General features: G+C 56.8%; 55 protein-coding genes, 2 pseudogenes and 1 other annotated feature (2 of these 58 running past the window's edge). Of the genes and pseudogenes, 3 read left to right on the top strand and 54 right to left on the bottom strand.

Annotated features, from left to right (window positions below; all coding sequences use genetic code 11):
• The 20 genes from trmD to ETC02_RS00785 form a co-directional block, all read right to left on the bottom strand.
• Nucleotides 1-469: the 5' portion of a tRNA (guanosine(37)-N1)-methyltransferase TrmD gene (trmD, locus tag ETC02_RS00880; protein ID WP_162839645.1), read on the bottom strand. 293 nt of this gene lie to the left of the window's left edge; the window shows 469 of its 762 coding nt (coding positions 1-469); its start codon is at nucleotides 467-469; its stop codon lies off the left edge, out of view.
• Complete coding sequence (gene rimM / locus ETC02_RS00875) at nucleotides 469-987, bottom strand: ribosome maturation factor RimM (RefSeq protein WP_033011151.1); 519 nt, start codon at nucleotides 985-987, stop codon at nucleotides 469-471. Before rimM ends, trmD begins: the two co-directional genes overlap by 1 nt.
• Before the next feature lie 14 nt (nucleotides 988-1,001).
• A complete protein-coding gene (locus ETC02_RS00870) occupies nucleotides 1,002-1,388 on the bottom strand; it encodes a YlqD family protein (protein ID WP_033011152.1) in 387 nt (128 codons plus the stop codon).
• Between the two features lie 46 nt (nucleotides 1,389-1,434).
• A complete protein-coding gene (locus ETC02_RS00865; protein WP_063211191.1) occupies nucleotides 1,435-1,671 on the bottom strand; it encodes a KH domain-containing protein in 237 nt (78 codons plus the stop codon).
• A gap of 11 nt (nucleotides 1,672-1,682) precedes the next feature.
• Nucleotides 1,683-1,955, bottom strand: coding sequence for a 30S ribosomal protein S16 (gene rpsP / locus ETC02_RS00860; protein ID WP_033011154.1), 273 nt, complete (start codon nucleotides 1,953-1,955; stop codon nucleotides 1,683-1,685).
• Between the two features lie 94 nt (nucleotides 1,956-2,049).
• The gene (gene ffh / locus ETC02_RS00855) at nucleotides 2,050-3,390 is read right to left on the bottom strand and encodes a signal recognition particle protein (RefSeq protein WP_033011155.1); all 1,341 of its coding nucleotides are present in this window, start codon (nucleotides 3,388-3,390) and stop codon (nucleotides 2,050-2,052) included.
• 18 nt (nucleotides 3,391-3,408) lie between these two features.
• Complete coding sequence (locus ETC02_RS00850; RefSeq protein WP_033011156.1) at nucleotides 3,409-3,741, bottom strand: putative DNA-binding protein; 333 nt, start codon at nucleotides 3,739-3,741, stop codon at nucleotides 3,409-3,411.
• Nucleotides 3,742-3,948: 207 nt separating this feature from the next.
• A complete protein-coding gene (gene ftsY, locus ETC02_RS00845) occupies nucleotides 3,949-4,938 on the bottom strand; it encodes a signal recognition particle-docking protein FtsY (RefSeq protein WP_033011157.1) in 990 nt (329 codons plus the stop codon).
• A 15-nt stretch (nucleotides 4,939-4,953) separates the two neighbouring features.
• Complete coding sequence (gene smc, locus ETC02_RS00840; protein ID WP_171697969.1) at nucleotides 4,954-8,517, bottom strand: chromosome segregation protein SMC; 3,564 nt, start codon at nucleotides 8,515-8,517, stop codon at nucleotides 4,954-4,956.
• 140 nt (nucleotides 8,518-8,657) lie between these two features.
• On the bottom strand, nucleotides 8,658-9,398 hold the full coding sequence (gene rnc / locus ETC02_RS00835) for a ribonuclease III (RefSeq protein WP_033011161.1): 741 nt from the start codon (nucleotides 9,396-9,398) through the stop codon (nucleotides 8,658-8,660).
• Nucleotides 9,399-9,580: 182 nt separating this feature from the next.
• Nucleotides 9,581-9,814 carry an acyl carrier protein gene (locus tag ETC02_RS00830; RefSeq protein WP_020959317.1) on the bottom strand — a complete coding sequence of 78 codons (234 nt, stop codon included), beginning with the start codon at nucleotides 9,812-9,814 and terminating at the stop codon, nucleotides 9,581-9,583.
• Nucleotides 9,815-9,874: 60 nt separating this feature from the next.
• Entirely contained in the window at nucleotides 9,875-10,618 is a 744-nt protein-coding gene (gene fabG, locus ETC02_RS00825; RefSeq protein WP_033011164.1) for a 3-oxoacyl-[acyl-carrier-protein] reductase, read from the bottom strand.
• Nucleotides 10,619-10,625: 7 nt separating this feature from the next.
• Complete coding sequence (gene fabD, locus ETC02_RS00820; RefSeq protein ID WP_063211189.1) at nucleotides 10,626-11,567, bottom strand: ACP S-malonyltransferase; 942 nt, start codon at nucleotides 11,565-11,567, stop codon at nucleotides 10,626-10,628.
• Between the two features lie 20 nt (nucleotides 11,568-11,587).
• On the bottom strand, nucleotides 11,588-12,571 hold the full coding sequence (gene plsX, locus ETC02_RS00815; RefSeq protein ID WP_063211186.1) for a phosphate acyltransferase PlsX: 984 nt from the start codon (nucleotides 12,569-12,571) through the stop codon (nucleotides 11,588-11,590).
• Nucleotides 12,555-13,151 carry a transcription factor FapR gene (gene fapR, locus ETC02_RS00810; RefSeq protein ID WP_033011168.1) on the bottom strand — a complete coding sequence of 199 codons (597 nt, stop codon included), beginning with the start codon at nucleotides 13,149-13,151 and terminating at the stop codon, nucleotides 12,555-12,557. Before fapR ends, plsX begins: the two co-directional genes overlap by 17 nt.
• Nucleotides 13,152-13,264: 113 nt before the next feature.
• Complete coding sequence (gene recG, locus ETC02_RS00805) at nucleotides 13,265-15,313, bottom strand: ATP-dependent DNA helicase RecG (protein WP_050368492.1); 2,049 nt, start codon at nucleotides 15,311-15,313, stop codon at nucleotides 13,265-13,267.
• Nucleotides 15,310-16,194 (bottom strand): L-serine ammonia-lyase, iron-sulfur-dependent, subunit alpha, encoded by an 885-nt coding sequence (gene sdaAA, locus ETC02_RS00800; RefSeq protein ID WP_063211184.1) that lies wholly within the window; start codon nucleotides 16,192-16,194, stop codon nucleotides 15,310-15,312. Before sdaAA ends, recG begins: the two co-directional genes overlap by 4 nt.
• A gap of 67 nt (nucleotides 16,195-16,261) precedes the next feature.
• Entirely contained in the window at nucleotides 16,262-16,924 is a 663-nt protein-coding gene (sdaAB, locus tag ETC02_RS00795; protein ID WP_050368491.1) for an L-serine ammonia-lyase, iron-sulfur-dependent subunit beta, read from the bottom strand.
• 65 nt (nucleotides 16,925-16,989) lie between these two features.
• Nucleotides 16,990-18,660: a DAK2 domain-containing protein gene (locus ETC02_RS00790; RefSeq protein ID WP_050368490.1), complete on the bottom strand. Its 1,671-nt coding sequence runs from the start codon at nucleotides 18,658-18,660 to the stop codon at nucleotides 16,990-16,992.
• 17 nt (nucleotides 18,661-18,677) lie between these two features.
• Nucleotides 18,678-19,040 carry an Asp23/Gls24 family envelope stress response protein gene (locus ETC02_RS00785; RefSeq protein WP_033011178.1) on the bottom strand — a complete coding sequence of 121 codons (363 nt, stop codon included), beginning with the start codon at nucleotides 19,038-19,040 and terminating at the stop codon, nucleotides 18,678-18,680.
• Nucleotides 19,041-19,266: 226 nt separating this feature from the next.
• Here ETC02_RS00785 and rpmB point away from each other — a divergent pair, with 226 nt between their 5' ends.
• Nucleotides 19,267-19,452 carry a 50S ribosomal protein L28 gene (gene rpmB, locus ETC02_RS00780; protein ID WP_033011180.1) on the top strand — a complete coding sequence of 62 codons (186 nt, stop codon included), beginning with the start codon at nucleotides 19,267-19,269 and terminating at the stop codon, nucleotides 19,450-19,452.
• Between the two features lie 39 nt (nucleotides 19,453-19,491).
• Here rpmB and spoVM read toward each other — a convergent pair whose 3' ends face one another.
• The 17 genes from spoVM to ETC02_RS00695 all read right to left on the bottom strand — a co-directional run bounded on the left by spoVM (nucleotide 19,492) and on the right by ETC02_RS00695 (nucleotide 37,036).
• Entirely contained in the window at nucleotides 19,492-19,572 is an 81-nt protein-coding gene (gene spoVM / locus ETC02_RS00775) for a stage V sporulation protein SpoVM (protein ID WP_033011182.1), read from the bottom strand.
• 83 nt (nucleotides 19,573-19,655) lie between these two features.
• A complete protein-coding gene (locus ETC02_RS00770; RefSeq protein WP_033011184.1) occupies nucleotides 19,656-20,306 on the bottom strand; it encodes a thiamine diphosphokinase in 651 nt (216 codons plus the stop codon).
• Between the two features lie 115 nt (nucleotides 20,307-20,421).
• Nucleotides 20,422-21,078: a ribulose-phosphate 3-epimerase gene (gene rpe / locus ETC02_RS00765; RefSeq protein WP_033011186.1), complete on the bottom strand. Its 657-nt coding sequence runs from the start codon at nucleotides 21,076-21,078 to the stop codon at nucleotides 20,422-20,424.
• A gap of 3 nt (nucleotides 21,079-21,081) precedes the next feature.
• Nucleotides 21,082-21,963 carry a ribosome small subunit-dependent GTPase A gene (rsgA, locus tag ETC02_RS00760; RefSeq protein ID WP_033011188.1) on the bottom strand — a complete coding sequence of 294 codons (882 nt, stop codon included), beginning with the start codon at nucleotides 21,961-21,963 and terminating at the stop codon, nucleotides 21,082-21,084.
• Nucleotides 21,964-21,967: 4 nt separating this feature from the next.
• Nucleotides 21,968-23,944, bottom strand: a complete 1,977-nt coding sequence (pknB, locus tag ETC02_RS00755) for a Stk1 family PASTA domain-containing Ser/Thr kinase (protein ID WP_063211244.1) — start codon at nucleotides 23,942-23,944, stop codon at nucleotides 21,968-21,970.
• A gap of 5 nt (nucleotides 23,945-23,949) precedes the next feature.
• Complete coding sequence (locus ETC02_RS00750; protein WP_033011190.1) at nucleotides 23,950-24,699, bottom strand: Stp1/IreP family PP2C-type Ser/Thr phosphatase; 750 nt, start codon at nucleotides 24,697-24,699, stop codon at nucleotides 23,950-23,952.
• Between the two features lie 5 nt (nucleotides 24,700-24,704).
• A complete protein-coding gene (rlmN, locus tag ETC02_RS00745) occupies nucleotides 24,705-25,805 on the bottom strand; it encodes a dual-specificity RNA methyltransferase RlmN (protein WP_033011194.1) in 1,101 nt (366 codons plus the stop codon).
• Between the two features lie 5 nt (nucleotides 25,806-25,810).
• Nucleotides 25,811-27,145 (bottom strand): 16S rRNA (cytosine(967)-C(5))-methyltransferase RsmB, encoded by a 1,335-nt coding sequence (gene rsmB, locus ETC02_RS00740; RefSeq protein ID WP_050368489.1) that lies wholly within the window; start codon nucleotides 27,143-27,145, stop codon nucleotides 25,811-25,813.
• Nucleotides 27,132-28,091: a methionyl-tRNA formyltransferase gene (gene fmt / locus ETC02_RS00735; protein ID WP_044741250.1), complete on the bottom strand. Its 960-nt coding sequence runs from the start codon at nucleotides 28,089-28,091 to the stop codon at nucleotides 27,132-27,134. Before fmt ends, rsmB begins: the two co-directional genes overlap by 14 nt.
• 6 nt (nucleotides 28,092-28,097) lie before the next feature.
• Nucleotides 28,098-28,571: a peptide deformylase gene (gene def, locus ETC02_RS00730; RefSeq protein WP_033016092.1), complete on the bottom strand. Its 474-nt coding sequence runs from the start codon at nucleotides 28,569-28,571 to the stop codon at nucleotides 28,098-28,100.
• Between the two features lie 17 nt (nucleotides 28,572-28,588).
• Nucleotides 28,589-30,994, bottom strand: a complete 2,406-nt coding sequence (gene priA, locus ETC02_RS00725) for a primosomal protein N' (RefSeq protein ID WP_033011200.1) — start codon at nucleotides 30,992-30,994, stop codon at nucleotides 28,589-28,591.
• Nucleotides 30,991-32,196 (bottom strand): bifunctional phosphopantothenoylcysteine decarboxylase/phosphopantothenate--cysteine ligase CoaBC, encoded by a 1,206-nt coding sequence (gene coaBC / locus ETC02_RS00720; RefSeq protein ID WP_033016073.1) that lies wholly within the window; start codon nucleotides 32,194-32,196, stop codon nucleotides 30,991-30,993. The genes priA and coaBC overlap by 4 nt, the downstream gene beginning before the upstream one ends.
• A 49-nt stretch (nucleotides 32,197-32,245) precedes the next feature.
• A complete protein-coding gene (gene rpoZ, locus ETC02_RS00715; RefSeq protein WP_011230668.1) occupies nucleotides 32,246-32,446 on the bottom strand; it encodes a DNA-directed RNA polymerase subunit omega in 201 nt (66 codons plus the stop codon).
• A 2-nt stretch (nucleotides 32,447-32,448) separates the two neighbouring features.
• Nucleotides 32,449-33,066 (bottom strand): guanylate kinase, encoded by a 618-nt coding sequence (gmk, locus tag ETC02_RS00710; protein ID WP_080706534.1) that lies wholly within the window; start codon nucleotides 33,064-33,066, stop codon nucleotides 32,449-32,451.
• Nucleotides 33,067-33,077: 11 nt separating this feature from the next.
• A complete protein-coding gene (gene remA, locus ETC02_RS00705) occupies nucleotides 33,078-33,356 on the bottom strand; it encodes an extracellular matrix/biofilm regulator RemA (protein WP_033011206.1) in 279 nt (92 codons plus the stop codon).
• Between the two features lie 39 nt (nucleotides 33,357-33,395).
• The gene (locus ETC02_RS00700) at nucleotides 33,396-34,271 is read right to left on the bottom strand and encodes a YicC/YloC family endoribonuclease (protein ID WP_171697965.1); all 876 of its coding nucleotides are present in this window, start codon (nucleotides 34,269-34,271) and stop codon (nucleotides 33,396-33,398) included.
• Nucleotides 34,272-34,363: 92 nt separating this feature from the next.
• A complete protein-coding gene (locus tag ETC02_RS00695; protein WP_171697964.1) occupies nucleotides 34,364-37,036 on the bottom strand; it encodes a cation-translocating P-type ATPase in 2,673 nt (890 codons plus the stop codon).
• Between the two features lie 315 nt (nucleotides 37,037-37,351).
• Here ETC02_RS00695 and ETC02_RS00690 point away from each other — a divergent pair, with 315 nt between their 5' ends.
• Entirely contained in the window at nucleotides 37,352-39,091 is a 1,740-nt protein-coding gene (locus ETC02_RS00690) for an Rqc2 family fibronectin-binding protein (protein ID WP_063211171.1), read from the top strand.
• Between the two features lie 248 nt (nucleotides 39,092-39,339).
• Nucleotides 39,340-39,900, top strand: a complete 561-nt coding sequence (locus ETC02_RS00685; RefSeq protein ID WP_063211169.1) for a Uma2 family endonuclease — start codon at nucleotides 39,340-39,342, stop codon at nucleotides 39,898-39,900.
• Between the two features lie 15 nt (nucleotides 39,901-39,915).
• On the opposite strand, the pseudogene ETC02_RS00680 reads toward ETC02_RS00685, so the two are convergent.
• From ETC02_RS00680 to ETC02_RS00605, 17 genes and pseudogenes are all read right to left on the bottom strand, one after another.
• Nucleotides 39,916-40,091 (bottom strand): annotated as a pseudogene (locus ETC02_RS00680) (IS1634 family transposase); the annotation flags it as partial.
• Nucleotides 40,082-40,174 (bottom strand): annotated as a pseudogene (locus ETC02_RS18320) (RHS repeat-associated core domain-containing protein); the annotation flags it as partial. The pseudogenes ETC02_RS00680 and ETC02_RS18320, both read right to left, overlap by 10 nt.
• Before the next feature lie 130 nt (nucleotides 40,175-40,304).
• Entirely contained in the window at nucleotides 40,305-40,928 is a 624-nt protein-coding gene (pyrE, locus tag ETC02_RS00675) for an orotate phosphoribosyltransferase (RefSeq protein WP_063211166.1), read from the bottom strand.
• On the bottom strand, nucleotides 40,925-41,644 hold the full coding sequence (gene pyrF, locus ETC02_RS00670) for an orotidine-5'-phosphate decarboxylase (protein ID WP_050368484.1): 720 nt from the start codon (nucleotides 41,642-41,644) through the stop codon (nucleotides 40,925-40,927). The genes pyrE and pyrF overlap by 4 nt, the downstream gene beginning before the upstream one ends.
• The gene (locus tag ETC02_RS00665; RefSeq protein ID WP_050368483.1) at nucleotides 41,616-42,557 is read right to left on the bottom strand and encodes a dihydroorotate dehydrogenase; all 942 of its coding nucleotides are present in this window, start codon (nucleotides 42,555-42,557) and stop codon (nucleotides 41,616-41,618) included. The genes pyrF and ETC02_RS00665 overlap by 29 nt, the downstream gene beginning before the upstream one ends.
• Nucleotides 42,554-43,327, bottom strand: coding sequence for a dihydroorotate dehydrogenase electron transfer subunit (locus ETC02_RS00660; protein WP_033011284.1), 774 nt, complete (start codon nucleotides 43,325-43,327; stop codon nucleotides 42,554-42,556). Before ETC02_RS00660 ends, ETC02_RS00665 begins: the two co-directional genes overlap by 4 nt.
• Nucleotides 43,324-46,521: a carbamoyl-phosphate synthase large subunit gene (gene carB, locus ETC02_RS00655; protein WP_033011285.1), complete on the bottom strand. Its 3,198-nt coding sequence runs from the start codon at nucleotides 46,519-46,521 to the stop codon at nucleotides 43,324-43,326. The genes ETC02_RS00660 and carB overlap by 4 nt, the downstream gene beginning before the upstream one ends.
• On the bottom strand, nucleotides 46,514-47,608 hold the full coding sequence (locus tag ETC02_RS00650; RefSeq protein WP_033011286.1) for a carbamoyl phosphate synthase small subunit: 1,095 nt from the start codon (nucleotides 47,606-47,608) through the stop codon (nucleotides 46,514-46,516). The genes carB and ETC02_RS00650 overlap by 8 nt, the downstream gene beginning before the upstream one ends.
• A 1-nt stretch (nucleotide 47,609) precedes the next feature.
• Nucleotides 47,610-48,896, bottom strand: a complete 1,287-nt coding sequence (locus tag ETC02_RS00645) for a dihydroorotase (protein WP_033011287.1) — start codon at nucleotides 48,894-48,896, stop codon at nucleotides 47,610-47,612.
• Nucleotides 48,859-49,785, bottom strand: a complete 927-nt coding sequence (locus ETC02_RS00640) for an aspartate carbamoyltransferase catalytic subunit (RefSeq protein WP_033006049.1) — start codon at nucleotides 49,783-49,785, stop codon at nucleotides 48,859-48,861. Before ETC02_RS00640 ends, ETC02_RS00645 begins: the two co-directional genes overlap by 38 nt.
• Nucleotides 49,786-49,954: 169 nt before the next feature.
• Nucleotides 49,955-51,256: a solute carrier family 23 protein gene (locus tag ETC02_RS00635; protein WP_025039345.1), complete on the bottom strand. Its 1,302-nt coding sequence runs from the start codon at nucleotides 51,254-51,256 to the stop codon at nucleotides 49,955-49,957.
• 157 nt (nucleotides 51,257-51,413) lie between these two features.
• A complete protein-coding gene (gene pyrR / locus ETC02_RS00630) occupies nucleotides 51,414-51,953 on the bottom strand; it encodes a bifunctional pyr operon transcriptional regulator/uracil phosphoribosyltransferase PyrR (protein WP_063211164.1) in 540 nt (179 codons plus the stop codon).
• Between the two features lie 253 nt (nucleotides 51,954-52,206).
• Nucleotides 52,207-53,121 (bottom strand): RluA family pseudouridine synthase, encoded by a 915-nt coding sequence (locus ETC02_RS00625; protein ID WP_063211162.1) that lies wholly within the window; start codon nucleotides 53,119-53,121, stop codon nucleotides 52,207-52,209.
• Nucleotides 53,122-53,613, bottom strand: coding sequence for a signal peptidase II (gene lspA / locus ETC02_RS00620; RefSeq protein WP_171697963.1), 492 nt, complete (start codon nucleotides 53,611-53,613; stop codon nucleotides 53,122-53,124).
• Between the two features lie 85 nt (nucleotides 53,614-53,698).
• The gene (ileS, locus tag ETC02_RS00615; protein ID WP_171697962.1) at nucleotides 53,699-56,473 is read right to left on the bottom strand and encodes an isoleucine--tRNA ligase; all 2,775 of its coding nucleotides are present in this window, start codon (nucleotides 56,471-56,473) and stop codon (nucleotides 53,699-53,701) included.
• 52 nt (nucleotides 56,474-56,525) lie between these two features.
• Nucleotides 56,526-56,746: a binding site (T-box leader), on the bottom strand.
• A gap of 97 nt (nucleotides 56,747-56,843) precedes the next feature.
• On the bottom strand, nucleotides 56,844-57,356 hold the full coding sequence (locus tag ETC02_RS00610) for a DivIVA domain-containing protein (RefSeq protein WP_145956599.1): 513 nt from the start codon (nucleotides 57,354-57,356) through the stop codon (nucleotides 56,844-56,846).
• A 76-nt stretch (nucleotides 57,357-57,432) separates the two neighbouring features.
• Nucleotides 57,433-57,520, bottom strand: partial view of a YlmH family RNA-binding protein gene (locus tag ETC02_RS00605; protein ID WP_063211156.1) — the 3' portion only. Its footprint extends 686 nt past the window's final position; 88 of the gene's 774 nt are visible here — the last part of the coding sequence; its start codon lies beyond the right edge, outside the window — the gene reads right to left on this strand; it ends in the stop codon at nucleotides 57,433-57,435.

Raw genomic sequence — 57,520 nt, 5'->3', positions numbered from 1 at the left:
CGGGCAGCAGGCGGACGACGCTGTCGACGATGACCATGGCGCCGAGCTCCCCGCCTGTTAAAATGTAATCGCCGATCGAAATTTCATCGGTCGCCAAATATTGGCGGATGCGCTCATCATATCCTTCGTAATGGCCGCAAATAAGCACCAAATGCTCTTCTTGGGCGAGCTCTTCTGCCTTTTTTTGCGTGTAGCGCTCGCCTTGCGGGCAAAGCAAAATAATGCGCGCGCCAGGCGAGCCGGCTGTCACATGTTCCACCGCGTCGAAAATCGGCTGCGGCTTCAGCACCATGCCGGCGCCGCCACCGTACGGGTAATCATCAACCGTCTTATGCTTGTTGTCGGCAAATTCGCGGAAGTCAACAAGCCGGATGTCCACCGCCCCTTTTTCTTGCGCCTTCTTTAAAATCGACTCATTCAATACGCCGGAAAACATGTCGGGAAACAGCGTCAAAATATCGATCCGCATCATTCAAGCAGCCCTTCCATCGGTCGGATGATGATCGTTTTTTGCGCCGGATCGACGCGAAGAACGACTTCGTCGATGTACGGAATGAGCGCATCGGTGCCGTCGCCGCGCCGGACGACCCAGACGTCGTTCGCCCCCGGCGTTAAAATTTCCCTGACCGTGCCGATCGTTTCTCCTTCTTCCGTTACGACGGTACAGCCGATGATTTCATGGAAATAATACTCGCCTTCCGCGAGTTCACCGAGCTGGCTTTCCGGCACTTTCAGCATCGCTCCTTTAAACGGTTCGACATCGTTGATGCTGTCATAGCCTTCAAACGACAGCAAGTCGAACGATTTATGGACGCGATGGCTTTTCACCGTCACTTCGATCGGCTCGCTGTCGCGTTCGCGGAAAATGTACAGCTTGTTTCCTTTTTTGTATCGCTCTTCCGGAAAATCGGTGCGGGAAATGACGCGCACTTCGCCGCGAATGCCGTGCGTATTGACGATTTTGCCGACGTTAAACCATCGTTCCATTCTTTGCTCCCTCCTTAGCGAATCTCTTTCACGACGCCGTCTTCAACGATAATGGCGCGCGTTTTCGTCACCTCTTCCCAGCGGTCGCCGACGTTCACCTCAATGAGCGCCTCGACTTCCCGCTCTTTCAATTCACTTCCTAACGGTAGCATATGTAACTGTTCAAGCTGAAACTCAAGCAGCTTGATTTTCTCCATCCGGTCGTCGATTTCTTTGGCAAAATATTGCTTTACAAGACTAGCCGGGTATTTCCCGCTTTTTTCCATCCGCTTTTGCTCGAAGCGAAGCTGGCCGCACTCGCGCTCCAACTGCTGCTTGCGCGCCGCAAATGCCGCCGCAAGCTCTTGTTTACTCCGCTCGGTGACAACTTGCCGCACTTCGACCGTTTGAATGAGCTTCATCCCCATCCCCCTTTACGGCGATATCAAAAAAGGGAGAGGAACATCCTCACCCTTTTTCTTTCACGTGCACAATCACCCGCTTGGGCGATCCAGCGGCGGCGGCATAGACGACCGTGCGGATCGCATGGATCGTCCGTCCTTGTTTGCCGATCACTTTGCCGATATCGTCATCGTGCACCGACAGTTCATAGATGACGGCCGTCTCTTCCTCACGGGTTTCGACCGCCACCGCCTCCGGATGATCGACAAGCGCCTTGACGATCGTTTCAAGGAGCGGTTTCATGTGCATCCCGCTTATTTGCCGTATTTCAAGTTATGGAACTTCTCTAAAATGCCTTGTTTCGACAGCAAGCTGCGCACCGTGTCGGACGGTTTGGCACCGTTTTGCAGCCATTTGAGCGCCAGCTCTTCATCGATTTTGATTTCGGCTGGCTCCGCAACCGGATTGTATGTGCCGATCGTTTCAATGAAGCGGCCGTCGCGCGGCGAGCGGGAATCCGCCACAACAATGCGGTAAAACGGTTTTTTCTTTGCGCCCATGCGTTTTAAACGAATTTTTACTGCCATAGTTTGTACGCACCTCCGTATAGTGTTCACACAAGATAGTATATTAACAATTCTTTTTCCGTTTGTAAAGGTTTTTCGCTTAACAGAACATCATTTACATAAATGGGAAGCGAAATCCTTTTTTCTTTCCTTTCGGCATATTCGTCATCATTTTCATCATTTTTTTCATGTCATCAAATTGCTTGAGCAGCCGGTTGACGTCTTGCACGGTCGTGCCGCTCCCTTTGGCGATCCGCCTTTTGCGGCTAGCGTTGATGATTTCCGGATGCATTTTCTCCTCTTTCGTCATCGAACGGATGATCGCTTCGACGCGGGCGATTTGCTTTTCATCGACTTGAATGTTGGAAAGCCCTTTGATTTTATTGGCTCCCGGCAGCATTTTAATCAGTTCGTCAAGCGGTCCGAGCTTGCGCACTTGACCGAGCTGCTCCAAAAAGTCGTCAAGCGTGAAGGTGGCCGTGCGCATTTTTTGTTCGAGCTCTTTCGCCTTCTCCTCATCAACGGCGGCCTGCGCTTTTTCAATGAGCGTCAAGACATCGCCCATCCCTAAAATGCGGGACGCCATCCGCTCCGGATGAAACGGCTCGAGCGCATCCAGTTTTTCGCCCATCCCGGCGAACTTGATCGGCGCTCCCGTCACGGCGCGAATCGACAGCGCCGCCCCGCCGCGCGTGTCGCCATCGAGCTTCGTCAAAATAACGCCGGTGATGCCGAGCTGTTCATGGAAGCTTTGCGCGACATTGACGGCGTCTTGACCGGTCATGGCGTCGACAACGAGGAAAATTTCGTCCGGCTTGACCGCCTCTTTCATTTGCTTCAGTTCATCCATGAGCGCCTCATCAATGTGAAGGCGGCCGGCCGTGTCGATCAGCACATAGTCGTAATGCTCTTCTTTCGCCCGCTCGAGCGCCTGTTTCGCGATCTCGACTGGATTGGCGTCCTCGCCGAGCGAAAAGACAGGAACGTTCAGCTGTTTGCCGAGCGTCTCCAGCTGCTTGATCGCCGCCGGGCGGTAGACGTCAGCAGCGACCAGCAGCGGCTTCCGGTTATGGCGCTTGCGCAGCAAGTTGGCGAGCTTCCCGGTCGTTGTCGTCTTCCCAGCCCCTTGCAGGCCAACCATCATGACGACCGTCGGCGGCTTTTTGGCGACCGCGATTTTGCTCTGTTCGCCGCCCATTAACGCCGTCAGCTCCTCTTTGACCACTTTAATCACCTGCTGGCCCGGCGTCAAGCTTTTCATCACTTCCTGCCCGACGGCCCGTTCGCTCACCCGTTTGATGAAATCTTTGACGACTTTAAAGTTGACGTCAGCCTCGAGCAAAGCGAGGCGCACTTCGCGCATCATCTCTTTGACATCCGCTTCGGTGACTTTCCCTTTGCCGCGGATGCGGTTCATCACCTGCTGCAAACGTTCGGACAATCCTTCAAACGCCATGGCGGCCACCCCCTTTTTTTAATCAAGTTCATCCAGCTCGCGGACAAGCGCCGCCAATTCGGCGTCAGCGCCGTAATGCCGGCTGATGTAGTCTTTCAGCCGCTCGATGGCCTGCCGCCGCTGTTCATATTTTTGCAGCAGCCCGAGCTTCTCTTCATACTGCTCAAGCATCGCTTCTGTGCGCCGGATGTTATCGTACACCGCCTGGCGGCTCACCTCATATTGTTCAGCAATTTCCCCGAGGGAGTAGTCGTCCAAGTAGTACAGCGCCATGTAATTGCGCTGTTTCGGCGTCAGCAGCGCGTGATAAAAATCATACAAATAGTTCATGCGCATCGTTTTTTCGAGCACCGAACGCTCCCTCCCCCGTTGTTAAGTAAATTCCCTTTACAAGTGAGTGTACTTTGTTTTCCGGCTCTTGTCAAGATGAGGACGATTTTTCCCCCATAAAAGCAAGGCTGAGGTGCGGTTGGCCGCCAGCCCGGCGGGAAAACACGGATGCAGGCCGCGCCGATGCCGTACGAGCCGCTAAACGGCATGCAACTGGCCAACTAGCCGTTATTGTTCATCGAACAAACCGGCAAACAGTCCGTATACATATTTTTCTGCATCAAACGGCTGCAAATCGTCCATCTTTTCGCCGAGGCCGACGAATTTCACCGGGATGGCCAGCTCGTTGCGAATGGCGAGCACGATGCCGCCTTTTGCCGTTCCGTCGAGCTTTGTCAACACGATGCCGGTCACATCGGTCGCTTCTTTAAACAGCTTCGCCTGACTCATCGCATTTTGCCCGGTCGTCGCATCAAGCACAAGCAGCACTTCATGCGGAGCGCCCGGGATTTCGCGGCTGATGACGCGCTTCACTTTTTCAAGCTCTTTCATTAAGTTCACTTTGTTTTGCAGCCGCCCGGCTGTGTCGCACAACAACACGTCAACGCTGCGTGCTTTTGCCGCCTGAATGGCGTCGTACATAACGGCCGCCGGGTCGGAGCCGGCCGCCTGCTTAATGACATCAACCCCAACGCGTTCGCCCCATACTTCCAACTGCTCGATCGCTCCGGCGCGGAACGTGTCGCCTGCGGCCAAGAGCACCGATTTCCCTTCCGATTTCAGCTTATGCGCCAGTTTTCCGATCGTCGTCGTCTTGCCAACGCCGTTGACGCCGACGAACAATATGACCGTCAGCCCTCCTTCTTGCATATTCAAGGCGGAAAGCTCGTTGTCATCGGCGCCGGCGCGGTAAATGTCAATCAGTTTTTCCGCGATCACGTCGCGCATTTGCGCCGAATCTTGAATGTTGCGGCGCTTCACTTCCATTTTCAGCTCATCGACCAGTTCCATGACGGTCGCCACGCCGACGTCAGCGGCGATTAAAATTTCCTCCAGCTCTTCGAAAAATTCCTCATCGACTTTCCGGTAGCGGGCGATCAAGTCGTTCACTTTCCCGGCGAGTGAATCGCGCGTTTTCGACAGCCCTTCCTTAAACTTTTCCGTGACGGCATCCGCCTGTTTTGTCCACTTTTCTTTCAACTTTTGAAAAAAGCCCATCGAGGCTCCTCCTTTCTATGACGACACGAGTTGCTTGGAGTCTTCCAAACGGACGGAAACGAGCTTCGAGACGCCCGATTCTTGCATCGTGACGCCATACAGCACGTCCGCCTCTTCCATCGTCCCTTTCCGGTGGGTGATGACGATAAATTGCGTATCGCGGCTGAACCGCTTCAAATATTGGGCGTAGCGCTGCACGTTCGCTTCATCAAGCGCCGCCTCGACTTCATCGAGGACGCAAAACGGCACTGGGCGCACTTTTAAAATCGAGAACAAAAGGGCGATCGCCGTCAACGCCCGCTCACCGCCTGAAAGCAGGCTTAAGTGCTGCAGCTTTTTCCCCGGCGGCTGGGCGACGATCTCCACCCCGGTTTCAAGCAAGTCGTTCGGGTCAGTCAGGCGCAAATCGGCGCGCCCGCCGCCGAACAGCTCGCGGAACACCTCGCCGAAATGAGCGCGGATTTGTTCGAACGTTGAAAAAAACCGTTTTTTCATTTCCTCGTCCATTTCGTCGATCACTTGATGGAGCGTCGCTTTCGCCTCTTCCAAATCGGCTTTTTGCTCGCTCAAAAAACGGTGCCGTTCGGAAACGCGCTCATATTCATCGATCGCTCCTAAATTGACGGTGCCGAGCTCATCGATGGCGCGCTTGATCAGCTTCACTCGCTTGCGCGCCTCTTCGGCCCCGATTTCAAGCGGATAGGCCAAACGGGCCGCCTCAAACGACATTCCATACTCTTCGCCAAGCCGGGTGAGCAAGTTATCAAGCTCAACGTCCAGCCGGTTCAACTTCACTTCTTCGTCTTTGACCACATCGACAAGCTGTTTATGCTGGCGCTTCGCTTCTTTCCATTCCCGCTCCAAATGCTCAAGCCGCCCTTGGCAGTCAAGCCGCTGTTCGCGGCGGCTGGCGATGAGTTCAATCGTTTTTTGCTTGTCTTCTAGCTTTTGCTGCCGCTGTTGCTCCAGTTCGTCCTCGTTCCAGGACGGCGCGTTCATTTCGGCGGCAAGGGCGGCGCGCTCCCGTTCGGCTGCTTCGAACTCGCGGGCCGTTTCAGCCAATTCCGTTTCAAGCTCCTCCACTGTCCGCCGCGCGTGTTTCACCCGTTCTTTCGTCTCGGCCAAAGCGACTTTTTGTTCTGTGATCGCGGCTTGCAGCGCTTCTTTTGTCGTTTGCTCCGTCTGTTTTTGCGCCTGCAGCCGGCTGATGTCGTCGTCAATCGCTTGCAGCTTTCCGGCAAGCTGCTCAAGCTGTCTGTCAACGGCGACGAGACGGCGGTTGAGTTCCGCCGCTTCACGCTCATCGTTCGCTTTTTCTTCATCGTACAGCGCGAGCCGCTCGTCGATCCGCTTTTTTTGCCAGTCGAGTTCGCGTTGTTCGTCTTTTTGCGCCTGCAACGACTGCTGCAGCGCCGCCATCTTCTCTTGCAGCGCAGCCGCCTCCCGTTCCCGCTCCGCCCGCTCTCGCTCTTTCCCTGCGATATCGCGCTCGAGCCGGGCGATCGTTTCATCCATTTCACGCAATTTGGCAGCCATCGCCTCGAGCTCGCGGGCTCGGCCCAACAGCGAAGCCGTCTTTTTCGCCGCCCCGCCGCCGGTCATCGCGCCGCCCGGACTGACGACATCGCCGTCAAGGGTGACGAGCCGATAGCGGTACTGAAGGAGTTTGGCGAGTTCATTGGCTCCTTTTAAGTCCGCCGTGACGATGACGTGGCCAAGCAAATGGGCGATCGCCGCCTGGTGGGCGCGATCGTACTCGACCAGCTCGCTTGCGATGCCGACAAACGCCGGATGGCCGCTGATCATCGCCCGCTCCCGCTCCGACAGGGCGCGCGCTTGAATGACGTCAAGCGGCAAAAACGTCGCCCGCCCATGGCCGTTCGCTTTCAAATAGTGGATGGCTTGCCGCGCCGCCGCTTCGCTGTCGACGACGATGTGCTGCATCGCGCCGCCGAGCGCCGTTTCGAGCGCCGTTTCGTAGCGGTCCGGCACGCGGATCAGCTCGACGATTGCGCCATGAATGCCGGGAAGCCGGTCGCGCGCTTTTAATACTTCCTTCACCCCTTGGAAAAAGCCGGCATAATCGTGTTGCATCTCTTCCAGCCATTGCTTGCGCGCTTTTGTTTGCTGCCGGTATTGACGCGCCTGCTGCAAAAGCGACTCATTCCGTTCGAGCTCCGCCTTTTGTGCCGCAAGTGCGGCCGTCATATGAGCCAGCTTCCCGCTCGTCTCAGCGATGGCTTGTTCAAGGCGGGACTGCTCAGCACGCGAAGCCGCCAGTTTTCGTTCTATCTGCTCGCGTTCAGCAAGATGGTGGCGGTTCGCTTCGTCGAGCGCCGCCCGCTTGGCCTGCAGCTTGCCGATCGCCTGCTCCACATGCGTGCGCTCGTTTTTCAACGCCGCTTGTTCGTGGACAAGGTCGATATAATCGCCCTTTCGCCGCTCGATCTCCTCCTCAAGATCAACCTCATACTCGGAAAGCGACATTTGTTTCTCTTTCAGCTCTTTCTCCAGCGCCGCGGCAGCGCCCTCAAGCCGGGCGAGCTCAGCCCGCTCTGCACGGAGCCGTTCGGCCAGGCGGCGCTGTTTCGCCGTTAAAGCGGCGACAGTCTCCTCAAGCTGCTCTTTCCGCTTTTCTGCATTTTTTTTCCTCTCTTTTAACACTTCCTTCCGGCCTTCGAGTTTTTCAAGCTCCTCGCTCGCCAACAGCAGCACTTGCTGCAGGCCGTCGATCGACTCGTCAATGGCCGCCATTTGGTCGCGCAGCTGTTCGATATGGGCTTCCATTTTGTGCAACGCCGCCGCCAGCGCTCCTTCCTCTTGCTGGTGCCGATCAAGCGCTTCCTTCAGTCCGCTCCATTGCCGGTGCAGCTCCTCGATGTCGTGCACCATAAGCGCCACTTCAAACCGCTCGAGCTCCTCGCGTTTTTCCAAATACTCTTTGGCGATTGACGCCTGCATCCGAAGCGGTTCAAGCTGCTGTTCGAGCTCATGCAAAATGTCGTTGACGCGATGCAAGTTGTCTTGTGTTTCCGCAAGTTTTGTTTCCGCCTTTTTTTTGCGCAGCTTGTATTTCAAGACACCGGCCGCTTCTTCAAAAATCGTACGCCGCTCTTCCGGCTTGCTGCTTAAAATTTCTTCGACCCGGCCTTGGCCGATGATCGAAAACGCCTCCTTGCCAAGCCCGGAGTCCAGAAACAAATCGACAATATCTTTTAAGCGGCACGGCTGGCGGTTGATGAAAAACTCGCTTTCCCCGGAGCGGTAAACGCGCCGGGTGATGCTCACCTCTTGATACTCAAGCGGCAAAAAGCCATCTTCGTTGTCGAGCGTGATCGTCACTTCGGCGACATTCAGCGGCTTGCGCGAGTCGCTGCCGGCGAAAATGACGTCTTCCATTTTCGCCCCGCGCAGCGATTTCGCCGACTGCTCGCCGAGCACCCAGCGGATCGCGTCGGTAATGTTGCTTTTGCCGCTTCCGTTCGGGCCGACAACCGCCGTGACACCGGGGACAAAATCAATCGATACGCGGTCGGCGAATGATTTGAAGCCGATCACATCTAACCGTTTCAGGAACATGATACGATGCTTCACCATCTTTCCGCTTTGATCTCGGCCCGCCGGAGCGGACCGGGACAGGCTGCTGTTTTCAATATACCACCACAGTGCGTCGAGAAAAAATGTTCATACAAAAAGACTGACGTAAAAGCGCCAGCCTTCTATGGCCGCTCGGCAGCCCGCAGCGTCTCAAGCGCCATTTGTGCCGCATGCTGCTCGGCTTCCTTTTTGGAGCGGCCGACACCGATGCCGAGCTCTTGGCCGTTTAACGCCACGCGGGCGACGAACTCTTTGTTGTGGGCCGGTCCTTTTTCTTCCAAAATGGTGTATTCAAGCGTCCCGCTGCCGTCGCGCTGCACGAGTTCCTGCAGCTGGCTTTTAAAATCCATCACATGAGAAAAAGCACCTTCATCTATTTTGGGAAAGATCGTTTGCCCTAAAAAATGGAGGACCGCCTCCATTCCTTGATCCAAATAAAGGGCGCCGATAAACGCTTCAAACACGTCAGCCAAAAGCGCCGGGCGCGTCCGTCCGCCGGTCAGCTCCTCGCCTTTGCCAAGCAAAACGAGTTCGCCAAACGACAGGGCGTTGGCAAATTTCACAAGTGACGGCTCGCAGACAATGGCCGCCCGCAGCTTTGTCAACTGCCCTTCGCTCATATGTGGGAATTTTTGAAACAAATATTGGGAAACGGTCAGCTCCAGCACAGCGTCGCCCAAAAACTCGAGCCGTTCATTATCCTCGTGAAGCCGCCGCCGATGCTCATTCACATACGATGAATGGGTGAACGCTTGCATCAACAGCTTTTCATTTTGGAAGGTGATCCCGATTTTCCTTTGCAGTTCTTGAAACTTCGCCCGCCTTTTTTCGTGGATGCGTTCTTTGTCTTTTTGTTTTGACATAAAAATGCCCTCCGACTTCGTTCCAGACAAAACTGGCCGTATACTATCCTTTATTATATCCGTTCACCATCCCGCTACGCGAGTGGCAAAGGCGCCTTTTTTCCGCGGCTAGGTCCCGTGCGCCTCTTAAAAAGCAGAGAAAGCCCCGTTCGGAGCAACGGGACTTTGCAAAAAAAGCGGGATTACAGATGGCTTTTTATGTAGTTCACAGCATCTCCGACTGTGACAATTTTTTCCGCTTCTTCGTCGGAAATTTCCATGTTGAATTCGTCTTCGAGCTCCATGACCAATTCGACGATGTCGAGCGAGTCAGCACCCAAATCGTCTTTGAACGACGCCTCGAGCGTCACTTGCGATTCGTCAACCCCGAGCCGGTCGACGATGATTTTCGTGACACGTTCCAATACGTCTGCCATTCTGTTCACCTCCCTTCATGATTATAGTCGATTCTCAGGGAAAATACTAGCCGCCTTTTGTTACGGCATGACCATGCCGCCATCAACGTGAAGCGTCTGGCCGGTCATGTAGCCGGCGGCGTCGGACGCGAGAAACGCCACAACGCGGGCGACGTCATCCGGCTCGCCGAAACGGGCGAGCGGAATTTGTTTTAACATTTCCCCCTTCAATTCCTCGCTGAGCGCTTCGGTCATATCGGTTGTAATGAATCCCGGTGCGACGGCGTTGACGGTGATGTTCCGGCTCGCGAGTTCGCGCGCGGCCGTCTTCGTCAATCCGATGACGCCGGCTTTGGCCGCCACGTAGTTCGCCTGCCCAGGGTTGCCGATGACCCCGACGACGGAGGCGATGTTGATGATCCGGCCGCCGCGCTGCTTCATCATCGGCCGTGTCACAGCCTTCGTACAAAGAAATACCCCTTTTAAGTTCGTATTAATCACCGCATCCCATTCTTCTTCTTTCATCCGCATGAGCAAATTGTCGCGCGTAATGCCGGCGTTGTTCACCAAAATGTCGAGGCGGCCGAACTGGTCGAGCGCTGTTTTCACCAAGCGCTCCACCTCCTCCGCCCGGGCGACGTCCGCCTGGACGGCGATCGCTTCGCGGCCGAGCGAGCGGATCATCTCAACGACTTCATTCGCTTTTGCCTCGCTGCCGGCATAGTTGACAACGACGTTCGCCCCTTGACGGGCGAGCTCCAAGGCAACCGCCCGGCCGATGCCGCGCGACGCCCCGGTAACGAGGGCGATTTTTCCTTCAAGCATTGTTTTGTTATTCTCCTTTCAGCGCCGCAATGGTCGTTTCCAAGGAAGCGAGATCGTTTACCGCATAAACACGGGCGTTGCGGTCGATTTTTTTCACGAGGCCAGACAACACTTTCCCCGGTCCGATTTCGACAAACGTGTCGACCCCAAACGCCAACAGCGTGCGCACCGACTGTTCCCAGCGCACCGGCGAATAGAGCTGTTCAATAAGAAGACGGGCAATGTCTTCTTTCTTCGTCACCGGCTCGGCCGTTACATTGGCGATGACGGGAACAGCAGCATCTTCAATGGCCAGGCTGTCAAGAACAGCCTGCAGTTTTTCCGCCGCCGGCTTCATGAGCGACGAATGGAACGGTCCGCTCACTTCCAGCGGAATGACGCGTTTCGCGCCGCGCTCTTTCGCCAACTGCCCCGCCTTTTCCACTCCCGCTTTCGAACCGGAGATGACGATTTGCCCCGGGCAGTTGAAATTGGCCGGCTCAACCGGATGGCCTTGGGCGGCAATTTCGTTCGTCACCGCTTCGAGCGCCTCTGCCTCCATCCCTAATACGGCAGCCATCGTCCCTTCGCCGGCCGGCACCGCTTCATCCATCAGCTCGCCGCGGCGGCGCACCGCATAGACAGCGTCGGCAAACGACATAGCGCCGGCGGCCACGAGCGCCGTGTATTCACCCAAACTATGGCCGGCGACGTAATCGGCCTTCAAGCCTTCTCCGTCTACGAGCTGAAGCAAGGCGATGCTGGCGGTCAAAAGCGCCGGCTGGGCGTTGTACGTCAGCGTCAGCTCAGCTTGCGGCCCGTTGAACATGAGCGAAGAAAGCGGAAATCCGAGCCGCTCGTCAGCCGCCTCAATCACCGCACGGGCGCGGGCGTCGCGGTCGGCGGCGTCCTTGGCCATGCCGACCGTTTGCGACCCTTGTCCCGGAAATAAAAAGGCGATTTTCCCCATTTTGCTTCCTCCTTTATCCATTATGCCCGCTCGAGCTCCGCTTTGATCGTGCCAATGACATCATGGGCCACCATCTCGCGCGCTTGGCGGACGGCATGGAAAATAGCGTTCGCATCGGATGAGCCGTGCGCTTTAATGACCGGAGCGTTCAAGCCGAACAACGCCGCCCCGCCGTATTCGGAGTAGTCCATCATCTTTTTCAGTCCAGCGAGCTTCGGCTTGAGGACAGCGGCGGCGAGTTTTGCGACCGCGCCGCTTGTCAGCGTCTGCTTGAGCAACGAAAAAAGCGCCATCGCCGTTCCCTCGATCGTTTTTAAGGCGACATTGCCGGCAAACCCATCAGCGACAACGACATCGGCCACGCCATTCAGCAAATCACGCGCCTCCACATTGCCGATGAAATGAAGGTTCGTTTCTTTCAGCAAGGAGAACGCCCGCTTCACGGTTTCATTCCCTTTTTGATCTTCGGTGCCGACGTTGAGCAGGCCGATGCGCGGCTTGGCGATGCCCCGCACTTGTTGGGCATACACGTGCCCCATAATCGCATATTGCTGCAAATGCTCCGGGCGGGCGTCGACATTGGCGCCGACATCCAAAAAGACAAACCCCCGCCCGTCCAGCGTAGGCAATGTCGGCGCGAGCGCTGGCCGGTCGATGCCGGCAATCCGCCCAACGACAAACAGCCCAGCCGCCATCAACGCACCAGTATTGCCGGCCGATATGCACGCGTCAGCGCGCCCTTCTTTCACTTCTTCCGCCATGCGCACCAACGACGAGTTTTTTTTGCGCCGCACAGCCCGCACCGGCTCATCGGTCGCTTCAATCACCTCATCAGTATGGAGGATCGACAGGCGCCCTCCGTCCGGCACATGCGGACGGATTTTCGCTTCGTCGCCGATAAGCGTAATATGAATGTCGGGAAAATGCGCGGCGGCTCGAGCCGCCCCAAGGACGATTTCGCGTGGAGCATGGTCGCCTCCCATGGCATCAATCGCGATGTTCATTGCTGTCGCCATCCTTTTTCTCTATGTTTGAACGATACATCTCGAACGTTCCGGAAAACACGAGCTCTTGGCCGACGTAGCTGTTTACGTCGACAATCGTGCGCCCGTTCGCCGTTTTGCCGGTCACCTTCGCCTTCGCCACCACCCGTTCGCCTTCCTTGACTTGACGAACAAAGCGGATCGTCGCTTTCGCCGTCAGCGCCAATTCGTCATGGATTACGGCAACGGCGAGCGAATTCGCCTGGGCGAACAAATGATGGCCGCGGGCGATGCGGGTGCGCCGGAACACATGATCTTCTTTCACATCGAAAATGGAAATGGCGCTCTCATCCGGCTCAATGTCGATAATATCGCCGATCACTTCCTCAAGCGGCAGCGCCCGCACTTTATCCGCGAACGACTGGCGAGCGACATGTTTAATGCGCTCGCGCAGCTCCGGAATCGACAGTTCAAGCCGGTCGAGGCGGATCGTCTGCACGCTGACTGAGAACTTTTCTGCCAGCTCTTCGTCGGTAATAAACGGATTTTCCCGGATCGTCTCCTGCAGCAGCCGTTGCCGTTCGCGTTTGCTTTTTCTCATCGATTCGTTACACCGTCCGGTTTTATGACTAGGTACTAAAAGTAATATATAATATCAAAAAACGGAATGCAAGCAGAAAAAGTGAAAAGCGGCCACATTTTGCCGCCTGCCTATTAATCTAACTTTTCTCCATCGAGCACGCCGGACGCCTCAAGTTCGGCGCGCAGCCCCGCGTACGCTTCATCACGCCAAAACGCCGTCGTCGACACGAGTTTGGCGGCATCGCGGCGCGCGACTTCCAAGATGCGGTAATCATGCACCGGATCGCCAAATTGAAACTCCGGAAGCCCGCTTTGTTTCGTGCCGAAAAAATCGCCTGGACCACGCAGCTCCAAATCCTTTTCCGCCAGCACAAACCCGTCCGTCGTCTCCGTCATGATGCGCATCCGTTCTTTGCCGACTTCCGATTTCGGGTCGGCAATTAAAATGCAGTATGACTGGGCGTCCCCCCGCCCGACCCGGCCGCGCAGCTGATGAAGCTGGGCAAGTCCAAACCGTTCGGCGTCATAGATGACCATCACAGTGGCGTTCGGCACATTCACCCCGACTTCCACGACCGTTGTCGAAACGAGCACATGAATGCGGTTTTCACTGAACGCTCGCATCACCGCTTCTTTTTCATCGGCCGACAGCCGGCCGTGCATGAGGCCAATCTCATATTTCCCGCGGTAGTAGTGGACGAGCTGACTATGAACATCAATGGCATTTTGCACATCCAATTTTTCCGACTCTTCAATAAGCGGACAAATGACGTACGCCTGATGCCCCCGGCGAAGCTCTTTTTCGATAAAATCGAGCACGCGCGCGAATTGATGATGCTTGACCCAATACGTTTCCACTTTCTTCCGCCCGGCCGGCATTTCGTCGAGCACTGATACGTCCATATCACCGAACGCCGTGATCGCCAGCGTGCGCGGAATTGGCGTCGCCGTCATCATCAGCACGTCCGGGGCATGCCCCTTTTCGCGCAAAATGCGACGCTGCTCGACGCCAAACCGGTGCTGCTCATCAGTAATGGCGAGGCCGAGCCGGCGAAACTGTACACCTTCTTGAATCAACGCGTGCGTCCCAATGACGATGTCGATCGCCCCTTCCTCCAATTCCGCAAGCAGCTCTTTGCGCCTCTTCCCTTTCACGGAGCTTGTCAACAGCGCCAGCGTGACATCTGTGCCGGCAAACAGGTCGGCGAGCGAGCGGGCATGCTGCTCAGCCAAAATTTCCGTCGGCACCATCAGCGCTCCTTGAAAGCCGGACAACACCGCCGCATACAGCGCCACGGCGGCCACGACCGTCTTGCCGGAGCCGACATCGCCTTGCAAAAGACGGTTCATTTGCCTTGGCGCCCGCATATCGGCCAAAATCTCCTTGATGACGCGCCGCTGGGCGTTCGTTAATGAAAACGGCAAAGCGGAAAGAAACGCCGCCAGCCGCTCTTCGGAAAACGAATGGGAGACGCCGTGCTGCCCGTCGCGCACAATTCGCCGAAACGCCTGCATTTTCAGCTGGTACAGCAAAAACTCTTCATAGACGAGCCGGCGTCGCGCCTGGTGCAACTCTTCACGCGAGCGCGGAAAATGAAGGGCGCGAACCGCCTCCTGCTTGTCGACAAGACGGTAGGCGCGGCGCAAAGCGGGCGGCAGCGGGTCGGGAATGTGCGCGCCAAACTGGGCGAACGCCGCCTTCATGAGCCGGCGCATCGTTTTGACCGTCAGCGGGCTGCGCACCGAATAGACCGGTTCAATGCCGGCCGTCTCCGGAGCGGCCCCGAAACGAAGCTCATAGGCGTTGATCGCCTGCCGGTGCCGGTCCCACTTGCCGATTACGGTCACCGTTTCATTGAAGGCGAGTTTTTCTTTCAAATACGGGCGGTTGAAGCAGACAACCGTGATCAAATAGCGGCCGGAAAGCAGGCGAAAGGAAAGGCGCGACTTTTTTTTTCCGTAATACGTTACAAGCGGGGCGCTGTGCACCTTCCCTTCCACTGTCACTTTTTCTTCATGGCGGGCGGCGGCCAGATCTTTTTGTTCGTAATCGTCATACCGGTACGGCGCATACATGAGCAGGTCGCCGACGGTTGTGATGCCGATGTCGGCGAGCGCCGCAGCCGTTTCTTCACCGATGCCTTTGACCGCCGTCACCGGCTGTTGCATCGTTTCGTTCACTTCGATGCCGCAGAAGCGCCGAAAATGCGGGCCGCGATGGCGCGGCCGGTCGGCGTCGCGGCCAACCCCCCTTGCGCAGTTTCTTTCAGCGCCACCGGCATGGCCGCGCCGATGCGGTACATCGCCTCGATCACTTCATCACACGGAATGCGGCTTTTTACACCGGCCAGCGCCATATCAGCAGCGATCATGGCGTTGGCCGCCCCCATCGCATTCCGTTTGACGCACGGCACTTCGACCAAGCCAGCGACAGGATCACATACTAATCCTAGCATATTTTTTAAGGCGATCGCCATCGCTTCGGCTGCTTGAGCAGGCGTTCCGCCGGCCAGCTCAACGAGCGCCGCAGCCGCCATGCCGGCTGCCGAACCGACTTCGGCTTGACAGCCGCCGGCCGCCCCTGAGATGGAAGCATTGTTGGCGACGACATAGCCGAACGCCCCAGCGGTGAACAAAAATTCGACCATTTCTTTTCTCGTCGGCTTCAACCGCTCTTTCACGGCAAACAGCGTCCCGGGGACAACGCCGGCTGAGCCCGCTGTCGGCGTCGCACAAATGACGCCCATGGCCGCGTTCACTTCATTTGTCGCCATGGCTTTGCTGACGGCATCCAAAATCGTTTCCCCGGACAAAAAGCGGCCCTGCTCGATATAGCGCTGCACCCGCACCGCATCGCCGCCTGTCAGCCCCGAGCGGGAAACGACTCCTTGCAGCCCTCTTTCAACAGCCCGCTCCATCACTTCGAGGTGGCGCTCCATTTGCGCCATAATCTCCTCCCGGTTGCGCCCGCTCACTTCGACTTCTTGGCGGATCATCACCTCAGCGATTTTGATTTGCTCTTTTTCCGCCAATGCAACAAGCTCGGCAACATTGCGAAACATTCCCTTTTCCCCATCCTTCCTGTCCGTCATCATGGCTGTCTTCGCAAAACATGGAACCGCTTTCGCTTTAATCAACGAGTTTGGTTACTTGAATAATGTTAGGCAGCTGCTCCAACTCTTGCAAAAGCTCGTCGGTCAACGGTTGATCGACTTCGATCGTCATCAGCGCTTCCTTCCCTTTTTCCTTGCGCGATACTTCCATATGGCCGATATTAATGGCATGCTTCGCCAGCGCGCTGGCCACTGCCCCGATCGTCCCGTAACGGTCGTTATGCATGATTAATAGCGCTGGGTGATGGCCCGACAACTTTAACTCGAACCCGTTTAACTCGATGATTTCAATTTTCCCTCCGCCAATGGACACGCCGACAAGCTCAAGCTCCCCTTTTCCGTCGCCAATGCGCACACGCGCCGTGTTCGGGTGATGCGGAATCGCCTCTTCGGCGGAAAACGAGACGTCCATTCCCGCAGCCTGAGCGATCGCCAGAGCGTCCGGGATGCGATCATCAAACGTATCAAATCCAAGCAACCCGGCGACGATGGCCACATCGGTCCCATGCCCCCGGTACGTTTCGGCAAACGAGCCGTAAAACGAGATGCGCGCCCATTCAGGCTGTCTTCCAAACAGCTTGCGCGCGACGAGGCCGATGCGCGCCGCCCCGGCGGTATGCGAGCTTGACGGTCCGACCATCACCGGGCCGATGATGTCAAAGACGCTTTTATATTTCATCGGTGCCTTTCCTCCGTTCGCATAAAAAAATAGAAGGGAATGCTCCCTTCTATTATTTTAACATATTATTCGACGGAAATGATAAACGGATAGAGCGGCTGCCGGCCGTTGTGCACTTCGACTTCCACTCCATCATATTCCGTTTCCAGATAGGCGACAATAGTTTCCACTTCCACTTCGGTCGCATCCTCGCCGTACAAAATGGTGACAATTTCACTTTCCTCGTCAATGAGCGCATCAAGCAGCCGCTTCGTCACGGCCAACTTGTCCTTATCGGCGACGACGATGCGGTCATCGAACAGCCCCATGTAGTCGCCTTTTTCGATTTCGACGCCATCGATTGTTGTATCGCGCACAGAAAACGTCACTTGCCCCGTTTTCACCCGCGAAAGCGCCGCCGTCATCGCCCGCTCGTTTTGCTCGGCTGACTGCGCTGGATTGAACGCCAAGAGCGCCGCCATGCCTTGCGGAACGGTTTTCGATGGGATGACGATCACCTGCCGCTCGGAAAGCTCGGCCGCTTGTTTGGCCGCCATCACGACATTTTTGTTGTTCGGCAGCACGAACACCGTCTCCGCGTTGACGCGGTGAATGGCCTCCGCGATTTCTTCGATGCTTGGGTTCATCGTCTGTCCGCCTTCAATGACCGCGTGCGCGCCGATGCTTTGAAACAATTCGGCCACGCCGGCGCCCATCGCGACGGCAACGATGCCGTACGGCTTCGCTTCTTCCGCGCCGGCTTGCAGCGGCCGTTCCGCCTCTTTGCCGACGATGTTGGCATGCTGTTCGCGCATGTTTTCAATTTTAATGTTGATGAGACTTCCGTAGCGCTGGCCGTAGGTCAACACCTCGCCCGGCGTTTCCGAATGGATGTGCACTTTGACAAGCTCATCGTCGGCGACGACAAGCAAAGAATCGCCAAATCGGCTCAAGTCGCGGCGAAACATTTCTTCGGAAAACGGATGCTGGGCCAGTTTGTCCTTCTCAAACCGAACCATGAATTCCGTACAGTAGCCAAACTCAATTTCGTCGGTATGAATATGGCTTTGCGCGCTTTGATGATGAGCCATCTTTACAAGCTCTTCCATCGGCACTTCGGCGGGAGCGGTGCTGACAGCTTCTCCTTTCAAAGCGGCAAGGAATCCTTCGTACACGTACACAAGCCCTTGGCCGCCGCTGTCGACAACCCCGACTTCCTTTAAGATCGGCAGCAGCTCCGGCGTGCGCTTGAGCGCGGCTTTCGCCTCTGCAAGCGCCGCTTCCATCACCGCTACGACATCGCGATCTTTTTTCGCTGTTTCAATTGCCTTGCGCGCCGCCTCTCTCGCTACGGTGAGCATCGTTCCTTCGACCGGCTTCATCACCGCCTTATAGGCCGTATCGACCCCCGCTTGCAGGGCGGCGGCAAATTCGAAGCCGTCCACTTGCGGTTTGCCTTCCACTGCTTTGGCAAACCCGCGGAACAACTGCGACAAAATAACGCCGGAATTGCCGCGCGCCCCCATCAACAATCCTTTCGCCAGCGCCGCGGCGACGTTGCCGATATGGTCGGAGACATGCGCCTTCACCTCTTTCGCTCCGGACGTCATCGACAAGTTCATGTTTGTTCCTGTATCGCCATCTGGAACCGGAAAGACGTTCAGCGCATCGACCGCCTTGGCGTTGTTCGCCAAATGCGCGGCTCCTTGCTGCACCATATCGGCAAACCGTCTTCCGTCAAGCGTCCTCATTGCCACCGGCTGATTCCCCCTTACTACGGATTCACCACCCGAACCCCTTGGACGTAAATGTTGATGGACTGAACCGCCAATCCAAGCGTCTGATCGAGTGTATATTTCACTTTCGACTGCACATTGTGGGCGACTTCGGAAATTTTCGTCCCGTAACTGACGATGATGTACATGTCGATATGTACTTCGCCGTTTTCCTCGCGGACGATAACTCCTTTGGAAAAGTTCTCACGGCGCAAAATTTCCGACAGCCCGTCGCGAATTTGATTTTTCGACGCCATTCCGACAATGCCGTAGCAATCGACGGCCGCTCCCCCGGCAATCATGGCAATGACCTCATTGGCAATTTCAATGCGCCCATATTTTGTTTGCCATTCAATTGACATGTTCGTTCCCCCTTTGCGTATCTCGCACAGCTACCCCCATTGTACTATAACGTTTTCTGTTTTCAAAGCGCTCGGCCGCCCACTAGTATTATTTAGCCGAAAACTGAAATATATGTCAAGGACATTTTCTTGAAAGAGAAAGAGCGCGTCTATTGCAATCCCTTCCGTTGTATGATAAATTATAATAGTGTTTTTAGAGGGATGTAAAAGCAAGGAGGGAAAAACGATGGCGAAATGCTTCATTACCGGCAAGAAAAAATCGTTCGGCAACACACGTTCGCACGCCATGAACGCCAGCCGCCGCACGTGGAAAGCCAACTTGCAAAAAGTGCGCATTTTAGTCGACGGCAAACCGAAACGCGTTTGGGTTTCGGCGCGCGCCTTGAAATCCGGAAAAGTGAAACGCGTCTAACCGTTCAACAAAAAAAGCACCAAAAATGGTGCTTTTTTCTTACCCTTTTTTAAACGCGTTCAACACCGCCCGCACAATTCCGCCTAAAAATTTCGGCAGCTTGATCGTATAAAACTTCATCCCGATTCCCTCCTCACACCCGTCATATCACGCGCTTCCCGCCATTTCCTTATCCAGTATATTCCGTTGCTGACCAATCGCAACTACGGACAGCCGGCAAAATCGCTGCTCCTTATCATCATTAATATGCCTTCCGAAAACGAAAAAGTACCGGAAGATTGGATAAGTTCATTACTAATACATAGTGTGGAACCGCGGGAAATATGACAGTCGGCCAATGGATATTTAAATCCAATAAGCGTGAGCCCCGCCACCGTTTCAGAAATCGGGATGTAAGACACATAGCGGTATCGATCGTCGCGTGTGATCGTATGCACGCCGGGCAGATGGACGGTCAACACATTTTGCCGGTCGACGATTTCAATCGGCCGGCCGGCGTATTTCAGCAACAGCTCGACATTGCCAAACAGATGGTCAAGCCGTCCGCCGGTGGCGCCAAACAGACGGATGTGGCAGGCGTCCTGTTCCACCGCCCAATCAAGGGCGATCTCCATATCTGTTTTGTCTTTTTCTGCCGGCCATATTTCCAAATCCGGAAGCATTTGCTGAAGCTTGGCCACTTCTTCAGCCGGCACGGAATCGAAATCGCCAAACGCCCGCACCGGCTGGAGGCCGGCTTCAAGCAGCGCCGTTGTGCCGCGGTCGACGCCGACCCAATGCACATCCGCGCCGTCATAGCGGCGCAAGCTAGGGAGAAGCTCACGCGGGCCGCCGCCGACAATATGGATCACCATTCCCCTTCCCCCCTTCGCCTTTTTCAATAAGAAAAAGCCTTGTTTCGCCTTGCCTGGCTTTTCCGGCGCTCACCGCCTACCGTTGCAGCGGCTGCCGGATGCAGGAGCCCGTTCTCTACTTGGCGCACGCTTCTCGCAAAGCGCGAATGGCCGCCGCCCGGTCCGCCTCATTGTAAATGGCCGACCCGGCGACGAGCACATTCGCCCCGGCTTCGGCGCAAAGCGGCGCTGTTTTCGCGTTGACGCCGCCGTCCACTTCGATGTCCAGCGCCTTGTTTTGTTCGCCGGCCAAACGGGCGACTTCGCGAATTTTCGGCACGACGGACGGAATGAACGCCTGCCCGCCAAACCCCGGGTTGACTGTCATCAATAGGACAAGATCGACGTCGGCGATGACATGGCGGATTGTCTCAACCGGCGTATGCGGATTCAACACGACCCCGGCCTTGACACCTTGCTCTTTAATAAAGTGAATCGTCCGGTGCAAATGCACGCACGCCTCGGCGTGGACGGAGATGATGTCCGCCCCGGCTTTGGCGAACGCCGGAATGTATCGGTCAGGGTCGGCGATCATTAAATGAACGTCAAGCGGCAGCTTCGTCACCGGGCGAATGGCGGCAACGACCGGCGGCCCGATCGTGATATTCGGCACGAACCGTCCGTCCATGACATCGACATGAAGCCAATCGGCTCCGCCTTCTTCCACCGAACGGATTTCCTCGGCCAAACGGGCAAAATCAGCTGACAAAATCGATGGCGCAATTCGAATCATCGTTCAATACCTCGGCTTTCGTTCTTTCATTTCCGCAACAAAACTTAAATAATGGTCGTAGCGGTACGGCGGAATGTCCCCAGCCTCAGCCGCCTCGCGGACCGCACATTTCGGTTCGGCCACATGAAGGCAGCCGCGGAACTTGCACCCTTCTCCGTATTCCCGGAATTCCGGAAAATAGCGCGGCAGCTCGTCAAGTTCAATATCGTCGAACTCGAGGGCGCTAAACCCCGGTGTGTCGGCGACGAGCCCGCCGGCCACCTCCAGCAGCTCGACGTGGCGGGTCGTATGTTTGCCGCGCCCTAAATGGGTGGAAATATCGCCGGTTTTCAGCCGCAAATCCGGGCGAAGCGCATTTAACAGCGATGACTTGCCGACGCCGGACTGTCCGGCAACGACCGAGACGCGGCCGCGCAGGTGCGCCGCCAGCTTATCGAGGCCGTCTTTTGTCACGGCCGACGTCTCAATCACCTCATAGCCAATGCGCCGGTAATCACCTGCATAACGGGCGATCGCGTCTTTCGCCTCGCCATCGAGCAAATCCATTTTGCTAATGACGATAATCGGCGCAATTTCCTTCGATTCGATTAAGACGAGAAAGCGGTCCAACAGCTTGGCGCTAAAGTCCGGGCTTACGGCAGAAAAAACTAAAATCGCCTGCTCGACGTTGGCGATCGGCGGCCGCACCAGTTCATTTTGCCGCTCGCGAATGTCCAAAATGTAGCCTTCCGTCTCGCTTGTCGCCGTAAAGACAACGCGGTCGCCGACAAGCGGCGTCACTTTTTGCTTGCGAAACACACCGCGCCCGCGGCACTGAAACACATTCCCTTCCGAGAGCACGTAATAAAATCCGCTCAACGCTTTGATGATTTGCCCTTCTGCCATAGCCTCACTCCTTTTTTCCGCCGTGTTCTGGATATGGAATCGATCCTTCGTCTTTGACAACATTGTTGACAATAACGCGATAATACGCCGTCTCCCCGTATGGAATTTCAAACTCTACGATCTCCGTGACCGGCCCTGTCAGCCGGTACGTTTTATATGGCGTTGTCATGTTATGGTTCGCATCTTGAATGTAAAGCTGGGCTTCCACCACCTGTCCGTTTTCCGCCGGCTCGTATGGGATGACGATTTCTTTGATGACCGTTTTGGATGGTTTCGGCTCCGGGCCGCGGGAAATGACGACCGTAACAGTCTCGCCTTTTTCCACCTGCTCATTGGCTGCCGGAGTTTGCGAGATGACAAGCCCTTTCGGCACTTCATCGGAATACTCGTACTTCACTTCAATGCGCAGCCCTTGGTCTTCGCCGTAGTCGCGCACACTTTTTTCCGTATAGCCGCTCAAGTCTTTGAGCGTTACGGTTTCCGGACCGAGGCTGACCGTGAACATCACTTCCGTTTCGCTCGGCACGACTTCATCGCCGGCGTACGGATATTGATCCAAAATCGTCCCTTCCGGCTTATCGCTATGGCGGCCGTTGCGCGTAATGCGAGTGAACCCTTCCGCGCGCAGCTCCTCCTCGGCGGCCGAAATATCGTCGCCGATAAAGCTTGGAAACTCGATTTTCTTTTTGCCGGCGCTCTTATAGATGACAATGCCGGCCCCTTGCTTCACCGTCATTCCGGCTTCCGGGTCGGTGCGCACGACTTTTCCTTTTTCTATTGCATCATCTTCGACATCGATCGTGTCTTTGATTTCCAAGCCGAGCGCCGACAACTGTTCAACAGCTTCGTCATAGTCTTTATTGACGACATCCGGCACCGTCACTTCCTTTGGAAAGAACACGTCCGGAATCCATGTGAGCGCGCTCACGCCGGCCGCTCCAAGCAATAGGATGACGGCGGCAAGCCAGGCGATCCAGACCCGCTTCCGTTTCGGCTTCGCCTTTGGCTCGTCATCCGCTTTGGCCGGCTCGTTCGCCTTTTCCTCATAGACAAGCGTCTCCGGCTCAAGCGCGGCACTTTCCGGATGTTTTATGATCGGGATGGCCTTCGTCGCTTCATCGCCGTCATCCGGGATCGTGAATTTGGCCTCGTTGCGCCGCCTCGGGTCCAGCGCCGTCCGGATGTCCTCGTTCATGGCGCGCGCCGATTCATAGCGGTAAAACGGGTCTTTCGCCGTCGCTTTTAAAATAATATTTTCGACGCTTTGCGGAATGTCGGGATTCCACGCCTTGGGCGACGGCGTTTCCGCCTGCAAATGCTTCAGCACGATCGAAACGGCCGATTCGCCGGAAAACGGCAGCCGGCCGGTGACAAGCTCAAACATGACGATGCCAAGCGAATAAATGTCCGACTTTTCAGTGGCAATGCCGCCGCGCGCCTGCTCCGGCGACAAATAATGAACCGAACCGAGCACCGAGTTCGTCTGTGTAATCGTCGTTCCGCTCATCGCCACCGCGATGCCGAAGTCGGTCACTTTCACGTTGCCGTGCTCATCAAGCAAAATGTTTTGCGGTTTAATGTCGCGGTGGATAATACCGTTCTCATGGGCATGGGCGATGGCCGACGTCAGTTGGTCCATGATGCAAAGCGCCCGCTCGACCGGAAGCGGGGCATGCTGCTGAATGTACTGTTTCAGCGTCGAACCGCGCACATACTCCATCACGATATAATAAAGGCCTTCTTCCTCGCCGACGTCGTAAATCGACACAATATGCTCATGATTTAAGCTCGTCGCCGCCTGCGCTTCGCGGCGGAACCGTTTAATAAACCGGTCGTCGTTGGCAAAATCAAGGCGGAGCACTTTCACGGCGACATCGCGCTCCAAAATGATGTCGCGGGCCAAATAGACATTCGCCATGCCGCCGCCGCCGATCAGGCTGATGATTTTGTAGCGGTCGTTCAATCGCTTTCCGATAAGCACGCCGATCACCCACCTTCACGTTCCACTGAAAAATCAACGACTGCAAGCGAAATGTTGTCTTCCCCGCCCCGCCCGTTCGCCAATTCGATGAGCGCCTGCGCTTTTTCTTCAAGCGCGCCGGCACCGGTCAAAATTTGCACGATGTCTGCCTCGGGCACTTTGTTTGACAATCCGTCCGAGCATAGCAGGAGCATATCGCCGTCATCGATGGAAACGGTTTTGATATCGACCTTCACGGCCGGTTCGGTGCCAAGCGCCCGCAAAAGCACGTTTTTGCGTGGATGGTGTTCGGCGTCCTCTTTGGAAATTTGCCCGCTTTTGACCAGCTCATTGACAAGAGAATGGTCATCGGTCAACTGTTGAATTCCGTTTTGGTTCAATAAGTAGCAGCGGCTGTCGCCGATATGCGCGATGGTGGCAAACGGCCCAGCGCAAATGGCGCCGACGACCGTCGTTCCCATCCCTTGGCATTCCGGATGGGAGAGGGCGTAGCGAAACAGCCGCTCATTGGCGGCTGCGATCTGCACTTTCAGCCACTGCTCCGCCTCAGCCGGCGAGGAAACGCACGGCGCTTGCTCCCATTGCTCTTGCAAGTGCGCCACCGCCATCGCGCTCGCCACATCGCCGGCGCGGTGACCGCCCATTCCATCGGCGACAACCGCGAAATATTGGCCGCTTTCGTTGACAAATACACCGCCGTTGTCTTCGTTATGCTCGCGAATTTGGCCGATATCAGTTCGGAAAACGGCTCGCATCCGATTCACCTCGTCTCTTCTTTCCGCTCCTTCGCGCGAAGCTGTCCGCAGGCGGCATCGATGTCGTGTCCGTGTTCGCGGCGAATGGTGACGTTGATTCCATGTTTTTTCAGCGCCCGTTCAAAGGCAAAAATTTGGTTGCGCGGCGTGCGCACATAATTTCGCTCCGGCACATAGTTGACCGGAATCAAATTCACATGGCATTTCAGCCCTTTAAGCAGCTCGGCCAGCTGCTCGGCATGCTCAAGTTGGTCATTCACTCCGCCGAACAATCCGTACTCGAACGTCACGCGCCGTCCAGTTTTTTCAATGTAGTATCGGACCGCCTCCATGAGCTTCGGCAGCGGATACGCCTTATTAATCGGCATCAGCTTCGTCCGCAGCTCGTTCGTCGGTGCATGCAGCGAAATGGCGAAATTGATTTGCATGCCTTCGTCAGCAAATTGATAGATTTTCGGAATAATCCCGCTCGTTGACACGGTGATATGGCGGGCGCCGATGTTCAACCCTTTCGGATGGTTGACGATGCGCAAAAATTTGATGAGCGCATCGTAATTGTCAAACGGCTCGCCAATGCCCATCACGACGATGCTGCTGACGCGCTCATTGGTCTCATCGAGCGCCTTTTGCACGTGTACAACTTGAGCGACGATTTCGCCCGCTTCCAAATGACGCTTCAGCCCACCGAGCGTCGAGGCGCAAAACGTGCAGCCGATGCGGCAGCCGACTTGGGTCGTCACGCACACCGAATTGCCGTAGTTATGGCGCATGAGCACGGTCTCGATCGAATAGCCGTCATGGAGCTCAAACAAAAACTTGATCGTCCCATCTTTGGACGTTTGCTTGACAATCGTTTTGAGCGTCGTGATCGAAAACGACGCCGCGAGCTGTTCGCGCAGCCGTTTCGGCAAGTTCGTCATCTCGGCAAAATCGGTGACGCGCTTTTCATACAGCCATTCGTAAATTTGTGTGGCGCGAAACGGCTTTTCGCCTTGAGCAGCAAGCCATTCTTTCCACTCGTCAAGCGTGAGCGAATAAACAGACGGCAACGATGGCGGCTGCCCGCCGCTGGAGGCCCGGCGGACAGCGGTCTGGACGATTTCCACTCCATTTACACCTTCTTTCGTAGTAATGCGATAAAAAACCCGTCGGAATCAAAATAATGCGGCAACAGCTGCAGCATTCCGCTTCGCACGCGCGGCCGCACCGGCTCTGGCATCCGCTCGGCGAGACGGTCGTCAAGGGCAAAATCCGGATGGTCGGCCAAAAAACGGGCGATCGCGTCTTCATTCTCTTCGCGCTCGATGGTGCACGTGCTGTAAACAAGCACGCCCCCTTTTTTCAACAGCGGCGCGGCCGCCCGCAAAATGGCTTGCTGCACCGCAACGAGCGCGGCGACGTCGTCTTTCCCTTTCGTGTATTTGATCTCCGGCTTGCGGCGAATGACGCCGAATCCGGTGCACGGCGCATCGACCAAAATGCGGTCAAACGACTCAGGGGCAAACCGCTCGCCGAGCCGGCGGCTGTCAAGGGCGAGGGTGGTGATGCAGCGAAACCCAAGCCTTTGCGCCTGCTGCTCAATGAGCTTCACTTTATGCTCATGAACATCGACGGCGACCACTTCACCGCGGCCGCCCATCCGCTCGGCGATATGGGTCGTCTTCCCCCCGGGCGCCGCGCAGCAGTCAAGCACCCGCTCGCCGGGAGCCGGATCAAGCGCCCGGGCGACAAGCATCGAGCTTTCATCTTGAATCGTCAGCAAACCAGCGCGAAACGCTTGCGTATGCGCCAAATTTCCTTTTTCCGCGCGGACGGCCTCCGGCGCGAGATGGCCGGGAGCAGCTGCCATGCCTTCAGCACGCAGCCGGTCAAGCGCTTCCTCCACCGTCGCCCGCAGCCGGTTGACGCGAGCTGTTGACTGCGGCGGGCGCAAATTCGTTTCGCACATGCGCGCCGTTTCCTCAAAACCGTATTGGCCGATCCAACGCCGGACAAGCCATTCCGGATGGCTGGTGGCGACGGCGAGCCGTTTTCCGGAGTCGTGAATCGCCTCAAGCGAAGGCAAACCCTCACGGCCGATCGTGCGCAAAACGCCGTTGACAAGCGAGGCGATGCCGCGATGGCCGCGCCGCTTGGCGATCTCGACCGCTTCAAAAATGGCGGCGTGATCCGGGACGCGGTCCAAATACACCATTTGGTACAGCGTCAACCGGAGCAGCATGCGCACCCACGGCTCCAGCCGGCGCGCCTTTCGCAAAAACGGCGCTAAATAGTAGTCAAGCGTATCACGCCGCTGCACCGTGCCGTAGACGATCTCCGTCAGCAACGCCGCATCGCGCCCGTCAAGCCGGCCTTTGCGAATCGCTTCATTGAGCTCCAGATGGCTGTAGGCTCCTTGTTGTTCAATTGCCAACAATGTCTCTAACGCAAGTTCACGTACGTTCATGATCCTCTCCTAGCTTCATGCCGACCGAAAGACGGCTGCCGGCGCCGCGCAAAAACTCGCCGGCGGCCATCCGCTTTTTGCCGGCCGGCTGCAATTCGGTGATGCGAATGGCTGTCTCATTGCCGGTGGCCACGACAATGCCGTTTTCCTCGAGCGCCACAATCGTGCCCGGCGGCGCCGCTTCTGGTGTCGGCACTTTTTCTCCCCACCAAACTTTCCAAACGTTCCCGCTGTGTGTCGTATACGCAACCGGCCACGGATGGAAGGCGCGAATATGGTTGTAAATGGCTTCGCCAGGCTGCGTCCAGTCGATCCGCTCCTGCTCGCGGCGAATGTTCGGCGCATACGTCGCTTTCTCCTCATCTTGCGGAACGGGCGTAACGTTTCCTTCCAATAAAAGTGGAAGCGTTTCTGATAATAGTTTAGCCCCGGCGGCGCTCAATTTATCATGGAGCGTGCCGACCGTATCCGTTTCAGCAATCGGCACCTCGACTTGCGCCAACATATCGCCGGCATCCAGCTTCTCGACCATATACATGATCGTGACGCCCGTTTTCGTTTTTCCTTGCCAGATGGCATAATGGATCGGCGCCCCGCCGCGCAGCTCGGGCAGAAGCGAGGCATGGACATTGATGCAGCCGTATTTCGGCGCTTCCAGCAGCGCTTTCGGCAAAATTTGCCCGAACGCCGCCGTCACAATCAAATCAGGCGCAAACGCCAACACTTGTTCGTATTGCTCCGGCTCGCGAATTTTTGTCGGCTGCAGCACCGGGATGCCGTGGCGCTCCGCTTCCACTTTCACCGGGGGTGGCACGAGCTGGCGCTTCCGCCCTTTTGGCTTATCCGGCTGGGTGACAACCGCCGAAACATGATAGCCGTCGTCAAGAAGCTGCCGCAAAATCGGCACGGCAAAATCAGGAGTCCCCATAAACACAATGTTCGTCATCGGCATCTATCCTTCCAATTCCTCAAGATCACAGTAACGGATCACTTTTGATGTAAACAGCACACCGTGCAAATGGTCGATTTCATGCTGCAACGCGCGCGCCAAAAAACCGGCGGCCGAAAGCGTAAACGAACGGCCGCGCCGGTTTTGCGCCCGCACGTTCACAAATTTCGCGCGCGGCACTTCGCCAAACAGGCCGGGAAAGCTCAAACAGCCTTCCACATCGACCTCTTCGCCGCGCGCCTCGAGGATAACTGGGTTGATGAGCTCAATCCGGCCGTGTTCATCGCCGACGTCAATGACGGCGATCTGCTTGGCGATGCCGACTTGCGGGGCGGCCAAGCCGACCCCGTCAGCGGCAAGCATCGTATCGTACATGTCGTCAAGCAGCCGGGCAAGCTCGCGGTCAAACGTTGTCACCGGGGCGCACGGCTGCTCCAAAATCGGGGCGGGATATGTGACAATCGGCAATATTGGCAACGTCATTTCCTCCATTTTCACATCATCATATACGGGTTCGTATCGACGGTGATGGCCGCTCCGCCATGGGCGGCATCGGCTTGGTAGCGGTCGATGACCGCTTTGAGCGCCGCCGTTACATTCGGTTCCCGTTTGTATTTTATCATGCACTGGTAACGATATCTATCGTGAAGGCGGGCGATCGGCGAGGCGACCGGACCGAGAACGACCGCCTCGTTTGACAGCTGTTTGCGCATGTAGGCGGCGATTTTTTCCGCCGTCTTGGCGGCAGCCGGCGCTTCCTGGTGGGCGACCGTGATGAGCGTCAAGTAGTAGTACGGCGGATAACCGTGCGCTTTGCGCAGCATCATCTCCCGCCGATAAAAGGCGCGATAGTCATGGCGGGCGGCAAGCTCGATGCTGTAATGGTCGGGCGTGTACGTCTGAATGACGACTTCACCCGGCAGCTCATGCCGTCCGGCGCGCCCGCTCACTTGTGTCAGCAGCTGAAACGTTTTTTCCGCGGCGCGGAAATCGGGCAAATGCAGCATCGTGTCAGCCGCCAGCACGCCGACGAGCGTGACGTTTGGAAAATCGAGCCCTTTGGCAATCATTTGCGTGCCGAGCAAAATATCGGCTTCCTTGGCGGCAAAACGGGAAAGCAGCTCTTCGTGCGCCCCTTTGCGGCCGGTCGTGTCGACATCCATGCGGATGACGCGCGCTTTCGGCAGCAACCTCGTCAGTTCTTCTTCCACTTTTTGCGTGCCAGTGCCAAAAAAGCGGATGTGTTCGCTTCCGCACGACGGACAGCGGGGGGCAAGCGGCTCTTCATGCCCGCAATAATGGCATTTCATCCGCTCGCCGGCGCGATGGTACGTAAGCGAGATGTCGCAATGCGGACAACGGATGACGTAGCCGCAGCCGCGGCACATGACAAACGTTGAATAGCCGCGCCGGTTTAAAAACAGCACCGCCTGCTCGCCGCGTTCGAGCCGAGCACGCAACCCGTCAAGCAGCCGGCGTGAAAACATGGAGCGGTTGCCGCTGCGCAGTTCCTCGCGCATATCGACGACATGGACCGACGGCAAACCTTGGCGGCTGACGCGCTCCGGCAGCTCAAGCAGCTCGTACACCCCTTTGGCGGCGCGGGCGAACGTCTCAAGCGAGGGGGTGGCGCTGCCAAGCACGACCGGGCAGCTGTGGCGGCGTGCGCGGTAAATGGCGACATCGCGCGCGTGGTAGCGCGGCATTTCTTCTTGCTTATAGCTCGTCTCATGTTCTTCGTCGATGATGATCATCCCTAAGTTTTCAAACGGGGCAAACACGGCTGAGCGCGCACCGACGACAAGCTGCACTTCTTTCCGGTGAATTTTCCGCCATTCGTCGTATTTTTCCCCGATGGACAGCCCGCTGTGGAGCACTGCCACCTTCGGACCGAACCGCCCCTTAAACCGCTCGACCATTTGCGGCGTCAGTGAAATTTCCGGGACAAGGACGATCGCCTCTTTCCCTTGGCGCAGCACTTCGTCGATCGCCTGCATGTACACTTCCGTCTTCCCGCTCCCGGTGACGCCGTAAAGCAAAAACGTGCGGTGCTCTCCGGCGCGCACCGAAGCGGCGATTTTCGCCAACGCCGCTTCTTGTGCCGGAGTGAGCGCCGGCGGCTCGCTCGGCTGAAACGTGCGATGTTCGTACGGGTCGCGGTACACCTCGACATCGTTCAGCACCACCAATCCTTTGTCGACGAGCGCTTTCAGCGGCGCTGAGGAAACGCCAAGCGCCGCTTGCAGCTCGGCAACCGGCACCGCTTCCCCTTTTTCAAGCAAAAACGAAAGCACGTCCTTTTGCCTTGAAGGCAGCGCCGCCAGCGCGTCGTTTGCCTGTTTGTCCGGAACGGCCAAACGCGCATGCTTCACCGTTTTCTTGCCTGCTTTTTCTTTCACTTCGTAAACGGCTTCAAGCACACCTTGTTGCACCGCTTTTTGCGCCGCCCGCCATAAGCTGGCGGCTTCAATGTCTTTCCAAGCCACTTCCATTTGATGGACAAACAGCGGCTTTAGGTCGTCCGGCAATGCTTCCCGATTTCGTTCATCCGTCAAGCGGAGCGTTTTTTCATATTTCGCCCGCATCGCCGCCGGCAGCATCGCCTGGTACGCCGAGATGGCGAAACAGAGCGTCGTTTCCGTTAAATAGCGGCCAAGATCCAGCAGCTCTTCGTTTAACACCGGCACGACATCAAGCACATGCTCAATCGGTTTCAGCTGCTTGATGTCGGAATGGTCTTTCACCTCGACGACAAACCCTTGCAAGCGCCGCGCCCCAAACGGCACCGTCACCCGCATGCCCGGCTGGATGACGCCTTGCCAGCGCTCCGGGATCGCATAATCGAACGGGCGGTCCGTCTGCCGGGACGGAACATCGACAATCACGGAGGCGACTTTCATCGAATCCCCTCGATATAGGCATGTATTTCTTTTAAAATTTCCTCGGCCGCCTCGCGTTTTGTCATGAGCGGCAGCGGCCGAACGACGCCGTCGCGGCGGAAGATGGTGACGATGTTCGTATCGCCGGCAAACCCTGCGCCTTCTTCGGTGACATTGTTGGCGACGACCATATCGAGCCGCTTTTCTTCCAGTTTTTTTAACGCATACTGCTCAAGGTTGTCCGTCTCAGCGGCAAATCCAACCAAAATCTGCCCCGTTTTCCGCTCGCCAAGCGCCTTCAAAATATCGACCGTCCGCTCCATCTCGACGACATAACCGCCCGGTTGCTTTTTAATTTTGGAAGCTGCGACATATTTCGGCCGATAATCGGCGACCGCCGCCGCTTTGATCACGATGTCCGTTTCCGCAAAGCGAGACAAAACCGCTTCATACATTTCTTCCGCCGATTCAACCGCCACCGTCTCGACGCCATCGGGCGATGGGAGCGCCGTCGGTCCGGAGACGAGCGTCACCGAAGCGCCGAAGCGGGCCGCCGCTTCGGCGATGGCGTAGCCCATTTTTCCGCTCGAATAGTTAGAGAAATAGCGGACTGGGTCGAGCTTCTCCCGCGTCGGCCCGGCGGTGACAAGAATGCGCTTCCCGCGAAACAGCGGCGGATCGCCGGCAAAAAACCGCTCGATATGGGCAATGATGTTCTCCGGTTCCTCGAGACGCCCTTTGCCGATGTAGCCGCACGCCAAGTAGCCTTCCGACGGTTCGATGAACCGGTAGCCGAACTCACAGAGCCGCTCCATGTTCGCCCGAACGGCCGGATGCTCGTACATATGAACGTTCATCGCCGGAGCGATCCAGACGGGCGCTTTCGTCGCCAAAATCGTCGTCGTCACCATATTATCGGCGATGCCGGCGGCCAGCTTCGCCATCGTATTGGCCGTCGCCGGTGCAACGAGGACGAGATCCGCCCAGTCCGCCAAATCGATATGGGCGATGACGGCCGGGTTGTTTTCGGCAAATGTATCGACATACACTTCCTGGCGCGACAATGCTTGAAACGTGAGCGGTGTAATGAACTGGCACGCCCCTTCTGTCATGATCACTTTTACTTCAGCGCCGCGCTGGACGAGCTGGCTGGTGAGCACCGCCGCCTTGTACGCCGCCACCCCCCCGGTCACACAAAGCAAAATATGTTTTCCCTTGATCATGTTGGCCACCCCCCGACATTGAAAAAAATAACAACCTAAAGCTAGGTTGTTATTTTTCCTCTTCCACTAATTCGACCTTGTCACCGGCAATTTCCTCGAGCGCCTGGCCGACAAATTTTTTCGACACCGGCTTTTTCACCATCAGCTCCGCACCGTCCTGCAACTCGCGTGCCCGTTTGGCCACCACCGTGACAAGCTTATACTTGGAGTCCACTTTTTGCATCAGCAAATCGATGGAAGGATACAGCATCGTCATTCCACCCCCAACATCCGTTTATATCGCTCGGCGACGCGTTCGCGCCGGCAATGCTCAGCCGTGACAATCGCCTTGATCCGCTCGCAGGCGAGCTCGACTTCATCATTTTCCACGACATAGTCGTACGCATCCATCATTTCAAGCTCCTCTTTCGCCGCCCGCAGCCGATTTTCAATCAGCTCTTTCGACTCGGTGCCGCGTCCGATGATCCGCTTTTCAAGCTCCGTGAGACTTGGCGGGGCCAAGAAAATGAAGAGCGCCTCTGGAAACGCCCGCCGCACTTTCATCGCTCCTTGCACTTCGATTTCCAAAAACACGTCTTTCCCTTCGGCGAGCGTTTTTTCCACATAATCAATCGGCGTCCCGTAATAGTTGCCGACATACTCGGCCCATTCGAGCAGCTTGTTTTCCCGAATCATTTGTTCAAACTGCTCGCGCGTCCGAAAGAAATAGTCGACGCCTTCCACTTCGCCTTCGCGCGGCTTGCGTGTTGTGACGGACACTGAATAATGAAGCTTGATGTCAGGACGCGAAAACAGCGCTTTGCGCACCGTCCCTTTGCCAACGCCGGACGGCCCTGACATGACGATTAACAATCCACGTTCGCTTTTCAACGTTGAAAACCCTACCCTTCCTCGGAGAAATCATCGCTTCCGTACAAGCGGTTCGCCACCGTTTCCGGCTGTACGGACGATAAAATGACGTGATCGCTGTCGGTGATGATGACCGCGCGCGTTCTTCGGCCGTGCGTCGCGTCAACGAGCTTGCCGCTTTCGCGCGCATCTTGGATGATCCGTTTAATCGGCGCCGAATCAGGGTTGACAATCGTAATGATGCGGGTGGCCGACACCATATTTCCATACCCAATGTTAATAAATCTCATCATGACGCGCCCACCTGCCATATGTCATAGTTTTGCCGCCGGCAAGCCGCCTTAAACGGTTTATTCCACGTTTTGCACCTGCTCGCGCATTTTCTCAAGCACGCTTTTCATCTCAACGACTTGCGCGGCGATCAAGCTGTCGTTCGCCTTGGCGCCGATCGTGTTCACTTCGCGGTTCAGCTCTTGCACCAAAAAGTCAAGCTTCCTCCCGATCGGTTCGTCCGCCTCAAGGACGTCCGTCATTTGCGCCAAATGGCTGCGGATGCGTTTCAATTCCTCGTGAATGTCCGCCTTTTCCGCAAACACCGCCACTTCTGTGAGCAGCCGCGCTTCATCAACCGGAGAAGGCGCCCATTCGCGCAGGCGGCGCGCAAGCCGCTCGCGGTATTGCTCGACTACAAGCGGCGCCCGCTGCTCAATGACTTTCACCCCGGCTTCGACTTCATGAAGGCGGGCGCGCAAATCCGCGGCCAGCGCCTCCCCTTCGCGCCGGCGCATGGCCACAAGTTCCTTTGCCGCTTCATCGACAGCGGCCAAAAGCAACGGCTCGACCTGCTCGTTCGCTCCTTCCTCTTCCACCACTTCGACGGCCCCATCAAGCCGAAGCAGCTCGGCCGCCGTCACGCTGCCGTCAATGGCAAATCGCTTTGCGGCTTCCTGCACTCCGGCCCAATACTGGCCAAGCAAATCCCAATCGATATGTACGCTCCGTTTCACAAGCCCTTCTCCGGCGATCGTGACGAACACTTCCACTTTTCCGCGTCGCACGTACGGTGAAATTGCTTTTTTTATTTTATCCTCAAACACGAGCCATTGTCTAGGGAGGCGAATGGAAATTTCACAAAACCGGTGGTTGACCGATTTCATTTCCACCGCCACCGTCAAGCGGTCCGTTTTTTTCGTGCTCGCGCCAAAACCAGTCATGCTGTAAACCATGCCATCACATCCGTTGCGTCCGTCGTTGATGAAAAAGAAAAGGTCATAGAGCGCTCCTCTATCACCTTTTTTATTATAACATATCCATCCTTTTATTTTCTCGTAAAAAGCGAGCCGGCAAACAAAAAGGTCGGCAAGGCGGACAAACCGATGATGAGCAGCCAATCGACGGCCGCAAGCGGCTTCGTATGGAACACGGCAGCCAGCGGCGGGGAGTAGATCACGACCAGCAGCAACAGCAGCGACACGATCACCGCTGCAACGAGATACATATTGCCGAACGGACTGCGGTCAAAAACCGAATGGTCACAACGGCAGTCGAACACATGGATCAATTGGGCCAACACAAGCGTCGCAAACGCCGCTGTCTGGGCGTAAACGAGATCCGCGCCGCTCCGTTCATAGGCGGTCAGAAACGCAGCCAGCGTAACAACGCCGATCAAAAAGCCGCGGCTTACGATTTTCCAGCCGAGCCCGCGGGCGAACACCCCTTCATCGGGACGGCGCGGCGGCCGCTTCATCACGTTTTCTTCTGGTTGGTCGAGCCCGAGCGCCATGGCTGGCAAACCGTCGGTGACAAGATTGACCCATAAAATTTGAATCGGCACGAGCGGCAGCGGCAAGGCAAGCAGCATCGCAAACAACATGACGAGAATTTCCCCAACGTTCGAGGCGAGCAAGTAGCGGATAAACTTGCGAATGTTTTCGTAAATGTTGCGCCCCTCTTCGATCGCGGCCTCAATCGTCGCAAAGTTGTCATCCAACAAAACGAGCGACGCCGCCTCTTTCGCCACTTCCGTCCCCGACCGGCCCATCGCGACGCCGATATCCGCCGCTTTCAATGCCGGCGCGTCGTTCACCCCGTCGCCGGTCATGGCGACAATATGACCGCGGCGCTTAAAGGCGTTGACAATTTTCAGCTTATGCTCCGGGGAGACGCGGGCAAACACATAAATATTATCGACCTCGCGTTCGAGCTCATCGACCGACAGCTTCGACAACGTCGCCCCATCCATCACTTTTCCGCCAGGCGGGAGCACGCCAAGCTGTTTGGCGATGGCGGTGGCTGTCAACACATGGTCGCCGGTGATCATCACCGTTTTCATCCCCGCCTCTTTGCATCGCGCCACCGCCTGCTTCACCTCCGGCCGCGGCGGATCGATCATGCCGGCGACGCCGAGAAACCGAAGCTTCGTCTCCGCCTCCTTCTCCGACTCGATCCGTTCCGTTTCCGCAAGCGGCCGATACGCAATGGCAATCGTGCGCAAGGCGGAAGACGCCATCTGGCGAATCGCCTTCTCAATCGTCTCTTTCCACGCCGGGGTCAGCGCCTGCTCGCGCCCGTTCCATTCCAGGCGGTCCGCCCGCTCAAGCAGCACATCGGGCGCCCCTTTCGTCACAACGAACCGCCGCCCGTTCCGGTCGCGAATGATGACCGTCATCATTTTCCGCTCGGAATCAAACGGAAACTCCTGTTCGATCGTGTACTCACGCAAAAGCATTCCTTTCGCCAATCCAGCTTTGGCCGCCGCGACCAGCAGCGCTCCTTCCGTCGGATCGCCGTCGACGTAACGCCGGCCGTTTTCCTCTTTCAACTCCGAACTATTGCAAAGCACCCCCATTGTCAATAGGCGAGCGAGCTCGGGAACGCGGTTCGGATCAATCGTGCGCCCGCGCTCGGAAAACTCCCCGCGCGCTTCCAGCCCGACGCCGCTGACCGCAACGGTCCGCCCGCCTGCCCATACTTGCGTGACGGTCATCATGTTTTCCGTCATCGTCCCCGTTTTGTCGGAACAAATGACCGAAGCGCAGCCGAGCGTTTCCACCGCCGGAAGCTTGCGGACGATGGCGTTTCGTTTGATCATCCGCTGCACGCCAAGCGCCAAGACGACCGTCACAATGGCCGGCAACCCCTCCGGAATGGCGGCGACCGCGAGCGACACACCAGCCAAAAACATTTCATACAGGTCGTGCCCTTGAATGACACCTACGGCCACGACCGCTGCCGTCAGCGCCAATGCGACGACAAGCAAAATTTTCCCAAGCTGCTCGAGCCGGCGCTGGAGCGGGGTTGCCCCCGCATCCGCCTCTTCGAGCATCGTTGCGATTTGTCCCATCGCTGTTTTCATCCCAGTGGCGATGACAATCCCGACCCCATTCCCTCTTGTCACGAGCGTCCCCATAAACGCCATATTGTGCAAATCGCCCAACGACGCCTGTTCTGTATGAAGCGGGGCGGCGGATTTGGCCACCGGCACTGATTCGCCCGTCAGCGCCGACTCCTCGATTTCCAGGCCGGCCGCCTCAATCAAGCGGATGTCGGCCCCGACCCGGTCGCCGCTTGCAAGTCTCACCACATCGCCGACAACAAGCTCGCGCGTGGGGACTTTCACCCACTCCCCGCCGCGCAACACAACCGCTTGCGGAGCGGACAACCGTTTTAAGGCGGCAAGCGACTTTTCCGCCCGCCGCTCCTGGATAAACCCCAGGATGGCGTTCATGATCACGATGACGACAATCGCCACCGCATCCACATACTCGCCTAAAAACGCGGAAATCACCGTCGCCAAAAGCAACACAAGCACCATAAAATCTTGAAACTGGCGAAAAAAGACAACGATGGCCGACTCCTTCTTCCCTTCCGCCAGCTCGTTGTACCCGAACTGCCGCAGCCGTTTTTCCGCCTCCGCCGCCGTAAGCCCGGTTTTGACATTCGTCTTCGTCTCGTGCGCGACATCGCTTGCCGCGAGCGTATGCCATTGCATCTGTCTCCCTCCGTCCTTCCATTTTTTCGCACGCCGTTCCCGCTTCTCTATGCTTATTCATACATGTCCCAAAAAATGATAGTCCCCGCCATGATGTTTAGCGACACAAACATAAGGAGTCGTGGGGCCCTTTGCCACGCCATCTCCCCCATAAGGGAAAAAATCGTGTCAAAAAAGCGGGCCTCCCCATTTTATGCAACATGTTCGTCGGGCATCTTCGTCCGTCTTCAGGTAATATTCAAAGAAATGTTCAAAACGGCGGGTCGTATGGTAAGATCGAAATAGCAAACAACCGAAACAGAAAGGTGTTTTTCTATGTCGTTCGACGGAGTGTTTACTTATGCTATTGTCAACGAACTCGAAGAAGCGCTCACAGGGGGGCGGATCACGAAAATCCACCAGCCGTCGGCGTATGAGATCGTCATGCTCGTGCGCGCCCGCGGCCAGAATCATAAAGTGATGCTGTCGGCGCATCCGACGTATGCGCGCGTCCATTTGACAAACGAAACGTACGACAATCCGCCCGAGCCGCCGATGTTTTGCATGCGGCTGCGCAAACAGTTGGAAGGAAGCATCATCGAGTCGGTCCGCCAAGCCGATTTCGACCGCATCATCATCATCGATGCAAAAGGCCGCGATGAACTCGGCGATCTGCAGACGAAGCGGCTCATCATCGAAGTGATGGGCCGCCATAGCAACATTATCCTCGTTGATGCATCGACCAACACGATCATCGACAGCTTGAAACATTTGCCGCCATCGGTCAACCGCTACCGGACGGTGCTTCCCGGGCACCCGTACGTCGCTCCGCCGACGCACGGCAAGCTGAATCCGCTTGAAGCGACGGAAGAAACGGTGCTGAAAAAACTCGACTTTCACGCCGGCAAGCTCGCCCAACAGCTTGTCTCCGCCTTCAGCGGCCTTTCGCCGCTATTTGCCAACGAAGCCGTCTTCCGCGCCGGGCTCGCCAACCGGGCGACGCTGCCAAAAAGCTTTCTTTCGCTCATCGATGACGTGCGCGGCCGCCGCTTTGCCCCGATGATGTACACGAACGGGGAAAAAGAATGGTTTTACGTGTTGCCGCTTCGGCACTTGCAAATCGAAGGCCAGCCGTTTGCGAGCGCAAGCGAGCTACTCGACCGCTTTTATTTCGGCAAGGCCGAGCGCGACCGCGTCAAGCAGCAAGCCCATGACATCGAGCGGCTCATGGCAAACGAAAAAGCGAAAAACGAAAAAAAGCTCCTCAAGCTCGAACAGACGCTGGAGGAAGCGAAACAAGCCGACATGTATCGGCTGTACGGCGAGCTGCTCACCGCCCATTTGTACGCCGCAAAGCGCGGCATGACGGAAATCGAGGTCGCAAACTACTACGACGAAAACGGAGGCACGGTCACCATTCCGCTCGACCCGCAAAAATCGCCGTCCGAGAACGCGCAGCAGTACTTTCAAAAATACCAAAAAGCGAAAAACTCGCTCGCCGTCGTGCAACAACAAATCGAGCGGACGAAAGAAGACATCGCCTATTGCGACACGATTTTAAGCCAGCTCGAAACCGCCTCGCCGAAAGACATCGAGGAAATCCGCGACGAGCTCATCGAACAAGGCTACTTGCGCCCGCGCGCGGCCAAAGGAGCGAAAAAGCGGAAAACCGCCGTCCCTGAGCTCGACCGCTACATCGCAAGCGACGGCACGGAAATACTCGTCGGCAAAAACAACAAACAAAACGATTATCTCACGACCAGACTCGCCCATAAGGACGATGTTTGGCTGCATGTGAAAAACATCCCTGGCTCGCACGTCGTCATCCGGAGCAAGCAGCCGTCTGACGAGACGCTCCTCGAGGCGGCAAACTTGGCCGCCTACTTCAGCAAAGCCCGCCACTCCGGGTCGGTGCCTGTCGACTACACGCGCATCCGCTACGTGAAAAAACCGAGCGGCGCCAAGCCGGGGTTTGTCATTTATGAACACGAGCAAACGCTCTACGTCACGCCGGATGAAGAACTCGTCCGCGCCATGAAACAACGGCAAAAACAACAAGCGGCAAAACCATCGTAAACCCGCCCCAATGACCGCCCAACACGGCATCGGGCGATTCGCGCGAACTCCCGCAAACCGAAACGGTCCAGCGCCGCATCAAAGACAACGGGCTGTCTGTAAGACCAGCTGCATTGGCCTTATGGACAGCCCGCTTTGCAAACTTGTCGAGTCAACCACAAGCCGCCATCGCGAATGCAATTTGTTATCTTCAATCATCGTTGCCGTTTTGGATATGGTATAATAATGAAAAAAGCGAGGGAGATCCGATGAATCCAGAACCATCCAAACTGTATACGTATGCCGATTATATTCAATGGGATGGGCGTTGGGAGCTTATTGATGGAAAAGCTTACAACATGAGCCCTTCTCCAACGTGGGAGCATCAGTTTACCGTTATGGAACTATCGTTTGCGTTTCGTTCGTACTTTCAAAATAAAGATGGCTACGTTGCCATTGCTCCGTTTGATGTTCGTCTCTCCGAAAACGATGACTACACATATGCAAAACATGTCGTTCAACCCGATATTTCTGTCATTTGCAATCGAAACAACTTAACACCAAACGGCTGTTTAGGCGCACCAACACTCATTGTCGAGGTTCTTTCTCCGTCTACAGCATTAAAAGATCGAAATGAAAAATTTAAACTATACGAACAATTTGGTGTAAAAGAATATTGGATTGTTGACCCTTTGTATAAAACGATTGAAGTATTTGGGTTAGAAGATGGATTTTTTAAAAAAAGAGAAGCGTTTGGGGAAAATGAAACCATCATCTCTTTTCTATTTACCGATTTTTCTCTCGAGGCGAGGCGATTATTTTTTCAATAAAAATATCCGTATGACTTACACGTCAATGCTCTCATCCATGCCCAAGCCCTGCAGAATCCTTCGCTGATCAGGGGTGGTTTCCCCAGCCTGCGTTGGATTTGCCCATCCGGCAGTTCCAACAGAACGATTCTCACATACCAAAACCATTGAAAAATCGCTTGTCCGGTTGGTCGGGTCCGTTTCCGGCCGCCGTACCGACCGAAACGCTTTCCACGAGGCCGCGGTCATCATACGTAAAAGTAGCGCCGGCTCCGTTTCCTGTCGTGAAGTTTTGATTTTATTTTCTTGTAGAAGCTTGCATGAGTAAAAGATTTGTCGTCAAAATGGAGAAAGAATCCTAGTACTTCGGTGAACTTTCATCAAAAAGGGGCTTTTGCGTCAGCCCCTTTTCCCTTGCGTTGATGTTAGTTCCCCCACTCCTCCGGATTCTCCCGCCATTTTCGCAATGTCGCCAAGTCGTGCTCGCTGACGGCGCCAAGGCGGACGGCCGTTTCGATGAGGGTGTCGTAGTCGGTGAGCGTGTAGGCAGGCAAATTCTCTGCCGCAAACGCCTGTTTCGCTTTGTCGAGCCCGTACGTGAAAATGGCGGCGACGCCCAGCACCTCACAGCCCGCTTCTTTCAAGGCGCGGACGGCCGCAAGCGAGCTGCCGCCCGTCGAGATTAAGTCTTCGATGACGACGACGCGCTGGCCCGGTTCGGCTTTGCCTTCGATTTGTTTTCCTTTGCCGTGCGCTTTCGCCTGGCTGCGGACGTAGCACATCGGCAGCCCGAGCCGTTCGCTCACCCAGGCGGCGTGCGGGATGCCGGCGGTTGCGGTGCCGGCGATGAGATCCGCTTCGGGAAACTGGGTGCGGATGAGTTCGGCGAGGCCGGCGGCGATCAGGCGGCGCACGTCGGGGTAAGCGAGCGTCAGGCGGTTGTCGCAGTAAATCGGCGATTTCAAGCCCGAGGACCAGGTAAACGGTTCGTTCGGCTGCAGGGCGACCGCCCCGATTTCAAGCAATTTGGCGGCGATGTCGTGTTTCATTCTTTCTCTCCTCCGTTCCATTCGTGCTGCAGGCGTTCGTAGGCTTTCAGCGGATCGGCGGCGCGGGTGAGGCTGCGGCCGACGACAATGTAGTCGGCGCCGAGCTCGCGGGCGCGCTTTGGCGTGACGACGCGCACTTGGTCGTGCGCTGCCTCATCGGCAAAGCGGATGCCCGGGGTGACGGCGAGGAACGAGGCGCCGCACCGTTCTTTGATGAAGGCCGCTTCGTTCGCCGAGCAGACGACGCCATCAAGGCCGCTTTCGTTCGCCAAGGCGGCGTAATGGCCGACTGTTTCCACAAGCGGGCGGGAAATCCACAGCTCCTCATGAAGCATCCGCTCGTCCGTGCTCGTCAGCTGGGTGACAGCGATGCAGCGCGGCCGCATTGTTCCGCTTGGCGTGCCGGCGTCAAGCCCTTCGATGGCTGCTTCCATCATGCGCCGGCCGCCGGCAGCGTGGACGTTCACCAAATCGGCGCCGACACGGGCGAGCCCTTTCATCGCCTGTTTCACCGTATTCGGGATGTCGTGCAGTTTTAAGTCTAAAAAGACGGCATGCCCTTGTTCTTTGAGAAACGCGACGATGGCGGGACCTTCCTGATAGTACAGCTCCATGCCGACTTTCACAAACAGCGGCGTTCCGGCAAACGGCCACAAAAACCGCTCCACCTCTTGTTTTGATGGAAAATCAAGCGCGACAATGAACGGCGTGTGCACCGGTCTTCCAGCTCCTTCCTATGCATTCGGAAATGTGGCCGATCCCGAGTTCATCGAGCAGCGCCGGCAAGTCGGCGATGATCGTCGGGCAGACGAACGGGTCGACGAAGTTGGCCGTTCCGACGGCAACCGCGCTCGCGCCGGCATAGAAAAACTCAAGCACGTCTTCCGCTGTTTGAATGCCGCCCATGCCGATGATCGGAATCGACACCGCCTGGCTCACGTCGTAAATCATGCGGATGGCGATCGGTTTGACCGCCGGGCCGGATAAGCCGCCGGTGCCGTTGGCCAAAACGGGGCGGCCTGTTTTCACGTCGATGCGCATGCCAACGAGCGTATTGATCATCGTCAAGCCATCGGCGCCCGCTTGTTCAATCGCTTTTGCCATCGCCACGATGTCGGTGACGTTCGGCGACAGCTTCACGTACACCGGCACGGCGGACACTTGTTTGACAAGCCGCGTCAGTTCCGCGGCCACGTCCGGCACGGTGCCGAACGCAATCCCGCCTTTTTTCACGTTTGGGCAGGAAATGTTGAGCTCTAGCGCATGGACGTTCGGCGCCTGCGAGATCGCCTCGGCCACTTCGACGTATTCTTCCACCGTCGAGCCGGCGATGTTGGCGATGATCGGGACGTCAAACTGTTCAAGCCACGGCAACTCTTCTGCGAGCACTTTGTCAAGGCCGGGGTTTTGCAGGCCGATGGCGTTTAACATCCCCGCCGGCGTTTCTGCCACCCTTGGCGTCGGGTTGCCAAAGCGCGGCTCTTTTGTCGTCGCCTTGATCATAATGGCGCCTAACACGCTTAAATCGTAAAATTGGGCGTACTCGCGGCCAAACCCGAAACAGCCGGACGCCGGCATGATCGGGTTTTTGAGCGAAAGACCCGGCAGTTCAACGGCAAGCCGGTTCATAGCACCACCTCCCCGGCCCGAAACACCGGGCCATCGCTGCATACTTTTTTATACGCCGTCTCGCTCCCCGGCACATGGCAGACGCAGGCGAAACACGCCCCGACGCCGCAGCCCATCCGCTCCTCGAGCGACACGTACACCGGCCGGTTCGGAAACCGTTCCGCCAGCGCCCGAAGCATCGGCTTCGGACCGCAGGCGTATAAGACGTCAAACTCAAGCGAACGCGCTTCGATCACATCGGTGACGCGCCCCGGCGTTCCGTGCGAGCCGTCATCGGTTGCGACATACGTCGCCCCAAACGCGGCGAATTCCTCTTCATAAAAGACGGCCGCTTTCGTTTGAAACCCGAGCACACTCACCACTTTGACGCCGCGCTTTGTGAGCTGTTTCGCCAGTTCATAGAGCGGCGGGACGCCGATGCCGCCGCCGACCAGCAGCGCCCGGCCGCCCGCCGGCGCGGCCTCGAGCGGAAAGCCGTTGCCGAGCGGGCCGAGCACATCGACCGCATCGCCCGGCTGTTTTTGCGCCAACAGCGCGGTGCCTTTTCCTTCCTGGCGGTAGATGATCGTGCACTGTCCGCGCTCCCGATCGATATGGCAAAGGCTGAGCGGGCGGCGCAAAAGCGGATCGGCCGTTGCCGCTACCTTCACATGGACGAACTGGCCCGGCTGTTTCATCTGTTGCACGAGGCGGCCAGCAAGCGTCAATTCATACGTCCGCTCGGCGATCCGCCGCTGGCTTGCGACCGTCATTCGTTCGCGGCCGATCATGAGCGCACCAGCCCTTCCGTCATCGCTGTCGTTGAAAACGTCATCGATTCGAGCACTTGCAGCATCGCCCTTGCCGTATCAAGCGACGTCAAGCATGGGATGCCGTTTTCGACCGCTTCGCGGCGGATGCGGAAGCCGTCGCTTTCCGGCTGCTTCCCTTTCGTCAGCGTGTTGATGACGACTTGCGCCTTCCCTTGGCGGATGACATCTAAAATGTTCGGCGACGCCGAGTGGATTTTATTGACGACCGTCACCGGAATGCCGGCCGCTTTCAACGTTTCCGCCGTGCCGTTCGTCGCCAGCAGCTGATAGCCGATGTCGGCAAAGCGGCGCGCCAGCTCGACGGCTTCTTCTTTGTCTTTGTCGGCCACCGTCAACAGCACCGCCCCGTGCGGCTGGATCTGGATGCCCGAGGCGACGAGCCCCTTATAGAGCGCTTTTTCAAACGTCATGTCTTTGCCGATCACTTCGCCGGTCGATTTCATTTCCGGGCCGAGCGAAATGTCGACGTTGCGCAATTTCGCAAACGAGAACACCGGCACTTTCACGTACACGCCGGGGCGCACCGGGCAGACGCCCGTCTCATAGCCCATGTCGGCGAGCTTCGCCCCTAAAATGGCTTTCGTGGCGAGATTCGCCATCGGCACGCCGGTGATTTTGCTTAAAAACGGCACCGTGCGGCTTGAGCGCGGGTTCACTTCCAAGACGTAGACGTCGCTTCCTGCGACGACGAACTGGATGTTCAACAGCCCGACAATATGCAGCCCGCGCGCCAGTTTCACCGTATAGTCCGTAATTTTTGCGATGACGTCATCGCTTAACGTTTGCGGCGGATAGACGGCGATCGAGTCGCCGGAATGGACCCCGGCCCGTTCGATATGTTCCATGATCCCCGGAATGACGACCGTCTCGCCGTCGGCGATGGCGTCGACTTCGACTTCCTTGCCGGTGATGTACCGGTCAACAAGCACCGGGTGCTGCGGATTGACGCGCACGGCATGTTCCATGTAATGAAGCAGCTCTTCGCGGTTGTAGACAATTTCCATCGCCCGGCCGCCGAGCACGTACGATGGGCGGACGAGCACCGGATAGCCGATTTCTTCGGCGATGGCAACCGCTTCTTCGACCGAAACAGCCGTTTTGCCGGCCGGTTTCGGAATGCCAAGCTCTGAGAGCGCCTGTTCAAATTTGTCGCGGTCTTCGGCACGGTCCAAATCTTCAAGCGTCGTCCCAATCAAGCGGACGCCGCGCGCTTCGAGTTCCGCCGCCAAGTTGATGGCCGTCTGACCGCCGAATTGGACGATGACGCCGACCGGCTGTTCGAGGTCGATGACATGCATCACATCTTCAGCCGTCAACGGTTCGAAATACAGTTTGTCCGATGTGCTGAAGTCGGTCGAGACCGTTTCCGGGTTGTTGTTGATGATGATCGCCTCGTAGCCGGCTTGTTTGATCGCAAAGACGCAATGGACCGTCGCGTAGTCAAACTCAATCCCTTGGCCGATGCGGATCGGGCCGGAGCCAAGCACGATGACGCTCGGTTTTCCCGTCACGATCGATTCATTTTCTTCCTCGTACGTGCTGTAGTAGTACGGCGTTTCCGACGTGAACTCGGCCGCGCACGTATCGACCATTTTGTACACCGGCACGATGCCTTCCTGGCGGCGCAGCGCGTAAACGTCGCGCTCCGTTTTGTTCCATAATGCCGCCACCGCCGCATCGGAAAACCCAAGCGTTTTCGCCTTCTTTAGCACGTCAAGGTCGCCCGGATGGTTTTTCAAGACCGTTTCCATCTCGATGATGTTTTGAATCTTATGCAGGAAAAAGCGGTCAATTTGGCTCCATTCATGCAACGTATCGACCGCCACCCCGCGGCGGAGCGCCTCGGCGATGTAAAAGAGCCGCTCGTCGCCCGCCTTGCGGATCCGTTTTTCGATCACGTCATCCGCCGCGTTTTTTACTTCGTTCAATTCGAGATGGTGCACGCCGATCTCGAGCGAACGAACCGCTTTTAACAGCGATTCTTCAAACGTCCGGCCGATCGCCATCACTTCGCCGGTCGCTTTCATTTGCGTGCCAAGGCGGCGGTTCGCCGATTCAAATTTGTCAAACGGAAAGCGCGGAATTTTCGTGACGACATAATCGAGCGCCGGCTCGAAGCAGGCGTACGTTTTCCCGGTAACCGGGTTGATCATTTCATCAAGCGTCAACCCGACGGCGATTTTCGCCGCCAGTTTCGCGATCGGATACCCCGTTGCTTTGGACGCCAACGCCGACGAGCGGCTGACGCGCGGGTTCACTTCAATGACGTAATAGCGGAAGCTGTCCGGGTCAAGCGCCAGCTGGACGTTGCAGCCGCCTTCGATGCCAAGCGCGCGGATGATCTTAAGCGACGCGTTGCGGAGCAGCTGATACTCGCGGTCGCTTAACGTCTGGCTCGGGGCGACGACGATCGAGTCACCCGTATGAATGCCGACCGGATCGATGTTTTCCATGTTGCAGACGACAATCGCGTTGTCGTTGGCGTCGCGCATCACTTCGTATTCGATTTCCTTGTAGCCGGCGATGCTCCGTTCAAGCAAGCATTGGTGCACCGGACTCAGCTTCAGGCCGGTTGACACAATCTCGACAAGCTCTTCTTCGTTCGTGCAAATGCCCCCGCCCGTGCCGCCGAGCGTGAACGCCGGACGGACGATGACCGGATAGCCGATTTGTTCGACAAAGGCGTACGCTTCTTCCAAGCTGTGAATAATCGCGCTTTCCGGCACCGGCTCGCCAAGCTCGTTCATGAGAGCGCGGAACTGTTCGCGGTCTTCCGCTTTTTCGATCGCTTCAAGCTTCGTGCCGAGAATTTCGACGCCGCACTCCTCGAGCACCCCGGCTTTGGCCAGTTCCACCGCCAAGTTGAGGCCGGTCTGGCCGCCGAGCGTCGGCAAAATTGCGTCCGGCCGCTCCTTGCGGATGATGCGGGCGACAAACTCAAGTGTCAGCGGCTCCATGTACACTTTATCGGCGATTTCCGTATCGGTCATGATCGTCGCTGGGTTTGAGTTGACGAGAATGACTTTGTATCCTTCTTCTTTTAGGGCTAAGCACGCTTGCGTTCCCGCATAGTCGAACTCGGCGGCCTGGCCGATGACGATCGGCCCCGAGCCGATGACTAAAATCGTTTCGATGTCGCGGCGTTTAGGCATGGATGACTTCCCCTTTCTTGTTGAACTCACGGATGAGCGCCAAAAACTCGTCAAACAGCGAATTCGCATCTTCCGGCCCCGGCGACGCTTCCGGATGGTATTGCACCGTAAACGCCGGGAAATCGAGATGGCGGAGCCCTTCGACCGTGCCGTCGTTTAAGGCGACGTGCGTCACCTCAAGGCGCGTGCCGGCAAGCGATTCATGCGTGACCGTATACCCATGGTTTTGCGCCGTGATGGCAACTTTGCCGGTGCGCAAGTCTTTGACCGGATGGTTCGAGCCGCGATGGCCGAATTTCATCTTCTCCGTATTCGCCCCGCATGCCAAGGCGAACAGCTGATGGCCGAGGCAGATGCCAAAGAGCGGCGCTTTGCCCAAGATCCCGCGGATCATCTCGATCGCTTCCGGCACGTCTTTCGGGTCGCCCGGTCCGTTCGAGAGCATGACCCCATCCGGATGCCAGCTCAATACGTCTTCCGCCGTCGCATTGTACGGCAACACGATGACATCGCAGTTTCGCTTGTTCAGTTCGCGCAAAATGCCGTGCTTCATCCCAAAGTCGATCAAGACGACACGCTCGCCGCGCCCCGGGCTTGGGTAGGCGCTTTTTGTTGAGACGCGCCGCACTTGGTCGCGCGGCCACTCCATCGCCCGCAGCTTGGTCGCCGCTTCCGCCGGATGGACATCCAGCCCGCAAATCATTCCTTTCAGCGTTCCGTGTTGGCGGATGATCCGTGTCAGTTTGCGCGTGTCAATGCCCGCGAGTCCCGGAATGTCTTTTTCTTTTAAATACTCATCCAGCGTCAGTTCGCCGCGCCAGTTGGACGGCGTCACGCACGCTTCTTTGACGATGAATCCGTGCACGTACGGGCGGATCGCTTCAAAGTCGTCGCGGTTAATGCCGTAGTTGCCGATCAATGGATACGTCATCGTCACAATTTGCCCGCAATACGACGGGTCGGTCAAAATTTCTTGATACCCGGTCATGCCGGTGTTAAAGACGACTTCGCCGGTCGTCTCTTTCGTGCTGCCAAACGCTTCGCCGACAAAAAACGAACCGTCTTCCAAAATGAGCTGCCGTTTCATGTCATTCTCTTCCTTTCTTCCATACGAGTGTTCCGCCGACAAACGTCATCACCGGCCAGCCTTGGCATTTCCAGCCGGCAAACGGCGTATTTTTCCCTTTTGAGGCAAACGTCTCGGGATCAATCGCTTCTTCCGTTTCCAAATCGATGACCGCAATGTCCGCCGGCGCCCCGACGGCAAGCCGCCCGGCCTTAAGGCCAAAACATTGCGCCGGCTTGATCGTCAGCCAGTCGACAAGCTGCTTTAATGAAAACACACCCGTTTTGACAAAATGCGTATATAGGAGCGGAAACGCCGTCTCGAGCCCGACGATGCCAAACGGCGCCGCCTCGATGCCTTTCGCTTTTTCCGCTGCTGTATGCGGCGCATGATCCGTGGCGATAAAATCGATCGTGCCATCGAGCAGGCCCTCAATGAGCGCCTCGCGGTCCGCGCGGCTGCGCAGCGGCGGGTTCATTTTGTAGTTTGCATCCAACCCTGGAATGTCTTCGTCGCACAAGAGCAAATGGTGCGGCGTCACTTCGGCCGTGACGCGGATGCCCGCCCGCTTCGCGTCGCGGACGGCGCGCACCGACTCTTTCGTGCTGATATGGCAGACGTGATAATGGCATCCCGCTGCTTCCGCGAGCAGGACGTCGCGGGCGATGTGCACCGCTTCGCAGACGGATGGAATGCCGGCGAGCCCATGCCGGCGGGCGAACTCGCCGTCATGCACCGCGCCGCCGTTTTTTAATGTATCGTCCTCGCAATGGGCGACGATCGGCATATCGAGCGCTGCCGCCCGCTTCATCGCCTCATACATCATCCCGGCCGACTGGACGCCGACGCCGTCATCGGTGAACGCGAACGCTCCCGCTTCTTTGAGCGCCGCAAAGTCAGCCAGCTCTTCCCCTTTTTGTCCGATCGTGATCGCCGCATACGGAAGCACGTTGACGTGCGCCGTTTCGCGGATGCGGGCTTGCAGCCGTTCCATCTGTTCTTTCCGGTCCGGCACCGGATTTGTGTTCGGCATGGCGGCAACCGTCGTAAAACCGCCTTTCGCCGCGGCGAGCGTGCCCGTTTCAATCGTTTCTTTCGCCTCGCCGCCCGGTTCGCGCAAATGAACGTGCAAGTCGATCAAGCCGGGAGCGATGAGACGACCGCCGACGTCGATCACGTCTTCCCCATCCGCTTCGAGCGGCTGTTCATACAGGATCGCCGCAATGGTTCCGTGTTCCATTTTGAGATGTGTCCGCACCAATTTCCCCTCTTCATTGAACGACATGCCATTTTTCAGCCATACGCCCATGCTCCATTCTCCCTTCCATTGCCCGTTTTAAGACCGCCATCCGCACGTAGACGCCGTTTTCCATTTGTTTAAAAATGCGTGATGCTTTCGCTTCGACGAGTTCGCTGGCGATTTCGACCCCGCGGTTGACCGGCGCTGGATGCAAAATGACAGCCCCTGGTTTCATCCGCCGCGCCCGCTCAAGCGTCAGCCCGTACCGAGCATGGTACTCTTCTTTCGTCAGCCCCATCGTTTCCGCATGGCGTTCATGCTGGATGCGCAACAGCATCACGACATCGGCGCAGGCGATGGCCTCATCGAGTTCGACGTACGTCCCGTGCGGATTCGTTTCGTCTTTCCACTCTTCCGGTCCGGAAAACAGGACGTTCGCGCCCAATCGTGTCAACACTTCCGCATTGGAGCGAGCGACGCGGCTGTGGCGGATGTCGCCGATAATCGCCACCGTCAAGCCAGTGAAAGCGCCAAACTCTTGGCGAATCGTCAATAAGTCCAAGAGCGACTGGGTCGGATGATGCCCGCAGCCGTCGCCGGCGTTGATGACCGGGATGCCGACCGCATGACGGAGCGCTTCGAAATACGCATCTTCGTGGTGGCGGATGACAACCGCGTCAACGCCGATCGCTTCAAGCGTCTTGACCGTATCGTACAGCGTCTCCCCTTTTTGCACGCTTGACCGTTCCGGGTCAAACGGGATGACATGAAGCCCAAGCTTCCGTTCCGCCATCTCGAAGCTGCATTTCGTGCGCGTGCTCGGTTCGAAAAACAAATTGGCGACATACATCGGCGCGGCCGGGCGCCAAGCGCGGCCGCGGCGGAACGCTTCCGCTTCATCAAGCAGCCGGGTGATGTCGGAAAGCGGCAGTTCGCTCAATGTAAAAAGATGGGTCATTGGCCTCTCTCCCTTTCTTTTTTTGCAAAAAAACACCTTGCCGGCTGGGCAAGGTGTGACGATCAGCGCATGGCAGAACCGGAGAAGGTGCACTCCGGCCCTGGATGCGCCTGTTTTCACACCTTTTTAAGCCTCACGGGACTTAATTAAAAGGTGTTTTGTATTCGATTTAGGCAACATGGCCGCTGTCGTTTTCAGCTTCAAATAAGTTTTCCGCTTCTTGCGGACGCCCCGGCAGCACTAAGTTGAGCAGGACGCCGACAATCGCCGAGAGCGCCATCCCGGTAATTTGGAAGCTGTCGCTGATTTTCAGCACCGCACCGCCGATGCCGATCACCAAGATAACCGAGGCGATGACCAAGTTGCGCGTCGCGCCGAAGTCGATGCGGCTGTCAACGAGCATCCGCAATCCGGACGAGGCGATGATGCCAAACAGCAAGATCGACACGCCGCCCATGACCGGCGTCGGAATCGAGCTGATCAGCGCCGTGATTTTGCCGACGAAGCCAAAGGCGATCGCGATGACCGCCGCGCCGGCGAGCACATAGACGCTGTAAACCCGGGTGATCGCGAGCACGCCGATGTTTTCCCCGTACGTCGTTTTCGGCGGGCCGCCGAGCAAGGCGGAAATCATCGTCGCTGTTCCGTCCCCTAAAATCGAGCGGTGCAGCCCCGGTTTTTGAATGAGGTCGCGGCCGATGACTTTGCTTAACACAAGCTGGTGGCCGATATGTTCGGACAAGGTGACGATCGCCACCGGCACCATGAGCATGACGATCTCGGCAGTGATGCGCACCGGATAATCGGCAAACGGAATCAAGAAATCCGGCCATTCGAACCATTTGGCCGCCGCCACTTTCGACAAGTCAACCAGTCCGACAGCGAGGGCGTAAACGTAGCCGACAACGATGCCGACAAGCACTGGAATCAAGCTCAACATGCCGCGCGCAAGCACCGAGCAGACGATCGTGGCCGCGAGCGTCACAAGCGCCACCGAGAAATGAAGCAGGCTGTATTTGCCGTCCGGGCCGTTCATCGCCATCCCGACCGCCGTGCCGGCTAAGCCGAGACCGATGACGATGATGACCGGACCGACGACAACCGGCGGCAGCAGCTTCATCACCCAGCGGTAGCCGGCTTTTTTAATGATGAGGGCGACAACCCCGTACACCAATCCGGCGAGGAAGCTGCCAATCATCGCCGCTCCCGGGCCGCCGGCCGTTTTCGCCGCGATGATCGGCGCGATGTAGGCGAACGAGGAGCCAAGATACGCTGGCACCTGCCATTTCGTAATGAGCAAAAACGCCAATGTCCCGAGCCCGCTTGTGAGCAAGGCGATCGACGGATCCAACCCGACTAAGTACGGCACTAAAATCGTCGCCCCGAACATGGCGAATAAATGCTGCAAGCTTAACGTCACCCATTGCCCCACAGTCGGGCGGTCTTGAATATCCAACACCGGTTTGTTCATCTTTCGCCTCTCCTTTCGCCAAATGAGCGAAGTTCGTTTTTTAGTGTGCACAAAAACACCCTCTTTGCCCATGAAGGCGCAAAGAGGGTGCAGAAACGCCCGAAACGATTCCACCCCTTTTGCAGCCTCACGGGACTGCGCTTAAAAGGGAGCTGTTTTATTTCTCATGAATCGACACTTGGTCAAGGCCGTCCACTTCGGAAAGCTCGACGACAATCAGCTCCGAACGGGAGGTCGGCACGTTTTTGCCGACGAAATCAGCGCGGATCGGGAGTTCCCGATGGCCGCGGTCGACAAGCACGGCGAGCTGGATGCGCGACGGGCGGCCCAAATCCATGACCGCATCCATCGCCGCCCGCACCGTCCGGCCGGTAAACAGCACATCATCGACTAAAATGACATTCCGCTCGCTCACCGGAAACGGCACGTTCGTTCCTTTCACAAGCGGTTCATGGTCGTCCGTCTTCACCGTCAAATCGTCGCGGTACAACGTAATGTCCAACTCGCCGACGGGAACGGACGCCCCTTCGATGTGCTCGATCCGCTCAGCCAAGCGGCGCGCCAAGTAAATGCCGCGCGTTTTAATGCCGACCAATAGGCAATTTTCAATGCCTTTGTTCCTCTCGATGATTTCGTGGGCGATGCGCGTCAAGGCGCGGCGAATCGCCTGTTCATCCATCACGACCGCCTTTTGCATTCCGTCCACCTCCTAAAAGCGCATGCACGCCGCGGCCAGCGTGTTTCCGCAGGCGGCGCGCCAACCAGGCCGTTCCCGCCTGTTTTCATAAAAAAATCCCCCGCCTGTGAAGCGGGGGATGGCGCGCTTATCGCCAAACAAGATGGGCATACATCGCCCTTCTTTGTCATTCCGACCCCTTTTCAGCCTCACAGGACTGAACTTAAAGGTTCCTGTTCACCTGTTTTCATTGTAAAGGGGGCGTGTTCGTTTGTCAATCGTTTTTTCGCAGCCAGTCAAGCAGCTCGGCAAACTCCGGCGGCAACGGCGCTTCGAATTCCAAATACTCGCCGCTTCTCGGATGACGGAAGCCGAGCACCCCGGCGTGCAGCGCCTGGCCGTCGATGGCGAGCGTTTTTTTCGGCCCGTATTGCGGGTCGCCAGCGAGCGGGTAGCCGATGTATTTCATATGGACGCGAATTTGGTGCGTCCGCCCCGTTTCCAGCTGGCACTCCACATACGTATAATGGCGAAACCGCTCGAGCACGCGGAAATGGGTGACCGCTTCCTTGCCGTTTTCCTCGGTGACCGCCATTTTCTTTCGATCGCGCTTGTCGCGGCCGATCGGGGCATCGATCGTGCCATAATCGTGCGGAATGACGCCGTGGACGATCGCCTTGTAGCGGCGCGTCACCGTTTTGTTCACCAGCTGCTCGACGAGCGAGCGGTGGGCGGCGTCGTTTTTCGCCACCATCAACAGTCCTGATGTGTCTTTGTCAATGCGATGGACGATGCCGGGGCGAAGCACGCCGTTGATCCCGGACAAGTCGCGGCAATGGGCGAGAAGCGCATTCACAAGCGTGCCGCGCATATGCCCGGGCGCCGGGTGGACGACCATGCCGCGCGGTTTGTTGACGACAAGGACATCCTCATCCTCATAATAAATGTCAAGCGGAATCGGCTCCGGCTCGACATGAAGCGGCTCCGGCTCCGGCGGTGAAACGGCGACCGCGTCGCCTGCCTCGCATTTGTAGTTCGCCTTGACCGTCTCGCCATTGACGGTCACAAGCCCGCTTTTGATCCATTGCTGCACTTGCGAACGCGACCATTCCTCATTGAGCGCCGCGATCACTTTATCAATTCGTTCGCCGTCATATTCGTCTTCGATGTGAAACGTGATCGTGTCCATCTACTCATTCCCTTTCTCTGGTGTCGCGAAAAAAAACATATGGACAAACAGCAAGATGACGCCGACGGTCAGCGCCGAGTCGGCGATATTGAACACCGGAAAGCTGTACGTGCCGATGTACGTATGAATAAAGTCGACCACTTCTTTCCGGAATACGCGGTCGATAAAATTGCCAATCGCCCCACCGAGCATCAGCCCAAGCCCTACGCCCGCCAGGCGTTCAGAAGGCTTCAGGCGGCGGATGTAGATCACGATCGCCGCCACGACGATCACCGTAATTAAATAAAAGAGCCAAAACTGCCCTTCCAGCATGCCCCACGCCGCCCCGCGATTGCGGTGCGACGTAATGTAGAGCACGTTGTCGATGATCGGGATGCTTTCCCCAAGTCGCATATAGCGGACGACAAGCCATTTCGTCCATTGGTCGAGGATGACGACCGCCGCTGCAATCCAATAGTATGCCACCGTGCCAAATCCCCCTGTCCTTCTCATTCATCCTTTTTGCATTGTAGCATAATTCGCCATGGCAAACAAATGAAGCGGCAAGGCCGCCCCAAGGCAGCCTTGCCGCTTTTTGTTACGCGGAATAATGTTCGTTCACAATGTGCGCGCAGCGCGGACAAAGCGTTGGATGCGACGGATCGGCGCCGACTTCTTTCGTCACCGTCCAGCACCGCTCGCACGTCTCGCCTTCCGCCGGGCGGACGAGGACGGCTACGTGGTCGAGCCGTTCGGCTTCGGCCGGCGCGGCGTCGTACGGCTCATCGGCGATCGAAAAGGCGGAAACGATGAGAAGCTGGCGCAAGTCGGCATCAAGCGACGCCAACAGCTTCCGCGCCTCGTCTTTCGGGTAGACCGTGACGCTCGCGGTCAGCGATTTGCCGATCACTTTTTCATTGCGGGCGTTCTCGAGCGCTTTGAAAATATCATCGCGCACATCCATAAACGCATCCCATTTCGAAAGCAGCGCTTCTTCGCCGTCGATCGCGATCGGCTCCGGCATATCGGTGAGCTGGACGCTTTCGACGTTTTCTTTTCGATTCGGGATATGCTCCCACACTTCATCGGCGGTATGCGGCAAAATCGGCGCGATGAGCTTCGCCAACGCGACGACCGTTTCATACAATACGGTCTGCACGGCGCGGCGGGCGCGGGAATCGGCCGCTTCGATGTACAAAATGTCTTTCGCCATATCCAAATAAAATGCGCTTAACTCGACGGTGCAGAAATGGTTCATCTCATGGTACACGGCGGCGAAATCATAGCGGTCGTAGGCCTTTTTCACTTTGGCGATCAGCTTGTTCAACTTCGCCAGCATGTAGCGGTCGACTTCGCCCAGCTCCCCAACCGGCACAGCGTTTTGATTCGGGTCAAAATCGAATAAGTTGCCGAGCATAAACCGGAACGTGTTGCGGATTTTTCGGTACACTTCCGACACTTGTTTTAAAATATGGTCGGAGATGCGCACGTCCGCTTGGTAGTCGACCGACGCGACCCAAAGGCGCAAAATGTCGGCGCCGAACTGTTCCATTACTTTCGCCGGCACGACGACGTTGCCGAGCGATTTGCTCATTTTTCGCCCTTCGCCGTCTAAAACGAAGCCATGGCTTAACACCCCTTTATACGGTGCTTTTCCGGTGACGGCAACGGCGGTGGACAGCGATGAGTTGAACCAGCCGCGATATTGGTCGGACCCTTCCAAGTACAGATCAGCCGGGCGCGCGAGATCGTCGCGTTCGACCAACACGGCTTGGTGCGACGAACCGGAGTCAAACCAGACATCCATAATGTCCGTTTCTTTCGTAAAGATGCCGTTCGGGCTTGACGGATGGGTGAATCCTTCCGGCAGCAAGTCTTTCGCCTCGCGCTCAAACCAGACGTTCGATCCGTATTGGCGGAACAAGTTCGACACATGCTCGATCGTTTCATCGGTGATGATCGGTTCGCCGTTTTCGCCGTAAAAAACCGGAATCGGCACGCCCCAGGCGCGCTGGCGGGAAATGCACCAGTCGCCGCGGTCGCGCACCATGTTGTGGATGCGGATTTCCCCCCACTCCGGAATCCATTTCGTTTCCTTAATCGCTTGAAGCAGCTCGCTGCGGATTTTATCGATCGACGCAAACCATTGCGTTGTCGCCCGGAAAATCGTTGGCTGCTTCGTCCGCCAGTCGTGCGGATACGAGTGGGTGATAAACCCAAGCTTCAACAAAGCGCCGGCTTCCTCAAGCTTCTGTGTAATCGCCTTGTTGGCGTCTTCGTAAAACATTCCTTCAAACCCCGGCGCTTCGCTCGTCATATAGCCGCGCTCGTCGACCGGGCAAAGAACGGGAAGCCCGTATTTTTGCCCAACGAGAAAGTCGTCTTCCCCGTGGCCCGGCGCCGTATGGACGCAGCCCGTGCCGGCGTCGGTCGTGACGTGTTCACCGCAGACGACAAGCGAGTCGCGCTCATAAAACGGATGTCTCGCCACGACGTATTCAAGCTCGTTTCCTTTGACCGTTTTGACGACCGACCATGCGTCCCAGCCGACTTCGTTCGCCACCGACTCGACCAGGGCAGCAGCGACGACGTATTTTTGTCCGTTTGTTTCCACGACATGGTAGTCCAGCTCCGGATGGACGGCGATCGCCAAGTTCGCCGGAATCGTCCACGGCGTCGTCGTCCAAATGACGATTCGCTCATCGCCCTCAAGCACGCCTTTGCCGTCTTTCACCGGGAAAGCGACATAAATCGACGGCGAACGCTTGTCTTTATATTCGATTTCCGCTTCAGCGAGCGCCGATTCGCTTGACGGGGACCAATAGACCGGCTTCAACCCTTTGTAGATGAGCCCTTTTTTCGCCATTTCGCCGAACACTTTAATTTGCTGGGCTTCGTACTCCGGCTTGAGCGTAATGTACGGGTTGTCCCAGTCGCCGCGCACACCGAGCCGCTTGAACTGCCGGCGCTGGTTGTCGATTTGCTCGTACGCGTATTGCTCGCACCGCTTGCGGAACTCGGCGACGCTCATCGATTTGCGGTCGACGCCTTGCTTGGCAAGGGCCGTTTCGATCGGCAAGCCGTGCGTATCCCAGCCCGGCACGTATGGGGCGCAATAGCCGTTCATCGATTTGTAGCGGACGATGATGTCTTTTAAAATTTTGTTCAGCGCATGGCCCATATGAATATCCCCGTTGGCATACGGCGGGCCGTCATGCAGGACAAACAGCGGCCGTCCTTTCGTCCGCTCCTGCACTTTCCGGTAAATGTCCATTTCCTCCCATTTTTTTTGCATTTCCGGCTCCCGCTTCGGCAAGTTACCGCGCATCGGGAACTCGGTTTGCGGCATAAGCAGCGTCTCTTTGTAATCCATCCTTGCTCCTCCTTCGAACGATAGATTCCAAATAAAAAACCGTTCTCCCCCGGCAAGGGACGAGAACGGTCTCGCGGTACCACCCTTCTTGGCCATGCAAACGACGCACAGCCCACTTTTCATTCGTAACGGGAATGACGCGCCATGGCCTACTGGATGTTCGGCATGGAACTCCAGGGTGATGTTCACTCTTGCGCCGATGCCGGGCTTCCACCATCCCCGGCTCGCTGCGACCGGTCGTTCAAGAGCTACTATCCCTTTCATCGTTGATGACTATTTCGCTATTCATCCTGAAAAAAGCCAACCGCCTCCCACGGCGGCTGGTGCAGTGATTTTTGCCAATGATTATACCCGACATGGCCTCGGTTCGTCAAGGCTGAGACAACGGCTCTTTCGCCTCTTCTTCGAGATCAGGCATCTCGTATTCCATCAACTCGTCCCAGTCACGGCTGTTGATCATATCGAGCTGCGCCTCAACGAGCATACGGAAGCGAGCGCGGAACACTTTCGACTGCCGCTTGAGTTCTTCGATTTCCAGCGCGATTTTCCGCGATTTGGCCAGCGCGTCGCCGATGATGCGCTCCGCGTTTTTCTCCGCTTCTTTAATGATCAGCTTCGCCTCTTTTTGTGCGTTGCGCTTCACTTCTTCCGCTGCTTCCTGAGCCACAAGAATCGACTTATTTAACGTTTCTTCAATGTTGGAAAAGTAATTCAATTTTTCCGTCAGTTCGGCCACTTTTTCTTCCAGCTGCTTTTTTTCACGGATGAGCATTTCGTAATCTTTAATAATTTGATCCAAAAACTCATTCACTTCATCTTCGTCATACCCGCGAAATCCGCGGCTGAATTCCTTATTGTGAATATCCAATGGCGTTAACGGCACAATGGCCACCTCCGTCTCCATCATTCCTTTTCTTCCTTCATTCGACACGATCAGCCCATTTCCTGCTGCGATTCGATTATTTTTGACGGCCCAGCCGGATGCGCCAGCGTTCTTTTTTCGTCATCCCCTCGACGGAAAACAGCTTGCAGCGACCAAACCCGCGC

This window comes from Geobacillus sp. DSP4a, from assembly GCF_013096875.1.
GTDB lineage: Bacteria > Bacillota > Bacilli > Bacillales > Anoxybacillaceae > Geobacillus > Geobacillus thermophilus.
Note: the sequence above shows the minus strand (reverse complement) of the source record. Positions and strands in the feature narration are given on the sequence as shown.

Bases quoted from the DNA above. Each gene is read 5' to 3' on its own strand.
- ffh (WP_033011155.1), bottom strand. From the start codon at position 3,390: ATGGCGTTTGAAGGATTGTCCGAACGTTTGCAGCAGGTGATGAACCGC.
- priA (WP_033011200.1), bottom strand. From the start codon at position 30,994: ATGAAAGTCGCCTCCGTGATTGTCGATGTTCCGTCCCGGCAGACGGAC.
- rnc (WP_033011161.1), bottom strand. From the start codon at position 9,398: ATGTCAAAACAAAAAGACAAAGAACGCATCCACGAAAAAAGGCGGGCG.
- ETC02_RS00685 (WP_063211169.1), top strand. From the start codon at position 39,340: ATGAATCCAGAACCATCCAAACTGTATACGTATGCCGATTATATTCAA.
- rpsP (WP_033011154.1), bottom strand. From the start codon at position 1,955: ATGGCAGTAAAAATTCGTTTAAAACGCATGGGCGCAAAGAAAAAACCG.
- ETC02_RS00660 (WP_033011284.1), bottom strand. From the start codon at position 43,327: ATGATCGGCCGCGAACGAATGACGGTCGCAAGCCAGCGGCGGATCGCC.
- ETC02_RS00665 (WP_050368483.1), bottom strand. From the start codon at position 42,557: ATGAACCGGCTTGCCGTTGAACTGCCGGGTCTTTCGCTCAAAAACCCG.
- ETC02_RS00650 (WP_033011286.1), bottom strand. From the start codon at position 47,608: ATGAAACGGCAGCTCATTTTGGAAGACGGTTCGTTTTTTGTCGGCGAA.
- rimM (WP_033011151.1), bottom strand. From the start codon at position 987: ATGGAACGATGGTTTAACGTCGGCAAAATCGTCAATACGCACGGCATT.
- pyrE (WP_063211166.1), bottom strand. From the start codon at position 40,928: ATGAAACACGACATCGCCGCCAAATTGCTTGAAATCGGGGCGGTCGCC.
- ileS (WP_171697962.1), bottom strand. From the start codon at position 56,473: ATGGATTACAAAGAGACGCTGCTTATGCCGCAAACCGAGTTCCCGATG.
- ETC02_RS00865 (WP_063211191.1), bottom strand. From the start codon at position 1,671: ATGAAACCGCTCCTTGAAACGATCGTCAAGGCGCTTGTCGATCATCCG.
- spoVM (WP_033011182.1), bottom strand. From the start codon at position 19,572: ATGAAGTTTTATACGATCAAGCTGCCGAAATTTTTAGGCGGAATTGTG.
- ETC02_RS00695 (WP_171697964.1), bottom strand. From the start codon at position 37,036: ATGCAATGGCATACGCTCGCGGCAAGCGATGTCGCGCACGAGACGAAG.
- ETC02_RS00770 (WP_033011184.1), bottom strand. From the start codon at position 20,306: ATGGTGATCCATATTGTCGGCGGCGGCCCGCGTGAGCTTCTCCCTAGC.
- rpmB (WP_033011180.1), top strand. From the start codon at position 19,267: ATGGCGAAATGCTTCATTACCGGCAAGAAAAAATCGTTCGGCAACACA.
- ftsY (WP_033011157.1), bottom strand. From the start codon at position 4,938: ATGGGCTTTTTTCAAAAGTTGAAAGAAAAGTGGACAAAACAGGCGGAT.
- plsX (WP_063211186.1), bottom strand. From the start codon at position 12,571: ATGAACATCGCGATTGATGCCATGGGAGGCGACCATGCTCCACGCGAA.
- rpoZ (WP_011230668.1), bottom strand. From the start codon at position 32,446: ATGCTGTATCCTTCCATCGATTTGCTGATGCAAAAAGTGGACTCCAAG.
- ETC02_RS00635 (WP_025039345.1), bottom strand. From the start codon at position 51,256: ATGAACAAACCGGTGTTGGATATTCAAGACCGCCCGACTGTGGGGCAA.
- fmt (WP_044741250.1), bottom strand. From the start codon at position 28,091: ATGACGAACATTGTGTTTATGGGGACTCCTGATTTTGCCGTGCCGATT.
- remA (WP_033011206.1), bottom strand. From the start codon at position 33,356: ATGGCAGGTGGGCGCGTCATGATGAGATTTATTAACATTGGGTATGGA.
- rpe (WP_033011186.1), bottom strand. From the start codon at position 21,078: ATGATTCGAATTGCGCCATCGATTTTGTCAGCTGATTTTGCCCGTTTG.
- smc (WP_171697969.1), bottom strand. From the start codon at position 8,517: ATGTTCCTGAAACGGTTAGATGTGATCGGCTTCAAATCATTCGCCGAC.
- ETC02_RS00700 (WP_171697965.1), bottom strand. From the start codon at position 34,271: ATGGTTTACAGCATGACTGGTTTTGGCGCGAGCACGAAAAAAACGGAC.
- coaBC (WP_033016073.1), bottom strand. From the start codon at position 32,196: ATGATCAAGGGAAAACATATTTTGCTTTGTGTGACCGGGGGGGTGGCG.
- fabG (WP_033011164.1), bottom strand. From the start codon at position 10,618: ATGCTTGAAGGAAAAATCGCCCTCGTTACCGGGGCGTCGCGCGGCATC.
- ETC02_RS00640 (WP_033006049.1), bottom strand. From the start codon at position 49,785: ATGACCCATCTTTTTACATTGAGCGAACTGCCGCTTTCCGACATCACC.
- lspA (WP_171697963.1), bottom strand. From the start codon at position 53,613: ATGAGAAGGACAGGGGGATTTGGCACGGTGGCATACTATTGGATTGCA.
- sdaAB (WP_050368491.1), bottom strand. From the start codon at position 16,924: ATGAAATATAAAAGCGTCTTTGACATCATCGGCCCGGTGATGGTCGGA.
- ETC02_RS00645 (WP_033011287.1), bottom strand. From the start codon at position 48,896: ATGGGCGTATGGCTGAAAAATGGCATGTCGTTCAATGAAGAGGGGAAA.
- ETC02_RS00690 (WP_063211171.1), top strand. From the start codon at position 37,352: ATGTCGTTCGACGGAGTGTTTACTTATGCTATTGTCAACGAACTCGAA.
- ETC02_RS00750 (WP_033011190.1), bottom strand. From the start codon at position 24,699: ATGCGAGCCGTTTTCCGAACTGATATCGGCCAAATTCGCGAGCATAAC.
- rsgA (WP_033011188.1), bottom strand. From the start codon at position 21,963: ATGGCAGAAGGGCAAATCATCAAAGCGTTGAGCGGATTTTATTACGTG.
- sdaAA (WP_063211184.1), bottom strand. From the start codon at position 16,194: ATGTTTCGCAATGTTGCCGAGCTTGTTGCATTGGCGGAAAAAGAGCAA.
- ETC02_RS00785 (WP_033011178.1), bottom strand. From the start codon at position 19,040: ATGTCAATTGAATGGCAAACAAAATATGGGCGCATTGAAATTGCCAAT.
- carB (WP_033011285.1), bottom strand. From the start codon at position 46,521: ATGCCTAAACGCCGCGACATCGAAACGATTTTAGTCATCGGCTCGGGG.
- ETC02_RS00870 (WP_033011152.1), bottom strand. From the start codon at position 1,388: ATGAAGCTCATTCAAACGGTCGAAGTGCGGCAAGTTGTCACCGAGCGG.
- fapR (WP_033011168.1), bottom strand. From the start codon at position 13,151: ATGAGAAAAAGCAAACGCGAACGGCAACGGCTGCTGCAGGAGACGATC.
- ETC02_RS00625 (WP_063211162.1), bottom strand. From the start codon at position 53,121: ATGGACACGATCACGTTTCACATCGAAGACGAATATGACGGCGAACGA.
- ETC02_RS00830 (WP_020959317.1), bottom strand. From the start codon at position 9,814: ATGGCAGACGTATTGGAACGTGTCACGAAAATCATCGTCGACCGGCTC.
- pyrR (WP_063211164.1), bottom strand. From the start codon at position 51,953: ATGCAAAAGGCGGTCGTGATGGATGAACAGGCGATTCGCCGCGCCTTG.
- rsmB (WP_050368489.1), bottom strand. From the start codon at position 27,145: ATGAACGTACGTGAACTTGCGTTAGAGACATTGTTGGCAATTGAACAA.
- fabD (WP_063211189.1), bottom strand. From the start codon at position 11,567: ATGGGGAAAATCGCCTTTTTATTTCCGGGACAAGGGTCGCAAACGGTC.